This window comes from Aromatoleum evansii (genome assembly GCF_012910805.1).
Taxonomy (GTDB): Bacteria; Pseudomonadota; Gammaproteobacteria; order Burkholderiales; family Rhodocyclaceae; genus Aromatoleum; species Aromatoleum evansii.
The window spans coordinates 1-54,694 of sequence record NZ_WTVK01000019.1; the positions used below are offsets into that span (position 1 = coordinate 1).

Genomic DNA, 54,694 nt, shown 5'->3' on the forward strand with positions numbered 1-54,694 from the left:
TCAACTCCTTCTCCCAAGCTAGGACCAGTGCTGTAGCGCTCTTCGCGCTGCGTGCCATCTCATTCCGGGATTTAACGGGCGATTCCGCCTTCAACGGAAATATTCCGGTCTTTAACGGAAAACGACAGCAGCGGGGGACAGAAAAGCGAATGCGACTATAGGCCACCAAAGCTTCATTGTCACTCATAGAGCGTGGCCGCATAGTGCTCGAATTCTTAGCATCGGCCGATGCCGTCGACCGTTGCTCTGCCGTCTCGCGATCCCCGCGTTCTGTTTGGACGGCGAGTGGCCACGCTACGCAAGGCCCGAGGCCTCTCGCAGGAGCAGCTTGCGCTCGAAAGTGGACTCGCCCGAAGCTATTTGGGAGGTGTCGAGCGCGGGCAACGTAACATTGCGCTCTTGAACATCGTGCGGTTGGCAGAAGCGCTCGAGTGCCCCCCCTCGGAACTGATGAAGTTCACCACCGAGAGCGAATAATCGCACTCGAGCGGTGCGCCCACACGCTCGTTGGCTCCGCGGCCGTAGAAGGTGTAGTCCTTCCAAGCTTCCAAAGATGGCGGGTGGGAATCGGCATCCGGCAGAGAAGACTGGTACCATCTTCGTGTGGGACTGGAATCCGAACGGGATCCGCTCGATGAAACTCTGCATTGCCAAGATCGCCAAACAGGAAGCTTCCGACGCGCCGCAAGGCCGGGTGTTTGCGCTGTTGTGCAAACGCGTGCCTGTGATTACGGCCGAAGATCGCGCCCGACTCGAGGCCGCGGCGAAGCGGCTCAACGACAAGGGCAGGTATCCGGTATTCCGAGAGCCGTGATTGGTCAATCTCCGATGTCTAGGAGCACCCAGCCAAACCGCCAGGGCAATCGAAAGCAGCACGCGACCGACCTGCAGACCCTGATGGTGATGGATCCGATGGTGAAAATCGAGGCATTGCGTGCCGGAATCGAATCCGTTGTTCTCGTCGAGATCGCCAAGGCGATCGGTCGCTCGACGCTCGAGTTGATCGAGCTGTTGCAGCTCTCGCGCCACTCACCCGTCGGCGCGATCCGACGAGGTGAGCGGCTCACGACCGAACAAGGCGAACGCGTCCTTGCGTTCCTCCGGCTGGTTGAGGCCGTGGGTGATATGGTGACGGTCGCAGGTGACGACAAGGCCTTCGACGTGCCGCGTTGGATCGCCGACTGGCTCGCAACGCCCTGTCCGGCCTTGGGCGGGCGACGTCCTGCGAGCCTCACCGATACGCTCGAGGGATTCCGGGTACTCAACCAACTGCTGTCGCAAATGCAATCCGGCGCCTACGCATAGGTGGCCATGGATTATCGCGACTCTGCGCTGTTGTGGCTCGTTGGGCCCGCCGTGCGGTCTGGCAAATCGAACCCCACAATGGTTTAGCGGTCGATGGGCGACTCGGGATCCGGCCCAAAGGAGGACAGCGGACGCGCTCCGGGACCGAATAACTCAACCTGATTGTCCTCCCAGCCCGCAATCCTGCGTCCCGCTGCGACCGTGTCCCGTGCGGCTCTTTGCGTCGCATCGCGGGCAATCCGCATGATTGTCTCCAAAGGCAAGTCGGCAACGCGCGGCTTCGCTTTCATGAGGTTCTTCCGTTTGATACGTCATCGCTTGAGCAGTTCGTGACCGCGTGGTTAGTCGCCTTTCGACCAGGCTCTGCGCGCGGATCATGCCCCCGATCTTTGGGGCCGCTCACCGCAATCGCTGTCGCGATTTCATCCAGTGATCGGTCCAAGGCCTGCGCGAGCCTCAGGCACACCGAAAGCCGTGGATCTTCAGCCCCGGCCTCGAGGCGCGATAGCAGAGCATCGGGAATGGCACTCAATGCGGCCAAGTCCCGCTTTGACAGCCCTCTCTCGAGCCGCATGAAGGTCAAGCTGCCCGGCGTCGACAGCACGTGCGCCATACGCTTTCTAGCGTTGATCAGGCCTTGTCGCTTCGCTGGATCGGCTTCGATTTCCTTTATCCGGTCACGAACATCCCGCCAACCCGGCCGTGCTTGCCGCGTGCTCTCTGTGACAGCTGCCTCGATCGAAACAAGAATCAGAGGAGGCCCCGATGACGTACCGAATCCGTTAGCGTTGCCGATAGATCTTATGAAATGCATGAACCCTCCAAGACCGGCCATGTCGCCCGTTGCCATTATTCTCCAACGAACGTCCGGTACAAGGTAAGCGTCCGCCCAGCACCGTCTTCCGTCTCTGATTGAGATCGCCCAGAGTGGCGCCCACCAAATATTTGGTGGGGACCACTTTGGCTACGAATGGCATCACGCGGGTGACCCGCAAGGGGCGTCCGAACTATCCGGTCGACGTCAAACGCCACCTCGCCGGTCTCGCGTGCGAGCCGGGGATCTCAGTCGCGAAGCTCGCACTCGAGCACGGCCTTAACGCCAACCTGCTGTTCAAGTGGCGCCGCTACTACCGCGCCGGACTGTTCGGCAGGCCACAGCCGGAGCATGTAGCTAGGATGCCTGGCAGGAGCATGATGCCGACACTGCTGCCGGTGGTGACCTTGTCGCCCACAGCCGGCCAGGACATGGAGGAGGCGAAACAGTCGGCGGCGCTCGAGATCGTTATCGGCAGTGCGACCGTGCGGGTGCTCGGCGAAGTCAATCGCGAGGCGCTGCGCACGGTCCTCGACTGCCTGGCCGAGCGGACATGATCGGGCTGCCGGCGGGCACCCGGATTTGGCTCGTGGCCGGCGTCACCGACATGCGTCGAGGCATGGACGGTTTGGCTGCGCTGGTGCAAGGTGCGCTGGGCGAGAATCCGTTCTCGGGGCACGTGTTCATCTTCCGCGGCCGGCGCGGTCACCTGGTGAAGCTCTTGTGGTGGAGCGGCGACGGGGTGTGCCTCTTTACCAAGCGGCTCGAGCACGGCCGCTTCGTGTGGCCGCAGGCGACTGACGGCGCAGTCCATCTCACCGCGGCGCAATTGTCGATGCTGCTCGAAGGCATCGACTGGCGTCGGCCCCGGCGCAGCTGGCAGCCCGAATGCGCCGCATAGGAGGGTCGCCGGGGGCTGTTCACACAGGGCTGACTCGCGTAGACTCCCGTCATGGACTCGACCTCACCCCTGCCCGATGATGCCGCGCTGCTCAAGGCGATGGTCGCGGCCCAGCAGGTCGAGATCGAGCGACTGAACTTCATCATCGCGAAGCTGCGCCGGGCGCAGTTCGGCCGCCGCTCCGAGCAACTCGACGAGACGATCGGCCAACTGGAACTCTCGCTCGAAGAGCTCGAGGCGGTGCGCGCCGAGGGCGCCGTCGCCGTTTCCCCGAGCACGCCCGGTACCGAATCCGAACGCGCCGCGCGCGAGCCGCTGCCGGCGCACCTGCCGCGCGAGCCGCTCGAGCATGCGCCGCAGGCGAGCTGCTGCCCGGACTGCGGCGGCGCGTTGAAGCGGCTCGGCGAAGACGTGAGCGAAATGCTCGAGTACGTGCCCGACTCCTTCCGGGTGATCCGCCACGTGCGCCCGAAGCTTGCTTGCGCCCGCTGTGACGCGATCGTCCAGGCGCCGGCACCGAGCCGCCCGATTGCCCGCGGGCGGGCCGGTGCGGGACTGCTCGCCCATGTCCTCACCGCCAAGTACTGCGACCACCTGCCGCTCTACCGCCAGAGCGACATCTACGCCCGGGCAGGCGTGACGCTCGAACGCTCGACGCTCGCCGACTGGGTGGGCCAGTGCAGCGCGCTGCTGCGCCCGCTCGTCGAGGCGCTTAACCGATACGTGCTCGCAGCCGCCAAGGTCCACGCCGACGACACCCCGGTGCCCGTGCTGGCGCCGGGAGAAGGCAAGACCCGCACCGGTCGGCTGTGGACCTACGTGCGCGACGATCGCCCGGCCGGCGACCGCGCGGCGCCCGCCGTGTGGTTCGCCTACTCGCCGAACCGGCGCGGCGAACATCCCCAGGCGCACCTCAAGGCATACCAAGGCATCCTGCAAGCGGACGCCTTCGCCGGCTACGAGCCGCTGTATGCCGACGGAGATATCGTCGAGGCCGCCTGTTGGGCGCATGCCCGGCGCAAGTTCTACGAGCTCGCGAAGGCACATGCCTCGCCGATCGCCACCGAGGCGCTCACGCGCATCGGCGCGCTCTACGAGATCGAGGCCGCCATCCGCGGGCAGCCGCCCGACGTGCGACGCGAGGTGCGACAGGCGCGCGCCGTGCCGCTGCTCGACGAGCTCCAGCACTGGCTCGGCGAGACGCTCACCAAGATCTCGAAGCGTTCGGCGCTGGCCGAGGCGATCCGCTATGCGCTCACGCGCTGGCCGGCGCTCACCCGCTACGCCGCCGACGGGCGTATCGAGATCGACAACAACGCCGCCGAGCGAGCGCTGCGCACCGTGGCGATCGGTCGCAAGAACTACCTCTTTGCCGGCTCGGATGCCGGGGGCGAGCGCGCCGCCGCGATCTACAGCCTGATCGGCACGGCCAAGCTCAACGACCTGGATCCGGAGGCCTACCTGCGCCACGTGCTCACGCGCATCGCCGAGCACCCGGTCAACCGCATCGAGGAGTTGCTGCCATGGAACGTCGAACTCGCCCCGGTCGAAGCAAACCAGGAAGCCGCGTAGCGCCAGGCCCGGCGGACGATCCGCTGGCCGGCCTCCCCAACGTCACCACCCTGATCGAGACCGAAGGGCAAATCACCCTCGGGCAGTTGTACCCCGTCGGCTGCGTCGCCATCGCCAACGACGACCACAACTGCCTGGCTATGCTCCAGCGCCGCGACGACGAAACCCTCTACGAACTCCTGATCCGGCTTGATGCCGCCATCGACCGCGCATTGCGCGACGGCGAGTTCACCGACGAGATCAACGCATCGGACTGAGGGCTGCGCAAGACGGTCAGCACCGGACGCTTACGGTACAAGGTTCGGAGAACACGTTGATGCCTATGAAGCAGGCGGTGCGAAGGCGGGTGACCTCGGTCGTCAAGTCGTAAGCCCCCTGATACAGGGTGCGCGGGCAACACTAGGAGTCGATGTTACACGCCCGGTGCCGGCCTTTTCTTACCGGTAGCATCCGCCGCTCCCTCCGCAGGCAAGACGCAGCACGAGCGGATACGCACCGGAGCAACTGATCAAGACGAGTCGAACTCGCTCATCGTCATAGATCACGACAGGGTAGTTGTGTTCAACCGGAATCTGCAACATCTACCTAATCGGACAGCTTCAACACAGGCGCCCTCGGCTGAAGTTCGTCAAGTCGTGCCTGTGCATCGGCCAGCCGCTCGGTCAATTCAACGATCCGTAGACCGGCGTCTGCGAGCTTCCCAACAGCGGCATCCCTCTGCTTTTTCAGGTCGGAAATCGTTTCCCGCAGATCGCGGTTCTTGCCGCGCTTCTTGAGCAAGCGCTGTCGCACCGAGGGTGGTTGCTCGCCCTTGTGGGTTTCGACCCACTCCTGGATCTCTAGGACGACCAACGGAAAGCGGCTCTTGCGCAGGGCGCTCGGATCACATCCCGCTTCCTTGGCCACGTTGTTCTGACTCACAGGCGTTCCTTTTGGAAGCACCTGCGGCACCCCGAGCTTCAACCGTTCAAAGGCATCCCGAAACCGCTGTTCGGCGCTGGATCCTTCACGCTGCTTGTCTGATGTACGCAAAGTAGTTCTCCAATCCTCGCTTCTCAGCCTCGAGGAAGCGATAGCGTGGGGTATCGGGTGGCGTTATCTCCAACTGCTTGATGACGCCGCCCAGCCGCTTCTGATTCGCGTCAGCGCGGCTGCGGTCGAAGAGAACATTGCTGCACGGGTGCCCATCGCCACCGGCACAATCCCCTACCGAGGACACGCAGTCTCCGTCGCACTGACCGTTCTTCATGCAGGCGCCCAAGACCGTCAACCGGAAGCTCATCTGATGATTCCGCGCCGCCTTTTCATAGCGCTGCGCATGGCCTTCGCTAATCAGGCTGACCGGCTCCCCGCCGTTTGCGGGGGCGAGCAGCTTCGCCTTGTGTTCGTCACCATACGGACTGACGAAGCGATCCGTATGCACCTCCGCCAACTGGCGACCCATCGCCTCGTACTGTGCATTTACTAGCAGGACGCGGGCAGCATCGTTGAGTTGCAGCGCCGTGTTGCCCCGCCCGTAATAGAGGGGTTGCCAGCGCGTCAGGTGCTTCATCTGAAGCTGTATCGAGGAATCGCTGATTTCCCCGGAGGCGAACATATTCACCGCGCCCGTGCGCCGGAACTGGTGCCACTTCAGGGGCCACGGCTTCCCGACTTGGAATCGCTCCGCATTGAGGCTGGGGCATACGGCCCGCGCGATCTTGATGTCGTTCTGGGTAATCGTGCGAGCTTCGAGGTCAAACAGTAGTGGATAGATGCGCACCACTTCGCAAAGGGATGCAATTTTGGGCTTCACGCCCGCGCGTTTGGCCGACGACTTTGTGCCTCTCCATGGCTCAAACGACGCCGTGAGCAGCCCAGGGTTAGCCTCTTCGGACCATCGTCCCATACAGGAAAGCCGTAGCCTTGCGATGGATTGAAGGACGTGGATCGCTGGCTCGACACTCGGACTGGTAATCCAACGACCCTCATCATCGGGGTCGGTCTTGGTCGTTTCGGCCTCGATCAGGAGGATGCGGCCAAAGACCGGATCCTTAAACCACGTTAGGCAGTTCCAGCGAACGCTTGCCGCCTCCTCGATTCGCATCAGGGTAAAAGCGGCGATGTCGGCGAGCGCCGCGTAGCGAACGATGGACAAATAGGCGGTGAATGCTTGTATGGTCTCAACGCCTCCCACCCAACGCTCCAATACTTCCTTGATGCCAAAGCGCTGCGCGGTGTCGACAAAGGGGCCGTGGTAGGTTATCCCCGAGCGCCTACCGCACCGGCCAGGAGGCGCACTCTGAAACGGCTGGCGCCTTGTACGTCCGCCTCTTGCTTCCCGATCCTCGGTAACGCCATTGGCGGCATAAGCGTCAACACAGAATGCGAAGCAGTCCTCGATCTGCGTACGGTGCGCGAGATAGTCCTGCGTGCACTCGGCCACGCGATTGACGACGTAGTTCCAGATGCGCGGTGGAATGTACTCGGTCTGCTCCGGGGTGTGGTCGGGCTGTGCCGCCTTTAGGCGCTGGATGCCTGCGGCATCGAGGAGTTCGAAGCCCAGGAAGGCCCGTGCATCCCTCAAGCGTTCCAGTTCCGCAACAACGTCCTCGTATGTGCTTGGGGCCAGGGTGTGTGCAACCTGGTCGATCACCGCCGGATAGCGCGAGAGGTCGGACGCGAGAATCTTGCTCTTGCTGCAAACTTGGACGATTTGCCGAATGGGCATTGCGAAATTAGCAAGTAGCGTCCCGACCGCTGATGCGCCACGTGGCCCCCAGCCGCGCCACGCCACCAATTGACGCAGCAGTTCGGCGTTCGCGGGGTCGATCACGGGCGAGCGGGCGTGAAGTTTGGGGCCATCGCCGAAGGCGAAGGTCGTCGTCTTGCCCACCCATGGCGTGAAGTTAGCGATGTGATCGCCGTAGCGAGAAACCTCATTGCCCTCCGCGTCTTCGATCCATACCCAGTCCTTCGGGGGCGGCCAACTGGGCGGGCGAAAGGATCGTGCGTTCGGGCGGATGAACGGCACATCGATCGCGAGGCCGAAGTGACTCAAGTTGATGCTCATCGTCAGACTCCTTGTGCGCTTTCGATCAAATAGCGCCAGTGAAGGTGGAAGTCGCCTTCGTGCAGCTTCTCGTTGGCCTCGTCGACCCACGCTCTGCGCTGCGCGTTCGACTCGCTGAACCATGTGAGCTTCGCCATCAGTACCTCCAGCGTCAGTTCAACATGCGCCGCCGCATCAGCCTTGCCCTTTGCAGGAGGCCGGAACCGTTGCAGGATGACGCCGTTGAGAAAGCGCATGCTCGCGAGCGACCAAACGTAGTCTTCGCTGTCGACATCCCGGTGGTGCTCGCAGAAGAGACACCCGGCCGGTTGGGTGCAGTCGGCCTTGGGCGCCTCTGGCGGCAGCCCGGCCAGCGGCTTAGGCACCCCATCGCACACCCCCAGCGCGGGGCAGGGCGTCGGCTTCCCCGTCAGCCGGGGATCGTTTCTCTGCCAGAACTGGATCAGTTCAACCTGCGCCACCTGCAGACTCGGCTTTTCATAGACGCGCAGCAGGGTGCGCTGGGTGTGCTGGGCCTGCTCGGCGGTGAGTTCGGGGTTGCGTGACTGACGCAACAGCCAGTTCACACGGGTATTGCGAAGCATTTGCGGGCCGACAAACGGGATGCCCATCGGGGCGCAGATGTCTTCCCGTAATCGCTTGTAATCAGGGGGGGTCGAAGCTAAGGCCCCCATTGTGCGAACGAAGGGAAACAGGCGGTCGGAGGTTGCGCCAAACACGGCGTCCCGCCATGCCAAATATTCTTCAAAAACGGCCTTGTAGTCCCTGTAGATCTCGAACGCCACCTCACCCTTGCGCCGATCCTTGTATTCGCACACTTTGTACCCGTCAATCGAGGACGCGTAGCTGTACTGCGTGCGCCGCAGTTCGTGGGCTTGCGCGAGGTTCATGCCCGTCTGCCCAATGAACACCATCAACTCCGCCAAGATGCGCAGATTGACCAGCGGGTGGCGGGTGCGTAGCGTGCGATCCGCCTCGTGGTCAGCACGCGTCTGTAGAGTTGTTCTGGTATGGATCCGGTTCTTGTACCCCGGCTGGAGCGACGCCACGGTGCTTGGCGCTCGAAGCCCTGACCACTGTTCCAGCATGCGACCATCGCGTAGCCGTAGGGTGACGGGCAGGGGGCCCCAGACGGCTTCCAAGGGCAGGCTGTTGATGACGTCGAGGCACAGATGGCCGAACGCGAAGGTGTCGGCGAGGTTCTGCTTATCGGCCGCAACCCCCGCTGCCCGCGCACCGTGGTTTTGCCATCGCAGACGGGTGGTTCGGAACAGGGGCTGGCTGCGCTCCAGTGCCTCGTCGAGAATCGTCGCTACGACGTTTCCGCCGGCGCAGGCCGTGCTGTTCTCGATGGCCTTGAGACGAACACGATTCCGCAGATAGTCCGCCCAATGACGAAAGGTGTTTTCAACGGTTTCAAGCGACACCGCCTGCTCGAACTCGTCGGCCCAGGCGAAGAATTCTCTCAGATCGCTAAGGCAATTAAACGCCGATGACTTGGCGCCCCCACCCACCAGCCGCGCGGTCATCGCTGCGTGGATCAGTTTCACCAACTCCAGGCGTTCAACCAGCGGCCTGCCGAAGTCGCCCGCCGCCATCCGGTTGAAGACGGTGCGCACATTCGCTTTGGCCGCCCCCCGGTATAGCAGCACGCGGAGATCCCAGCGGGTTTCCCGTAGCCCGTACTTCACCATCGGGAAGGTCAGATCGGGAATGACGACGTCACGCATGGGTCATCCCCGATTATCGGGTCTGTAGCCCGAGGAAGGCTTGCGTGAACGCATTGGCAACCTCGATCTTGGCCTCGGTGTGCTCGATGAAGGTGATGTAGCGAAAGGTTGTGGAGGCGTCTTTGTGATGCATCGCCCGCTTAACAAACTCGACGGACGCCTTGACCGATGCTTTTTCGAGGCAAATCGTCGCCAGCCAAGTGCCAAAGGTGGCGCGCGTCTGATGAAACTTGAAGGCTTGAAGAAACTTCAAGCCTGCCGCTTGCCCGGAGCGGCGCAGCGTGACCATTTCCCGGTCGACGGCAGCGACCGAATAAGGGTTGGAATGGCGCGTCAGGAAGAGATAGGACATATTTTGGGGTGCTTTAATGACCCGATCCAGGCGACGCGGGGACGCCGCATACTTCTTCAGCATCGTCATCCACTCGTCTGGGATCATTAAATGCCCTTCGACATCGAATTTGGTGGCAATGCCTGTTCCCGGCCCCACGGGAATCGACCACATGCCCGACACATCTGGATCGCGTAAAGCATCCTCAAGCGCCTGCACGCGCAGCGTCGTGATCGTGCCAAGCCGCGCTCCAGTGAAGAAGCCGACCATCAGCATCAGGTGCAGTTCTTCGGAGCAATTCTCCTTGGCGAATTGCAGCAGTTCGGTCATGTGCTGACGCGAGATCGGCAGCAGTCCGTCTTCCAGTCGTAGGCCGGGACGTGCACGATTTGGGATGGAGAGATCGGTCGTCAAACGATTCATCGTGCGCTCGAACCCAGCGGTATCGAAATAGCGCACGACCACTGCCTTGTCCTGCCACTTGGGCGCGTCCCTACTGATGAATTGGCGACCCGCCGCGTAACGGTAGAAGCGGATTGCAGCGCGCATGCGGGCCGTGGTCGTCGAGGGACGTAAGTAGCCATGATCACGGGAATCGACCAACTCACCCCGGTAGCGCTCCAGCACCCGCTCCGCCTTCGTTTGCGGAAAGTGCCGCCAGTCAATCTGCTCCTGCTCCAGCCAGATTGCGTACTTGTGAAGATGCTCCATGAGGCGGGTTAGCGTCTCGATCTTCACCTCCCGATTGCGCGCCACTTCTAGCGAAAACAGATTGGCTTCGGGCCACGGCTGCCCGTCATCCCAAAAGATCTGGGGCAAGCGATCCACCGTGCGCACGGACGGCTCCTTTACCCACTCGATGGATCCAGAGGATATGACAGGTCGCTTCGGGCGGTAACGGATGTACTCAAGTCGTGCCATCAGTTCGAATCCTCATCATGAGCAGAGTGATTTCCGACCGTGCCGGCGGAGTCACTGCGAGGTGCCTCACAGCTACGACCAGCCAGGCCGCCTTCTTGGCTCTGGCAGCTAGTTTCGCGCAGCCGACCTAGCCAGCGAGCGATGTCGATGGCGAGCGCAAATCGTCGGCGGCGATGAGGAATGTGAATAATCGGTACAGGCAGGCATCCGCGCTTCGCGGCCTGACGAAACGCTTCGCCGCTCGCGTAGCCCAAGAGGCGCCACAGATTGGCTCCCCCGATGAGCGGTCCATTCCGTGAGGTGAGATCGGAAGCGATTGCCCGTTCAATTTCATTCCTTGCAGTGCTGGTCACGACTTGTTCGCCTTCGACACGCATCGGCGGCGAGTATCGGGACAGCCACTGCGGGCGTCCATGTGGCACCATCTCTACTAATGTCGTGACACTAACTGAAATGGCATACAAAGACAGCGTAAGAAGAAGGCCTCCTCGCCACCCAGCCGAGTCTTTCCGGGTCAAGGCCTGGTTCAACGCCGTGGCGCTGCGTTCAGGAAAGACGGCTTATGCGTTGGAGCTGGAGTTTGCCCGGCCCGAAAGCATCCTGCGGTTCGAGGAGGGCACTGTGCAGCGCCCAAGCCTCTGGGATAAGTACGCGCGCGGCGAGGTTACGCCGGGAAGGGACAGGCTCACCCTGGACGACCAGAAGCCGAACCTGGTTGACCGGGTGGAAGACCGTTATCCTGGATCGGCATACTGGCTCAGGCACCCGTTCTGGGCTGCGCTTCAACTGGCTATGGTGCCGATGAAACACTCCGCTCCGTTGGAGACCGTGAACGGATGGATGGAGAAGTTGCATGGCGAGGCCGCGGCCGCGGCCGCGCTCTTCGCTGATGCTCCGCCGCAGGCAGGGACGCCGTTCCGGCGCCGTGCGGTCGATTTTCATTGCCTCGACCGACTATCCGATCTTGGGACCTTTGATGGCGCTGCAGCGCTGATGCTGCTGCTGCGCGAGGCGATGTTGTTTCAGGATGCGGAGCGCTACGAGAGGCTTCTCCAGGAAATGCACCATTATGATTCCTGGTTTGCTACGTGGCCGGAAACAGCGCCGTTCCATCGCGAGCTCCTCAACTATCTTGACGCTCGCTTCGGTCGGATGTTGCTCCCGGATGGGCGCGTAGGCTGGAAGTATCTCCGGCGTGACTGGACGCTCCACCAGGAGAACTGGTGGAAGATGCGTCCGCTGCCGCCTGAATGAAACCGCCCGAATGCTCATCCGAACCGGTAACTGGTAAGAAGGCACGACATTCATGCCCGTGGCGTCCGGGCTCCCATTTCATCACGGGCCGCTGCCCAGAGAAGATTTCAAGGCATATGGATCACTCAGTACACAACAAGATCGTCAGCTTCATCTGGTCAATCGCTGACGACTGCCTCAGGGATGTTTTCGTGCGCGGCAAGTACCGCGATGTCATCCTGCCGATGTTCGTCCTGCGCCGTCTGGACTGCCTGCTGGAGCCCAGCAAGGAAGCGGTGCTCGAAGAGGTCCGCTTCCAGCGTGAAGACGCGGAAATGGCCGACCTCGATCCGCATGGACTGCGTGAGGCATCGTGCTACGTGTTCTACAACACCTCCCGCTTCACCCTGAAGTCGCTGCTGGGCAACCCGTCGCAGCTGGAAGCCAACCTCAAGAACTACCTCGATGGCTTCTCGGACAACGTGAAGGAGATCGTCGAGAAGTTCGACCTGCGCAACCAAATTCGCAAGATGGCGCAGTCGGACGTGCTGCATGACGTGATCGAGAAGTTCGTTTCCGACGAGATCAACCTCAGCCCCAACGACCGTAAGGGCCCGGATGGGCGCACCCAGCCGGGACTGTCCAACTTGGGCATGGGCTACGTCTTCGAGGAACTGATCCGCAAGTTCAACGAAGAAAACAACGAAGAGGCCGGTGAGCACTTCACGCCCCGTGAGGTGATCAAGCTCATGACCAATCTGGTCTTCATCCCGGCCAAGGATCAACTGCCCAACCCGCTGACCATCTATGACCCGGCTTGCGGCAGCGGCGGCATGCTCACCGAGTCGCAGGACTTCATCACCGACCCGGAAGGCGAGATCAAGGCCAAGGTGGGCGTGTTCCTCTACGGCAAGGAAGTGAACCCGGAAACTTACGCCATCTGCAAGTCAGACATGATGATTAAGGGCAACGACCCGGGGAAAATCAAGTTCGGCTCCACGCTGGCGACCGACGATTTCTCGGGCACTCGCTTCGATTTCATGCTGACGAATCCGCCCTACGGCAAGAGCTGGAAGAGCGATCAGAAGAGCATCGTCGATGGCAAGGACGTGATCGACCATCGTTTTCAGGTGAACTTGTCGGACTACACCGGTGAAATCCACGATTTCTACCCGGCAATCCCCCGTTCGTCCGACGGCCAGCTCCTGTTCATGATGGAGATGGTCAACAAGATGAAGCGACGCAGCGACAGCCCGATGGGTTCGCGCATCGCTTCTGTCCACAACGGCTCGGCCCTGTTCACCGGGGACGCTGGCAGCGGTGAGAGCAACATCCGCCGCCACATCATCGAGAACGACTACCTCGAAGCCATCATCCAGCTGCCGAACAACCTGTTCTACAACACCGGCATCACCACCTACGTTTGGGTCCTTTCCAACCACAAGGCCGACAAGCGCAAGGGTAAGGTGCAGCTGATCGACGCCAGCAACCTGTACCAGAAGCTGCGCAAGAATCTGGGCGAGAAGAACTGCGAGTTCACCGACGAGCACATCCATCAGATCACCCAGCTGTACCTGGAAATGCCGAACGACGGCATTTCCAAAGTCTTCAACAACCGCGACTTCGGCTACTACAAGGTCACGGTGGAGCGCCCGCTGCGACTGGCCGCACAATTCAGCGCCGAGCGCATTGCTACGCTGCGCTTCACGCCGGGCATGCAGGACATCATGGAGTGGGTGTACGGCAAGTACGGCGAAGAGGTTTACACCGGCTTGAAGGCGCACACCGAGGCCATCGAAGCCCACCTTGAACGTGAAGAGATCGCCCTCTCACCCAAGAACCGTAAGGAACTGCTTTCCGAAGCGACATGGCGCGAGCAACGCGACATCATGCAGGCTGCGCAGCAACTGTCCGAGAAGATCGGCAGCGGCGAATTCCTCGACTTCAATCGCTTCGAGGGCATCGTCGATGACACCCTCAAAGCGCTGGGCCTGAAGCTGCCCTCGTCAGCCCGCAAGCAAATCCTCAACGCCGTCAGCTGGCGCCACGAACGGGCCGAGAAGGTCATCAAGAAAGTCTCCAAGCTTAACGCGGCAAAGCTGGGCGACCTGCTGTTCCAGCTGGGCACGACCAGCGACAAGCTTGGCGACTATGGCTACATGGCGACACCAACCGGAGAGTACATCGAGTACGAGCCGGACAGCGAATTGCGCGACACCGAAAACGTCCCGCTGGCGCTCGACAGCAGCTTGTCCGCGTCCAGCGTGATCCACGACTACTTCATCCGAGAAGTGCGCCCGCATGTGGATGAAGCTTGGATCGCCATCGACAAGACCGTGATCGGCTACGAGATCAGCTTCAACAAGTATTTCTACCAGCACAAGCCGCTGCGCAGCCTAGAGGAAGTCACGGCGGAAATCTTGGCGCTGGAAGCTGAAACCGATGGCCTGCTCAAGCAGTTGGTGACCTTTGTTGGGGGCGCGAAGTAATGCAGCGCTACGAGAACTACAAGCCGAGTGATGTTGCGTGGTTGGGTGATGTTCCAACGCATTGGGACGTTCAACCGCTTCGTGCAGTGACCTCACTCAAATCCGACAAGAACAGGCCTGAGCTGCCTGTCTTGTCTGTCTACCGAGAGTACGGCGTCATCCTTAAGGACTCTCGTGACGACAACCACAATGCGACTTCACTCGACACGAGCACCTACAAGGTCGTGAAGCCTGGCGATCTTGTCGTCAACAAGATGAAGGCATGGCAAGGCTCGATGGGTGTGAGTGCGTACGACGGAATTGTCAGCCCAGCGTACATCACCTGCGCAACAAGAGCTGATCGAGTTCGACCGCAGTATCTTCACTACTTGCTGCGCTCGTCAGCGCTGATCGGTGTTTACAACTCGTTGTCCTACGGCGTGCGAGTCGGGCAGTGGGACATGCACTACGAGGATTTCAAACAGATTCCGATTCCTTTGCCACCTCAGGAAGAACAAGAACGCATCGTTAGCTTCCTCGACCAGAAAATCGCCGAGATCGATGCCGCAATTGCGAAGAAAGAGCGTCAGGCTAGCTTACTCAAAGAGCAGCAATTCAAACTCATTAATCTCGCCGTAACCAAGGGGCTAGATCCATGCGCCGCGATGATTTCAGGGGGTACGGAGTGGATTGACTCCCCCCCTGCGCATTGGCAGCTCATGCGCATTAAGCACGTACTTCATGCCATTGTCGATACAGAGCACAAAACACCGCCAATGTTCGACGAAGGGCCTGCGTTAATGGTGCGAACAAGCAATGTCAAGAATGGCGAGCTCGTCTTAAATAATGCGAAGTATACGGATGAACAAACCTATCGAAGATGGACCCGTCGAGCCGTTCCTGTGCCCGGAGATATCCTTTTCACGCGTGAAGCACCCGCTGGTGAAGCCTGTGTATTGCCTGAAGGAATCAAGGCTGCAATCGGGCAGAGAATGGTGCTTTTCAAAGTTAATCCGGAACGGCTAGACCCGCACTTCGCAGTCCATTCCATCTATTCAGGGGCTGCCAAGGCATTTATCGAGTTGCTCAGCGTTGGCTCAACCGTTGCGCATTTCAATATGTCCGACATTGGAAATATCCCGCTGTTGCTCCCGCCGCTGCAAGAACAAAAAGCAATCTCACTGAGGATCAAATCAATACAAGATCAGTTTCAGCCTTTGATCAAATCTGTCGAAAGAGGCGTTGAGCGACTTCAAGAGCTGAAGCGCACGATGATTGCATCGGTAGTACTTGGTCAAGTCAAGATTTGAGGGGGAAGAGGAATGGTCAGCCAAACCAACGAAGCAGCGCTCGAAACGCACATCGAAAACGCCCTCGCCAAGGACGGCTACTGCATTGGTAATCCGGCTGACTTCGACAGAGAGTTTGCCATCGACGGCAAACTCTTCTGGCAGTTCCTCGAAGCCTCCCAATCCAAGGAGTTGGCGAAGCTGAAGGATCGTCCGAACTGGCAGCGCCTGCTACTGGAGCGGCTGAGCAAGAAGATTAAGAAGGACAGCGTGCTGGCTGTCCTGAAGAAGGGGCTGGACATCGACGATGCCCACTTCGACCTGCTCTACCGGCTGCCCTACAACGACCTGAACCCGGAAGTCGTTGCCAATTTCGAGGCCAACGTCTTCAGCGTAACCCGGCAGGTGCATTACAGTGAGTCCGACACCTTCAAGTCGGTGGACATGGTGCTCTTCGTCAATGGCTTGGCAATTGCATCGCTGGAGCTGAAGAACCCATGGACCGGCCAGAACGTCCACAACGCCATTAAGCAGTACCGTACTGACCGCGACCAACGGGAGCCGTTGTTCGAATTTGGCCGCTGTCTGGTCCACTTTGCGGTGGACCCAGACGAGGCCTACATGTGTGCTCAGTTGGCCGGAAACGACAGCAATTTCTTGCCGTTCAACAAGGGCTTCAACTTCGGCAAGGGCAACCCGGTCAACCCGAAAGGCCACAAAACGGCCTACCTCTGGGAAGACATCCTCCCGCGCCGCAGTCTGACCAACATCATCGAGCAGTTCGCCAAGTTCACTGTCGAGAAGGACAAAAAGACGGGCAAGGAACGTAGGGCGCTGTTCTTCCCCCGCTATCAACAGCTGAACGTGGTGCGCGGCATCCTGGCTGACGCCAAACAACATGGCATCGGCCAGACTTACCTGATCCAGCACTCGGCAGGCTCGGGTAAGTCCAACTCAATTACGTGGCTGGCCTACCAGCTGGTTGAGCTGTACGACACGGCAGGCACCGCCAACGTGTTCAATTCCGTGGTCGTCGTGACCGATCGCCGGGTGTTGGACACCCAGCTCAAGGACAACATCAAGCTTTTCTCAGAGACCAAGAACATCGTTGCCCATGCCGAGAGCGCTGCCGAGCTGAAGGCGCATCTGGAGTTGGGCAAGAAGATCATCATCACCACGGTGCAGAAATTCCCGTTCATCGTGGATGGCATCGATGATCTGACCGACCGAAACTTTGCCGTCATAATCGACGAGGCACATTCTTCGCAATCAGGCAGCGCCTCCGACAAGCTGAACATGACGCTGGGAGCGGAAGACGAGGAAGTGCCAGAAGACCTCCAGGACAAGATTCTTGCGGCCATGAAGGGCCGCAAGATGAGCCAGAACGCCAGCTACTTCGCCTTCACCGCCACCCCTAAGCCGGCCACGCTGGAGAAGTTCGGGCGGCAAGGCCCAGACGGGAAGTTCTACCCCTTCCACCTGTACTCGATGAAGCAAGCCATCGAGGAGAAATTCATCCTCGATGTGCTGGAGAAGTACACGACTTACAAGAGCTACTACGAGGTCCAGAAATCGGTCGAAGAGAACCCGCTGTTCGACACTGCCAAGGCCCAGAAGAAGCTCAAGGCGTTTGTGGAGGCCAGCCCCCGCACCATCGAGGTGAAGGCCAAGATCATGGTCGATCATTTCATGAGCAATGTCTGGCAGGCCAAGAAGCTAAAGGGCAAAGCGAAGGCGATGGTCGTAACGCGCAACATCGAATGCGCGATCCGCTACTTCTTCGCCATCCGCACCGCCTTGCAGGAGGCCAATGCGCCATTCAAGGCTCTCGTGGCCTTCTCGGGCGAGAAAACCGTCGATGGCATTAAGTACACCGAGGACGGGCTCAACGGCATTCCGGCCCGCGATCTGCCCGAGGAGTTCGAGAAGGACGATTTCAAGATTCTGGTCGTCGCCAACAAGTACCTGACCGGTTTCGACGAACCCATGCTGCACACCATGTACGTGGACAAGAAGCTGCAAGGGGTACTCGCGGTGCAGGCGCTTTCACGCCTGAACCGTTGCAATTGGAAGCTGGGCAAGACCGACACCTTCGTCCTCGACTTCTACAATACGGTGGACGACATCAAGGCCGCATTCGACCCGTTCTACACGGCAACGACCCTGAGCGAGCCCACCGACGTCAACGTGCTGCACGACCTCAAGGATTCGCTGGATAACTTCGGGATTTACGACTGGTCGGAGGTGACGACCTTCAACGAGAAGTTCTTCGCCAGCGCCGAGGCCGAAGAACTACACCCCATCATTGATACCGTGGTGGCCCGCTTTGATGCCGACCTCGACGACGAGCAGCGCATCGACTTCAAGATCAAGGCCAAGCAGTTCGTGAAGATTTACGCCCAGGTGGCAGCCATCATCCCGTTCAACAAGGTGAACTGGGAAATGCTGCACTGGTTCCTGAAATTCCTGATTCCTAAATTGAAGGTGAAGGACCCGGATCAGGACAAGTTGGATGAACTCCTGAACAGCGTCGACCTTTCCACCTACGGGCTGGAAAGGTCACGTCTTGAGGTGACGATCGGTCTCGATGCTTCGGAAACGGAACTGGAGCCGCAGAACCCGAATGTCCGGGGCGCTCATTTCGGTGACGGCGACAAAGACCCACTCGACGAGATCGTTCGCGCCTTCAACGAGCGTCACTTTGCTGGCTGGGAGGCCACGCCGGAAGAACAGCGCGTGAAGTTCATCAACATCGCCAAGCATGTGATGAGCCATGCCGACTACAAGGTTCAGGTCGAAGACAACCCCGACAGCCAGAACCGGCAGTTGGCGTTGGAGCGTCTGATCCAACAGGCAATCAGCGTCGAGAGGCGGCGGGAGCTTGATCTCTACAAGCGGTATGCGTCCGACCCGGATTTCAAGCGGGCGTTTGATGCGAGCGTGTCGAGGCTTTTATCCGCTAAGTCGACAAGCTTGGTCATTTAAGGAAAATAAAATTGGCGAAGCCACGAAGAACTGCTGATATTGCACAGTATGCAAGCGAGCCATTTTCCGATCAGAACTTAGCAACAATTTTCAGATTTCATACTGAGAACCCCCATCGCTTGATAACTCGAGAGAGCGGTTGGATTGAATTCAAGCAGACGTTTTCTTGGGGGAATAGGGCTGAGTATGCAAAAACAATCGCCGCATTCGCAAATAGCCGGGGTGGTTACTTCGTATTTGGGGTAAAAGATCGGCCACGTGATGTAGTGGGTACTGATCTTGCCAAATGGGAGGCTACTGACCCGACAACGATTTCCGAGTTCCTAAACCAGTCACTTGGAGTTGAAATTGAGTGGGAAGGCCATGTCGTTGAAGTGCGGGGGCTAAAGGTCGTCGTATTGTACATACGAGAGGCTCGTCGTAAGCCGGTCATAGCAGCGCAGTCTCACAAGAGCCATTTGGTTGAAGGGGAAATTTACTATCGTTACCGAGGGCGTTCGCAGCGGATACGATATTCCGATCTCCAGAACCTTCTAGACGAGCAAAGAAGGGATGACCAGGCGGCCTGGCTGAGAGTATTCAGGCAAATTGCCAAGACGGGGATAGAAAACACTGCGCTCATCGACTTGGCAACAGGCCACGGCCTCGGGCCCGGTTCAAAATTCTACATTGATCAGGAATCTCTTTCGCATCTCAAATTTATTCGAGAGGGGCACTTTACAGAAAAAGGAGGCGCGCCTGCACTTCGACTAGTAGGAGATGCAGCAATTGTTCCTGGCGCCCTTATCCAGCCAGAAAGGAAGGTTCTGGTTGTTCGTAATATTCACCTTCCAGAAATCATTGAAGGATTTCTGAATCGAACCCAAGTCGAGAACCCTCTCCAGTTCATCAAGCAGGTCTGCTTTGAAACGTCAGCGTATCTGCCGATCTACTACTATGCGAACCTTGCTGGCTTAGATACGCTTGAAAAGATCGCGAAAGTTGTTGAGGGTGTAAATACGACGTCCAGCAGTCGAAAGATTCTTTTGCAGAGGCTAGTGGGGCAAGACGATCTCTCCAGCCCTATTCCGGGAGCGAACAGCAGAGAAGCTGGTAAGCGGCGAAGAGAAAAACTTCAGGCCCTGCTAAATTTGGAACTGAGCGGCGGCGATGACAGTGAGACGGTATCATCCGCCCTAGAGGCAATACGTTGCCTCACCCTCGAGCAGATTGATGAGGGTTATCTAAACCCGTTGTTGCTGCAGTGGTTTGGAAAATACTATACGCAAGAAGGTTTTCCCGATAGGTTTCGGAGGGCTATCGCCCATCTTGATCGCTTGCGATATCGCCCTCGCGAATGAGTCACTAGACAAGTGCAGCGACATTGCGACATTTGTATCAACGAAAAAGCCAACCTCCAGCGGTTGGCTTTTTCGTGCTGGGCGTGCAGTCGAAGCGCTTGTATTGACTGTCCACACCAGTAGTTTGTGTACTTATGCGCCCCCAGTCCCCAACACGTACGTAGTGTTGCAGATGCTGATACTCCTCGATGTGCGATTCCGCCTCGAAATCGAGAAAGAGCAGCGCCCCTTCCTGATCGAACTGGAACCCCTCTTCTTCCACGATCCCCTCCCAAGCCGTCACCACACTGCTCTTGCCGTACTCGGTGACACCGATGCAGGTTTCGAGCATCGACGCTGCGTACGGGTCAAGCAGGCCTGCGGCGTGCGTCTTGGCGGCCATCGTCCAGTCATCTCCCACCGGCAGAAACTGCGGCGCCGGCAGATCGACCTTCGGAAACGGCTCCACCACAGGGACGGGATACCGGATGCCCTTCTCGTGGATGTCGAGAAAGTCTTGCAGCGCCGCAAAGCCGTCCCAATGGCCGTTTAGGGACCAATGAGCGTCAATGGCGAACATCTGCTCCAGCGTGACGAGCTGAAACCGCGGCTCGTTCAGTCCTGCAATGCGCGAAGCCTCGAACTCCTCCGCGTCGAGCGTGACCGCCATACGGAAGAGATCGCGCAGTTTGCGCGGGCTGTAGACATCGGGCCGGATCGCAACGTGGCCCTTCTCGATCGTCCGGCCAACCCAAAGGCGATTCTCCAGGTCGTAGTCCGTATCGATGAGGTACTGACGCAGTGCCGCCACCCCTTTCAGGAAGGCGTACTCGGGCTTGTCGAGCATCGCTGTCATGCTGGCGTCGGTGCGAACCTGCATGCAGAGCATGCAACCGAACCGGGCACCACAGCCGCCCTTGCGAGGCGCACCTTCGGTGAGCGAGTCGTTGATCACCGCGCAGGACGTGGGCCCGGCGTCGGCGTAAGCGTCTCTCACGGCCACGCCGTCCGTGTAGGACTCGAGCAAGCCGCTTGTCAGCAGACCGATGAGCTCCCACACATTTTCCGTCGTCCAATGTGCGATCGGCGACAGCACCAGCTCGCCCATCTTGTTGCGCACCGGCGCCAGGTCCGAATCGCCGCGCTTGCGCATCTTCTGCCCCCGCGCTTCGCTTTCGCTGAAGCGCGTTCCGGTAAGGGTGCAGACTTCGCGCCCTTGCCCCCAATCGGGCAGCAGCTTTTCGCGCAGCCGCATCATCGGCGCGACCTTCCAATCCGTGCTGCAATCGCCTTGGCGCTCGGGCACGCTCGGCAGCGCACGGCCACCGAGAATGCGAACCGCCCAGGTGTCGAGCAGCTTGGGTTGCGATACTGCCACCTCAAGCTCCACGCCCAACTTCTTCGCGTAGGCTTGCATGCGACCAAGTTCCGCAAACGCTACAGCGCTGATTAGCGGATTTTCGATTTGCGTGTTGGCATGAAGAACCAGCATCCGAGGACGAATCCCCTCAGCCAGCACCCGCGCGACGGCCATGAACCACACGACCATCAGCGCGAGTGAATCCTTCCCGCCGCTAAATGCTGCTGCCAGAGGCACGCCATCCCGCATCAACTGCGCGAGGGTCGCCACTGTCCTTTCGAGGCGTAATTCGAGCGGTTCCTCGACCACTCGCACCTCCTGCGGTACGAACAGATCCATGTCAGGCTCCTGATTGACGCGGAGCCTGCCCCCCTGCGGGAGACAGCCCCGCATGGGTTGGTGGATTGCTTCGTTCTACGCCGCAAGCGGCGTCTGCTCTTGCGTCTGGCCGGGCGCGGTGAGCGACCTGACCATCCAGCGCGCCGCCTCCATGGCTTCCGCGTGACGGAACTGTTCGGTTCCGTCGGTGATGACCACGAACGCCTTTCCCTGCCTTGTGAGGCGCACGGTGCGACCCTTGCACTGCACCCTGGCCTCACCGGCGCGTTTCGCGCTCACTGCCACTTCCAGCGCGAGCGATTCGGTCGCGAGCCAGATCGCCCCGGCCATCTCTTCGGCCAGTTTCTGCCGGCGCAGCGCGAGATTGCGCTCCTCGGTGATGCGGGCCGTTTCCGCCCACGCCTCACCGACGTCGACCGCATCGATCTCGACGAAGCAACCTGGATACCAGGCCACGTCGTTCGGGATCGCGCTATGCCCGGATTCAAGCGGCACCCATTGCAAGCGGTATTCCGGCAGGATGTTTCGCGGGCTTTGCCCCGGCCTCATCGGATAGGGGATCAGGACGAACCCCGTCCATTCCTGGAGGAAAATCGTCATCTTGGTGTGCATGGTTGGCTCCTTTGTGACGCGGAGCCCTTCCCGACGGGAAAGCCCCGCCAGGGTAATGAATCTTGAAAGTCAGTCCGCTGCGATGGTTTCGGACGCCGAAATCACTTCGGACAGAAACACCTCGGCCAATCCGTCGCCACAGTCCAGCACGATGATCGTCTCGCCGTGCAGACCTTCAACCGCACCCGTCTCGGACACGATGCGCACGACGCGACAGACGCCCGAGGACAGTCCATTGTCGGGATCGGTCCAGAAAACCTCGTCGTCCGGCTGCAGGGTGTAGAGACCTTCGTAGCGGGGATCGAAATCCCCGAATTCCTGCGCGCGTTCGAGTGACCAGACTTCGGCCTCGGGATTGACGGCGAGGAACTGTGCAGCGTCCTGTGCGGACGCCAAGCGTGAGGCGGAAGCCAGATCGAAGCACCAGCCCGAATCGGTCCAGTAGCCGGCTTCCTTGCGAGAGGCGATGACGTGAGGCATGTTTTTCTCCGGTTGTGCGGAGGCCTCACGCACCCCGCCTGGGTTCGTGAGAACCCCGCGAGGCATGTTGAAAGTCTGGTTGCGGGCCCAGCGTGCCCATGACGATCCACGATGGATCGACAATTACGATGAGTCTAGCATGCGCCTTCGGTATCTGCGCAAAACCCATCTTGCAACGGCAGCTAAACGTGTTGAACTGAATCCATCGCGGCAAACGACGCTTTATCAGCCTTTTAGCGCGCCGTCTCGTATCCGCGAACCCGCTACTATCGCGGGCTGCACATGCTGTCATGGAGATTTTATGCATCGCTCCCTCGCTCTCGCCTCGCTTGCCGCTTATGCCGTCGCCGCGCCGGCCGCGCCGGATGTCGGGCAGATGAATCTCCTGAGCGCTCCGGGCACCCCGTTCCATGCGGAGTTCCCGCTCCTGCCACGCTCGCCCGCCGATCTCGCAAACTTGCAGGCAGGCCTCATGACGCGCGGGGCTCAGAAGGGGAGCGCGATGCGCGAATGGGAGCGCGGCCTGACCTTCAGGCTCGATAATCGAGATTGGCGCCACGTGCTCGTGGCGCGAGCCGCGGCGCCGCTGCAAGACGAGTTGATCGACTTGACGCTTGGCTTGGACAGTCCAACCGGCAGCATTACCCGCGACTACGCGCTGACCTTTCGCGATGGCGCATGGGTGCCGGTGCCTGTGGGCGCAGACCTTCGCACGGTGGCCGTGCAGAGCAACACTCATGGCGAGCGGCCAGCTGGCGAGAGTGGAATGCGTCTATCGTCCGGACTGAGCTTCGTGATCCCGTTCGCCGACGGGCGTGTGAGCCTTGGCCCGAAGGGGCGTGCCGCCGTGGCCGAACTTGTTGAGGCGGCCGGCGATTCCGAGCGCATCCACGTGAAGGGATGGGCCGGATCGCAAGCGGTCGATCGAGAGCAGATGGCCTTCAATCGGGCCTACACGGTGCAGTACAACCTGCGCCAACACGGCATTGCCGAGGATCGCATCCGGATCGTGTCGCCGAGCATTGCCTTGTCCGAATTGGATGCCGTGGGGGATGCGGCGCCGCGGGTCGTTGCGACGCTGCTTGCAGCCCGTGGCAATGACGAGATCGCTCACGTTGATCGTTTGCGCGACCTCCGCGCCGACCACGGCGCCTCTCGCATCGACGCGCCTGTGCAACTCGCCATGAGCCAGACGCTCACCGGGGCGCGGCAATAATGAGTTGGCAATGGATTGGCCTAGAAATCGGCACCCTCGCGGCGTCGATCCTCGTATGGCTCGGCTTCATGCTCTTGCTCGCGCCGCTTTATGGCGCCCCCCCGATTACCGAGAACCCCGCCTACTACCTGAGTTCGCTGGTGGTCGGCCTGTTTCTTCATGCCGTATGGCGCTACTGGCGCCGTCGCGCGCACGCCAAGACACACACTGAGGATTGACCATCATGCCCACCTTCACAAACGTCACCAGCACTTCGGCTACCCCGGAACCGGGTTTTCTCTATAGCGCTTACGCCGGCCAGATTACCGATGCGCTCGACTCGATCCGGCAGGCGGCTCTGACGGTCGCCACGGCCGATCCTTGGTCCCAGAACATCACGGCCAGCGTCGCCCAATTCGGCTACGCCAACGGCACTGAACTCGATGCGCAGATTGCATCGCGCACTGCAACCTCGGTCGTTTTCAGCCGGGCCGAGATCACGGCGGCCGACGGGTCGAGCATCGACCTTACCGGAAGCGCCAAGATGTCACTGAGCAAGAGCGGCGACATCGTGGCGGCACCGGCCAAACTCACGCGCCTCGACTACGGCAACGAGGAGGCAATGCAAATCCTCAATGGTGCGCTGAAGCTCGACCCGAACACGGGAGTGCTGACTGGCCGCCTGACTTCCATCACCCTCGCTTTCAGCAACGACAACCCCGCCACCTCGGCCCATGAATGGGACTATGTGACATTGACCGGTCGCGTGGGTCTGTCGGGCAACCTGACCAACGGATTGCAGTCGCTCACCGGCAAATTCGCAGGCGTGGATTGGGGCACGATGAGCACCACAGCGAACGGAGCGACCTCTTTCAGCTCCGAAGGCGCGGTGAGTGGCCTCAAGATCGATGCTGCCACCCTCTTGAGCGGCCTGCAAAGCAGCGGGTTCGACGCCCTCAAGGCAGGCCTCTATAGCGGCAACGACACCATCGACGGCACCGCCGGCGCCGACCTCCTCGATGCCGGAACCGGCAACGACAAGGTGTATGGCGAAGACGGCGACGACACGATTCGTGGCGGCGCGGGCAATGACCAACTGTTTGGCGGCGCGGGCAACGACATCATCGATGGTGGAGCGGGCAACGACAAGATCACGGACGATGCCGGGCACAACACGATCACCGACCTCGAAGGCAATGCGAATATCGTCACCGGCGGCGGCAACGACACCATCACCACGGGCGCGGGCAACGACAAGATCGCCGCGGGCGACGGCGCGAATGTCATCCGTTCAGGTGCGGGCAACGACACGATCATCACTGGCGGCGGCGCCGACTGGATCAACGGCGGCCAGGGCGCGGACAAACTGACCGGCGGAGGCGGCGCCGATGTGTTCGTATTCGACAACCTTGCTGTCGGTGGCAAGGACGCGATCATGGACTTCAATGCGTCCGAGGACGTCTTTGCCTTTGATACGGGCGTTTTCACCAAGCTCGCCGGCGGCATCAGCGCCGAGAATTTCGTCATCGGCAAGGTGGCGCTTGACGCCGATGACTACCTGATCTTCGACACCAGCGGCGGCAAGCTCTACTACGACGCCGACGGCAGCGGCGGCGGCGCAGCCATCCAGATCGCAGGCGTGAAGGGCGCGCTCGCCGGGCTGAGCGCCGACAGCTTTGCCGACGCCGACCTCATGCTCGCCTGACCATCCACAAACAAAAACCCCCGACGGGCTCACGAAGCCGGTCGGGGGTTTTTTCTTTCCATCGCCGGCACAGGGCCGGCTTTGCGGCTAGGCCGCCATGGGCAATGCGTCGCGTTCGTGCAGGAACTCCTGGAACGTGATCTCGCCCCGATTGTGTCGCGCACACAGCTCGTTGAAAGCGATGCCGCGCTGCCACAGCGCCGTTTGCGAGAGGCGATCCAGCACCCCAATCACCTGGCGCGAATAGCCGCACAGGAACGCATCGTCGAGGGCCTTCTTCGCAGTGCTGTAGAGGCAATGCCCCGAAAAGCCCCGCGGATCGAAGAACGTCAAGCGCGCCCGACCAGAATCGTCAGGCTCCTGCGAGATGAGCGCGTACAGTCCTTCGCGCAGTTCGAGCTCGACCCCGAGCGGCTCCCCCTGCGTCGCCGCAAGGATGGCCGCTTTGCGCCGGTCCGATTGCTGCAGCTTGCGCAGCTCGATCGTTAATTGCGCGGCGTGGCTACGGTCGCCACCCGTTTTGGCGGCAGCGATCGCCGTCTTGAGAAGGTCGTCGATCATGATACGAGCGCCTCCATGACGGACTGCGACTCGAACCCGTCGCGCAGCATGCGGGTTGCCACGACGCCGAGCTCGATCGGTGTGAGCCGGCGAGCGATGCGGTGGCAGGCATTGATGCGACCTTCACGAAGGGTGCGTTCGATCGCCCTCGTGGTGGTCACGAGAGCTTCAAGGTGGGCGACCGGGCGTGCGCCGGCGCCGCCACCGCGGATCACGGTAAGCATGGCTTGACTCCTGGATGGTGCGGGCGGGCAGGACGTGCCTGCCGTTCCGCGAGAGAGAGGGCGAGCGGTCCGAATTGGGCCGTTCTTCTAGCGTGCAAGCACGCGATCGAGTTGCTGTTTGCGATCCTTGAAACACCGCTCGGCACGCGTATGGCAACGCTTGCCCTGCGGTGAATCGTCATCTTCAAAGCGCCGCATCTGCGCCTGGAAGTGATCCATCTCCCGGACGAGCCTCCCGATCTTCTGCTGACGGTTGTGCGGGTTCATGGATGCTCCATGAGGCCCGTTGCGTCCGCTTCGGACAGCTCGTAGCGGCGCAGCGCAATCCGGTGGCACGAGAACCGCACCATCGGCTCCACCGTCTGGCCGTAAGCCTTCGAGTAGTGATCGAGATAGCTGTCAAGCTTCGCAATCGTCCGGTTGCCAAGGCCCTGCGCTTCGAGGTATTCGAGCGCGCAGCGGGCCGGTATCGGCAGGTTGTGCTGCGGAATGGCATCAGGCATTTTCGACTCCTTCGTTGGAGGGAGTCCGATCCCCGCAGGGAGTCGGAACCCCCTCGGGTTGAATTGGTGCGCGCCGCTTACAGCCCCAGCGTGCACATCGGGCAGGCAATGTGCCGTTCATCCACCTCCAGTTCGCCCTCCTCTTTCACGACGGGGACGTACCTGGACAGGTGCAAGACCTCACCGGTTGGCCCGGTGATGTTGGACAGCGCCTTTTCTGACGATTCCAGTTGCTCATACCCCCACGTCCAGGGACGATCCCGGTAGCGTTCGTATTGAGCAATCTCCTGCCGCAGCCCTTCGGCGTGCAGCGACCGCGTGGCCCAGCCAGTCAGATGCCTGATCTGCTGGTACGACTCGCCCTCGGACCAGGTGTAGAGGTTCTCGCCGGGCAACGCCTTGAGCTTGGAGGTGTCCACCTGATCGGCCGGGAGGTCGATGCAGGCGATCACCAGCCGGCATTCATTTGCCATCTCGTCCTGGGTGAGCCCGTGGGCCTCACTGGTCAGAAGTCTGTGCACCCAATGGTTATCCAACTGCTTCTTGAGCGAGGCCAGTTCCCTGGAATAACTCACGAAACGCTGCCACCAGACGCCCGTAGCCGGGTGCCAGAACAGCTCGTAAGCGGCGAACAGCGTCGTGCGCGCGCCCTCGGTGAAGAGGCTGAGGCTGTCGTTGCGGGGTTTGCGCCCGCGCATCTCGACCACCTCCCCTTCGCCTGCGTCAAGGTCGGACGGCAGCGGGAACGTCACCCAATTTGCACCGATCTTGGCTTCTTCCCAGAGGGGCGTGGCGGGAGTGTGCCGTTGCACGAATCGAACCGGGACTTTCTCGCACTGCATCCCGCGATTGAATCCTTCCGGGCGCTCGAGCATCAGGCCGATGAGTTCCGTGCGACGTTGGAAGAAGCACGTTTCACAGCCACTGCGGGAACGCCGGCGGTAGTACGCAGGCACCCCGATCGACTCCTCGAGCACGCGCATGATGTCGCCGCGGCGAAGATCGAGGTCGATGAAGGGCAGATGCGTCTCGATCACCGGGGAGGTGAAAGCCAATCGGGTCGCCTCATCGGCACGAATGCCGATGTAAGCGTGGATCAGCTCGTCGCCCTGCCGGGCCTCTTTCATGAACCGCTCGAACGGCAGCGTCTTGAGTTGCTTCGTGCAGTAGCGCGAATTCGGACCGGGAAGGAATCCCCCCCAGTCTTCGATCAATTGGAACAGGTCTCGCTCCGCTTTGATGCGAATGATCTTGCGCCCGGTGAACTGCTCCACCTTGTCGAGCGTCTCGTAGCAGCCCTGTTCGTCGGCCGCCGTATCGGTGAAGATGAGTTGAAACGGGACATCGGGGAAGAGTGCGGTCATGACGATCGCCAATGCCGCCGAGTCTGCCCCACCGCTTTGCGGAATCCAGTGCTGATCCCGCGGGCCGCCCGGTAATTGAAACCGGCCGGCAAGATGTGCGAAGCGCGTTCGCACGAAGTCGGGTATTGCTCCCATGTTTGGCTCCACGTGGAGCCGGAGTGCGTCCCCAACCGGGGCGCAGACCCCGGCGGGTTGATGATGGCTGGCTTCGGTCAGCGACCCGGTATCCCAGCTACCGTTTCTGGCGAGACCGCCAAGAAATACGCCTTGCCGCTGCGCTCACGTGAAGCACAGGGGCAAGGCGCCGCACGGGGAGGGATAACCCCTCGACCGTGCGGAACATTGCTTACAGCTGAACGCTGGGTTCGTAGATCCGCACCACCCCGTACTGCGGGTGATGGCAGACCGGCCCAAACTCATCGAAGCCCGTCACACGGCTCTCGTGCATCGACGGGTCGGGGCGTGAGGCGGTGACGTACTGAATCCCGCGCATCACACCCATCCACCCATCGCCACGCAGATAGCGACGTGCGGTCTCCTCGCTGATGCGTTGGATGAACGATCCATCGCGCATGCGCAGCCGGTAGATGATTGGCTGCTCCGGGGTCGGTTGCTTCTCGCTCATGGCCGACTCCTCACGCCACCAGTCTTTCAGCGGTTGAGAAGCGTGCCGCCGCGAGCGCAGCCTTCAAGGAACACACATCAAAGCGGTGCGTGCCCAGATGCTGCGCCAGGACACGAAACACCTGGAACGGCACTTCCCGAACGAGAGTCGCTTCCGCGAACACCTCTCCGTCATGAGTGAGCCACCCGCTGTAGGAGCGCTCCGGTTGGCCCGGCAACGATGCCCGAGCCACCATATCGGCTGCCACGTTTGGACCGATGCGACCGGTCAGTTCCAGCGCAAACGTCTCCGCCCAAGTCGTCTCACCGCAACGGAAATCGACCTGCACCGTGAAGTGCGCGGACGGTTCCGTCTTGGCAAGCTGCCCCTCGGTACAATCGAAGACGCGAAGCGCTTTACTGCCGCTTCCGACGATCTCGCACCAGTGCGCTTCCGACGACCAGATGAAGTTGCCACCGAAGGCGTACCGTGTCGTGCCTCGAAGCGGTTCGGGCATCGCCACAAGTTCGGCCATGCCGCTGCGCGCGAGGTAGAGCGCCGGCATCTGCACGTTCGGCTCGACCAACTGCGGCACCGCGTCACCGATCAACACCACCGTGTCGAAACGGTTCGAAATACCTGTGCTTCCCGCGAGCGACGAGCGGAAGACTTGGACGGGTAATCCCTTCTGCATGGTGACCTCCTGAATGATGATGCGGAGTCACCAGATGCCCCTGCCGGGATCTAGCGACCCCGCGGGGATTGAAATGTCAAAGGTATGAACTTGCTGGGCGATTGATGCGAGTGGCGCCCGAAGGCGCCCCCTGTTGCGGGCTGATCAGAAGTAGCCGACCTGCCCGCCACCCTGTTGCTGCATTTGCGGCTGCACAGGACGTGCTGCCGAGCGGTGACGTGCGACACGGGTGAGCTGCCCATCGACCAAGCGCACCGTCTCGCCCACGTGGAGCGATGCGGCTTGCGAGTCGACGGCTTGCGTTACCGCGACCATCTCGCCGTTGGGAAACTCCACGACGATTTCGAGCGCGGTTTCTTCCACCGTGTCGATGGCTTCGGCAGCACGCGAACCGCCCCAAGCGCCCAAGGCACCGAGAACGAGTTGCGCCGCCTGTTGGCCGGTGCCTTCACCGACACGCTGGCCGGCAAGCGCACCAAGCGCTGCGCCGAGCCCCGCACCGATGAACTCCCCTGCTCCACCTTGACGACGCGAGGACACGCGGACCTCACGAATGTCGACGATGGTGCCGAGTTGCACCGCCTGACGATGACGCGCTTCGCCACCCCGATAATCCGATCCCGTGTTGGGGCCGTTGTAATCGCCTCCACCCCATCCGAAGAACTGCGCATGGGCGGCGCTGCCGCCGAACATCAGGACGAGAGCGGTAAAGAGGGAAAAAATTGCGTTTTGCATGATGCGCTCCTCAAAGGGAATTGCGGAGCGCCTGTCCCCTGCGGGGATAGGACCCCGCGGGTTTGTGAAAGGCTGCATGATGTTGCCCGACGCGATGTCGGCATGGTCGCTGCAGCGACGTCCATGAATTTCCGAGGCCACAATGGCACCCGAGAAAACCGGCAGGAGGACTTTCGCCCACCTTGCCCAAAGCTTGCTGTGCCTTGGGCAAGGCGCCCCTTGCGGGGGGCCTGCCTGTTGCGAACATTATGCCGCACGCTTTTCTTGCTGTGCGAGGAATTCGCGCAGCGCGTGCCGCATCTTCTTGGCGTTCTTCCGCCCGCACAGGAGCGCATCCAGGATGCCGACCCGCTGTGGATTGGGAATGGACACCATGTCGAGGTCGTAGAGGGAACGGTCGATCATCGCGTCGTACTCTGCATCCGACATGACCACTGCCTCACCCCGCCGTAACGAAGCCGCCTTGCACAGCAGCGGATCATGCGTCTGTCGCCCCAGCCAGTCGAGATACTCGGGCGTATCCAACACGTCCGTCAGCGCGGTGCGGAAGTTGGGCCAATCGAAATGACAAGCCTCGATCCGCGTAAAGCGCAGCTTCGGAATGGCTGCGGTGAAGAAGCCGACCGACTCGTGGCCGACAGTGCCCCAAGTTTCCGACTGTGTGAAATCGTGGATCCGAATGCCATCCCAGCCTTCGTCCTCGAGACGGCGAAAAAGGCCAAGACGATTGTAGTCGGGGCTCTGCAAGTCCCCTTCTCGTCCGGTCACGAAATCGTAGATGCGCAGTGATTCCGCGCCCTCCACAATCCACAACCAGCCGGCGGCCGCATTGCTCGCGGCGGCGAACACATGGGCATCGCGCACAGTGTCGTAGCGCAGCAGTTTCAGCCACGTCCGACCGTCCTGCACTTCATACCCAAGCTCGTCGCGCATGTACGCTTCAACTTCGCCGTAGGTCGGCCAGCCCTCGGGGATCACCCACGAACGCGCCCGGCCAGAACTGTCCCATTCAATGTGCGGAACTTCCTTGCCCATGTGGGACACGGCCACCGAGTACGCCGGATCGCCCTTCACGGGCCAGACCCGTTCGTGCGCAAGCTGTTGCCCCTGCTGCCACAACATCGTGGACGTCGACGCCGGGATGTAGGTTTGCGCCACCGCGGACGAGCCAGCCGTCCAGAAGACGCGATCGAACCCTCCCACTGCGGGCGACTCGAAGTCTTTGACTGTACCGTGGAATAGTCGCTGCATGTCTTTGCTCCTGGTGATGCCCGGAGCCTCCCCACCGGGGAGGAATCCCCGGGCGGGTGATGGATGAGTCGCTGATCACGACTCGACTTGCGCCAGCCTCAGATGGGCCAGGCGCGCACGTTTTCGGCAGGGACGAGCTTGCGGGTCCCATCCAAAGTGACTATCGAGAAACCGATGCCGGTCACGGTTTTAGCCACCGTCCCTTCACGAATCACGCCATCGTCAAGTTGGTATTGAACTCGCATGCCAGCCGGCAGCTTTCTGGTTGCCATGTTGGCTCCTTGGTTCTGCGCAACGTCGCCCGCGTTGGGGTCGATGTCGCGCGGTTTATGTACTGCAGATCGCTTATTCCAAGCGCTCGAGCGTGAACTCGAAGCGCCCGGTGCGAAACCGCAGATTTCCGTCCCTCTCGTCGAGGATTTCGCTACCACGCGGCAACGCCACGTGGTCTTTGGCACCCTCCATGGCCGTCAGCACCACCACATTGGCTTCGTGGTGATCGACGGTCTGCACGGATTCGGATGCAGGGCGCACACCATTGATCTGGCTGACAGTGGTGCGCCACGATTTGTCGCCTCGCACTGATTGGGTCTTGCAATGGATGCTGGCTGTGGTAAATCTTGAATCACAGGCTTCCAGCCTCCATCACAAGGGACTTGAATATCGTGTTCGCGTGGCTTCGCAATTTGTTCAATCGCAACGGCACCCCCGCGGCCCGCCTTGATGTCATCAAGGGCGGCCGCGAAGAGCTTGCACGCGAAGCCGCTCGGGCGATGTTCACGGACTTTCACAGTCCGCGAACCGCCGAGCTTTTCGAGAAGCTCGAAGCTGCTCAGCGCAAGCCGAACCGCTTCAACACCTCTCTGCGCCGAGTCAAGTAGCCCCGGCTTGCAGATCCCGGTCCGCACTGCGCGCCTTCATCTCTTCGAGAATCAGCGTCGCGAAGCGATCGAGCTCCTCCACGGCCGCAGCCATCCCGACGAACTCCATGCGCAGCATTCCGACGCGCTTGAGCCCCTTCTGGAGATCCGCATCGGGCGCCGCGCGCACCCACTTGTTCGTGCAGGTGAGGTTGAACCCCTCGGCCGTCGCACGCGCATCAGCAAGTGAGCCACGCCCCCACAGCATCGAGCGCGTGCCGTTGATGGTGACGTACTCGATGGCGAACAGGGTGCCTATTTGTGCCAATCGCATGTTGCCGAGCCAGGTAATGTCTGCGTAACCGCTCAGACGGGCGAGTGCGAGAAAGACATTGAACATCTGCATTTTCCTCCTTCAGAACAACTCGGCGAGATCGAAGTCGTCGCATCGTTGCGGGGATTGGATGGGCGAGGACACCGCGAACTCCTTGCAGGCCTGACGCGAAACGCTGACGTATTGCCAGCGCGGTCGCATCGAGCACAGAAAGAAGCCGTGCGCCATCAATTCTTGGGTGCGGTGATCTTCCGATTCGCACACGAGTCGCTTGCACTGACCACAGCAAGTCATTTGGCCGCTCCTTTGAGCGCCAGAGCGCGGGCAGCCTCCCACGACCGAACATCCTCCTCGTAGGGGATAACGGCAGCAGAGGATTCCCACATTGCACGCTCGGGATTGAACTCCCACAAGACCGGATGGCGCAGACCGGCCGGGTGGCGGGTCTGTTCGGTTTCGAGCCAGGCAAGGTGCGCCCGGATCTGTTCCGTCGTCGGGTTGTCGCCCAGAACAGTCCCGCGCCAGGCGCGAGGATCGTCTGGGGCAAGCAGGATGCCCCGGTGCGGCGGCATCCAGTTGCCCGGATGCCCTCCGACGTAGGGCCAGCGTCCCGCTCCGACTGCCATGCCGACCTGCAGACTTACGGGCTTGGGTGCAGCGAGGATGTCCTCGAGCGACCCGAACAGGTCGAAGCTCTCCATGACGTTACCGGATGGCCGGTCCCGTTACGTGGAGCACGACCATGACCAGCACGCCGATGGCCACCGCGACCCCGATGAACAACTCGGGGTTGTACTCCTGATGCTCGAAATTGACGATTTGACGCAGACGATTGCGCATGATGGACTCCAGAAAAAAGCGGAGCCATCACACCCCTGCGGGGCATGAAGACCCCGCGGGTGAAGAACGAACGGCCAGAAGCCGTCCTTGTTGAAAGGCTGATTGGCCGTCAGCTCGGCATCTTGCTCGTCACAATGACGAGCGGAAGGTGGAAGAAAAATACGCTTTCCCGCGCACGGCGTCAAATTCCTCGGGTCGCAGTCGGAATATGACGGGATAACCGCCATTTTGCTCGCTTGCCGAATGCCGCTTGGCTGGCATGCTTACGACTATCCTCCGTTCTGGCTGCCCTCTTTGCGATGCTGCCCTCGCTATCGCCCGACGACTTGATGCCGTTTCCGACGTACCGCACACCGCAGATCGACGTGCGGACGGCATTCGATGGCACCCGCCCGGAACTACCCCCGACGGTCGAGCACTTCTTCCAGTCCGAGCGCTTTCGTACAACCGATGAGGCCCTGCGCCGGGCGATTCTCGACGCCAACTCGGCCCGCGAGGCGCGCAAACTTGCGCAGCGCAAATCCGCGGTCGAACGGCCGAACTGGACGACCTTGCAGGAACGGGTCATGGAGACCGGACTCTGGATGAAACTGCGCGAGCACCCGCAGTACGCCCAGGCTCTGGCGCGACACCCGGAGATTGCAGACAACGCCTACCCGTATCGGGATCACTTCTGGGGCGGTCACCGTGAAGGCGTTTCGGAAAACCGCTATCGCGCCCTGTTGCTACGCATGCGCGATAAGCTGCTCGCCCGCAACTTGGTGCGGGTCGCCATCACGGGAAGCTCGTCGTTCGCCAACGAGTTTCTGATGTCGAGCAAGCTCACTCTGCTCTTTCGCAGGACTCCGCCCGATCTTGTCCTGATCGGATGCAGACGAGGCGCGGACGATCTGGCCGAACGATGGGCCATCGAACAAGCCTTGCCTGTGCGCCATATCCCCTATCGCGGCCGGCGCAGCAGCAGCGAGCGGGAGCGCCATGGTCGGGCACTGCTCGGCAAGGCCACCCATCTCGTCGCGTTCTCCGATGGAGACAGCGAAACGGAACTACTCAAGTCCCTGGCCAAGCAATTCGGATGCGCCACGAGGATCTTACCGACCTCGCCCCGCCCCACGACGGGGCCGCGCCCTAACTCGCGGTGAGTGGGCAGCGTCCTGCCTGTGCACCGTTTCTCAATTTCACCCCGACCAAGGAGACTTCCCAAGATATGCAACTCAAACCTTTTTGCGCTGCCGGATGGAGCGCGCTTGCGGCCGCAGTATTGCTGAGCGGCTGCGCCAACCCGCAACTCGCAGAGTCCATGCAAACGCTGCAGTCGTCGATGCAAACGGCGGTACAGTCGATTTCCAACCAGGTCACGCGCACCCCCGATAACAGCGGCAAGACGCCTTCGATCAAGGACACGCAACTGGCAGGCATTTTTGAACAGCATCCTTACGACACCAGCGTCGACTTCAAGAAGCAATTCCCGCGCGTGGCACTGAAAGTCACGCAAAGCCCGCCGCAGAAGGTGCGCCAGACGCTGGAAGGGGTCATCTACCTCCGGAACAACGTGCTTCCCGAAGGCTGCTGGACGGTAGAAGGGACGCTCTGGCGCAGCCGAAACAAATCCGAGCCGGTGGCCCCGTTCTATCTGTGCAGCCCGCGCGATATGGCCTACGACATTCCCCTTCGCGACGGCAAAGATTGGTTCTTGTCGACCCCTATTTTCGCTGCAACGCAGGAGACGACCGGCACACGTCGAACGACCGGCCCGGTGCCGCCCACCGATCCCCTGCCGCAGGATCTCAAGCACAAGAAATTCTACGGCTCGGACTTTCTCGGTAGCCTGCAAGGCCTGATGATGATCAGCCTGCTCTACCAGATGGGGTTCGATTGGTCCGTCCATGAAGACCGTCGCGTGTGGTTCACACAGTTCGATACGAACACCCCCTAACTGCTGCCGTAATCGCGCGCCCGCGCCGCGCCCATTGGGATGCGGCTCTAACCAAAGGCAACTTCATGACCTGGACCGACCGCCGTTACGCGAGCTTCCTTACCCGAGTCGCAGCCTCCCTACTCGACTCGATCTGGCTGACCGCTTTTTCGTCCGTGCTGGGCTTCGGTCTCTATGCCGCCATGGGGATGCCCACCCCAGTCGCCCAGGACTTCAACGCGGTGGAGCTCGTCGCCTCGTTCCTCGCGCCGCTCGTGCTGGTGATTGCGGTCTGGCGACTCAAGCAGACCACGCCCGGCAAAGCCATTTTCCGGTGCCGCATCGTGGACGCGGCGACGGGCGCCGCGCCATCCACCGGCCAATGCATCCTCCGCTACCTTGGCTACCTGCCTGCCATCTTTCCGTTTGGCCTTGGCCTGCTGTGGGTGGCGATCGACCCCCGGCGACAAGGCTGGCATGACAAACTCGCGCGCACCGTGGTCGTTCAGGACACTGACGAAGCATAAGGTTCGCGCGCTTGGGGCTTTGGGAACTCAATCCCCGTCTGGATTGCACAATCCACAAATCAGGGGTTGAAACGGGAGAGACCTCCGGCAAGCTGGTTCCATCGACTCAACGAGGAGCCAGCCGTCATGCCTATCGTCACCCCCGAATTGCTCACCGAACTGACCGCTCTGCATGCGCAGACAGTCGCAGCATACCGGACGCTCGGCGCAGCCTTGACCTCGGCCCGCGATCGCGAAAAGACGCTCTTTGCGCTCCATGAATCCTACGACCTGTTGTCGGTGCCCGACACCGACAAGCAGATCAGCGATCTGACCTGGCGCTTCCGCGAACGGCTGCTGCGTATAGCCGAGGAGCAGTTCACTCCGTCGCGTTCGGCTCGCTTTTCCATTCCGCGAGCCGACATCGCCAATGCATTTCCTGACTGCGCCACGTTCGACGCGGAGGCGTTCTGGGCGCACCTCGAGGCGACCTACAAGCCGGGCGCCGCGAAAGTTGCCTTTGCCGGCGTGGCGCGCGATCTGGTCGATGCGTTCAATCTGGAGCGCAACCCCAACATCGAGCGCAAGGGCAACCTCCTCGTCCTGAATAAGTGGGTTTCCTGCGAGAAAACCTATTCCGGCCGTATGGAACTCAGCTATCACTCGGCCGATTCCGTGGCCAATGGGCTTCGTACGCTCGCCGCCTTTGCCGATTGGGCGAATCTTCCCGGGGTGGCCGCGAGCATCCGGCGCCATCTCAACCACACTCATTTCCACCACATGGAGATCGTGAGCCGGCAGCGCATCACGATTGCGGCGGGCGAACTCGAACTGATCACCTTCCAGACCCGCTTCGAGTTCCGCTTCGGCGGCGAGATGGCCAAGCAGTTGCCGCTGTTCATCGGGCAATACGCCCGAAAGGCGGCCTGACCATGGATTGGTACGCACCGCTGGCCGCGCGGCAGGGGCGAGGCGCCACCGCCGCCCGGCCAGGCTCCCTCGCGGGGCTGGCCGCTGCGCGCAAGGAGCATCAGGGGCAATTCTTCACCCCGGCACCGGTCGCGCGCCTCATGTGGGAGATCGCGCAACCGGTCTTCGAGGCCTGCGCGCAATACCACCGCAGCGCCCGAATCCTCGACAACTCCGTGGGCAGTGGCCGCCTGCTGCGTTTCGCCTCGGCCGATCGCCACGCTCTGTTCGGTGTGGACACGGACGGCGAGGCGGTCGCTGCCCTGAGTGCGGCGGCCGCGGCTGCAGGATTCGAGTATGAGTTCCTTACCTGCGGGATGCAGGACATCACCCCCAAGGACTTTGACTGCGCCTTTATCAACCCGCCTTTCAGCCTGACCCTGCAATCGCCGTGGCTGAGCCCCTATTCGTGCACGGCCTACGGCAAATTCGGGCCGAACACGAACGCGCTGTCCCACGCCTATGCACTGGCCCAGGCCCTCGATGCGGCGCGCGTGGTTGTGGCGCTGCTGCCGACGAGCTTCACCGAGGAGGTCGCCACTGATCCCGCCTACAACGAACGGCTGCAGGCGATCTACCATCTTCCGGCGGGCGCTTTCCGCGAGGAGAACACCGAAGTCCGCACCAGCATCCTCGTGTTCGGCCCGCTCGGCGCGACCGCGCCGATGCACTGCCTGACCCTAGCCAATCTGGATGCGGGGCCGCTGCCGCCGGTGAGTGCGCGCGCCGGTCTCTTCGCCTCCGCCCCGAAGGCCCGACTCAACGCGCGACACATCGAGAGCGGCGCTCCGACGATCACCCTACCGGTGACGGGCGACACGTCCGTGCGCGTCTCCCACGACGGGCGGCGCGTGCGGCTCGGGTTCGGCTGCGGGCTCACGCAAGCGATGGTGCTCAATACCATCCTGCGCGAACCGGTCGGGCACTACCAGCCCGACGGCACCGACCGCCACCGCTATCCGCAAGGCATCCGCTACACCGGACAGGGCGCGCTCGATCTCGAGGTGCACCTGACGCAAGACGATCCGCTTGCCTCCTTCGAGGCCTTCCTCGCCGAAATTCGGGACGCCGGCGGCACGCCCCTGGTTCAGCCTGGCGTGCGCGAACATCTCGCGCGCCGTCATCGCCGCTCGCTGCGCCAGCGCACCCCCCTCGCCCACACCGTCTATTTCCCGGGCGGACACGTTCGGCCCGCGGATGATCTGGTGTTGGGGATCGCCCGCACGACCCACCAGATCGACCCGAATTCGTGGTTCTCGCCGGTGATCGAGATGGGCGCCGAAGTGAGCTTCACCCGCGAGGGCGGCGACTGCTATGTGGCCGAGATCGACGGCGAACGTCTGTCGCTCACCGCCGCCGAGTTGCAGGCCCGCTTCGAGACCGCCACTGAGGCCACCACCGAAGGCGAGTGGCGGCAGATCCACGCGGGACTGGCCGCTGCCTACCCGGACTTGGCCGCAAACTACCGCGCCCGCGCTCGCGCGCTCGGTGTCGACAAGTGGCTGTCGTGGGACTTCCAGCTGGAAGACGCGATTGAATGCCTGATGAAACCAAACGGCTGTGTCATCGCGTGGGAGCAAGCGCTCGGCAAGGCCCGCTTGGCGGCCGCGCTGATCCTGCTGTCGGGGGTGAAACACGGCATCCTCGCCGTCGAGCCTTATCTCGTCCCGGAAATGGAAGCTGAACTTCGCGGGCTCCCCATCCCGCCCGAGGCGTGGCAGGTCATCACGAAGCCCGCGCACGCCCGCGCCCTGCGGACCATCAATATCATCACCTACGACCGCCTGCGCTCCAAGCTCGCCGACGCGAAGCACCAGACATACGCCAAGCTGCTTCGCCGCCGCGCGGGGCTGCTCGTCGCCGACGAAGGCGAAGTGCTGTGCAACATGGGCAGCCTGCAGACGCGGGCCCTGTGGCAACTTGCCACAAAGCGCAAATTCGTCCTCACCGGCACCCCGATTGCAAACTATCCCAGAGACGCCCTGCCCCTTCTGAACTTCTGCGCCGGTGACGGCACCGCTGCACAGCCCTATGGCGTGCGTGGCCTCTTCATGGATGAGCGCCTTCGCACTTCCATGGCTTTCGTGGAACGGGGCATTGATCGTTTCCGCGACGACTTTGTGACCACGGAGTGGGTGACGCCCGAATTCAGCGACACACTTTCGCAAGGGGCCAAGCGCGAGATCCCGAAGATTGCGAATCTGGATCGCTACCGCGCGATGCTCGCGCCTCACGTGAAGCGCCGCCTCGTGAAAGAGCCGGCGGTGGCCAAGTTCCTGAAGTTGCCCGAGCCAACAGAGCAGGTTCGCACACTCGGATGGGATGATGCCCACCTTTTCCACTACCTTCGCGTCGCCGAGGATTTCTCCGAGTGGTATCTCCAGCAGCGGGGCGACGAGCGGCGCGGGAGCAACCTGGTCGCCTTGCTCGCGCGCATCCAGGCCGTCGAGATCGCAGCCAACTTTCCCCAGCACGAGGGGCAGAAGTTCGGTCGTTACCTGCCGCTCACGAGCAAGCAACGCTTCGCCATCGAGCGATTGGCCGAACACTCGCGCGCCGGGCACAAGTCGATCCTCTATGCGCACCACCCCGGACTGCTCGACCTCTTGGCCCGGGAGCTCGAGGCGCAGCACGGCATCCGCGGCGTGGTCTTCCATGGCGGCACGAGCATCAAGGCGCGAACCCAACTCCTCAACGACGAATTCCGCTACGGCGACTCACCTGTCCTATTCGCCAATATCTCGATCGCGCAAGCCGGGCTGAACTTGCCCCAAGCGGACACTGTGTTTTTCTACGATCGCGACTGGGCGTTCAAGGCCGAGGATCAGGCCGGAAAACGCGTGCTGCGCGTGCAGCAGAAAAACGCTGTCCTGCACGAGCGCTGGCATCTGGACGGCGGTATTGATGTCTACCAGGACCAACTGGTCGCCTTCAAGCGCGATGCCTTCCGCTCCGGTCTGGATTGGGCCACCCCGGAGACGGATGACGTCGAATTCCTGCATCTGGATACCATCCTCACGCGCTTTGCCGAGGCGGTTGCGGCGCGGCGCGGGGTCAAGAGCCATGAACTGCGTCATGCGCTCGCGGCTTAAAGAGGGGGCTTGCGAGCGCGCGCGGGCATGGGAAGATGAATCCATCGATGCGAGGATCGCCGGAAGCCCCCAACAGCTTCCCAAGCTCCTAACGGAGTCGTTTCAACGGTTCGGCCCAGCGGCCGTCTCATCGGTTTCGGGGCGTAGCGCAGTCCGGTAGCGCGCTTGCTTTGGGAGCAAGATGTCGGGGGTTCGAATCCCTCCGTCCCGACCAATTTATCAGTTCCGGCCGCGACCGCACGCACTGCGCGTCGGAACTATAGCCAGGCTGTGACGCCCGCCGGATCGTGCGGTGAGGGCGATGCGGGCACAGTCAGATCCGGGCGGGGAGTCCGGACAGGCCGGTGAAAGTCCAGCTCCCCTATTCCAACCGAGGACCGCCGAGCATGAGCATCATCACCCTGGACACCGAAATCACGGTCGGCGAGGGGGTCGTCGTCATCCGACAGCAGAATTCATCCAAGGCCACAGTCGCCCACATCCTGGGCGAACGCGTACGCGATGGCGTGCGGTACCTCTATCTTGATCGCCTTGTCCATTTCCGACGCGGTTCGCAGCTTGTCGGTTGGCAGGCAAGCGGCGCCATCAGCACGATCCTCTCGCGCCCGGAGACGGCCGAGGCGGAATAAGGTGGGGTTTTGCCCGGTTTGCGCGATTGAACGCGCGCCGGTTTGCCATCACCCTAGAATCTGAACTCCCTACGACTTCGGCACCCCATGCGCGACTACCTCATCCCGAACTTTCAGCCCATTCTGGACACCCATGGCACCGTGCATGCGTATGAAGCGTTCATGCGCTTGAAAGGTGACGACTCTGGAACTGCGGGCTTCATTCCCCGCTGGGAGCGTAGTCGGCTGATCAGCACCGCGGACAACTCGATGATCGATCAGGTCGGCGCTCTGTCCTGCCAAAGCGCCTATCGTGGGAGCCTGCGCTTCAACCTCAACATCTCGACCGTCAGCATCGATTCCGACTCGCGCTCGCTCGCCGCGAAGCTCGGTGAGGTGCGCCCGCTCACGCGCGGACTCACCGTCGAATTGCCGCATCTGGCCGTCCAGCACAACTATCAACGGCTGCTCGAATTCACCCATCTGTGCAAGTTTCACCAGATCGACATTGCCCTTGAAGGCGCTGAACTTGGCATGGCTTTCACGAGTCGGCGCTTCCTGGAGACGCTGCACCCGAACTTCATCAAGATCGACAGCAGGTACTTGATGGAATTGCGCGGCACACCGCAGTATGCCGAGATGCTCAAGGCGATAGACATGGCACGCACCCTTGGCATCCACGCCATCGTCAAGAACATCGACAGCGCGGACGGACACAAGGCGGCGACCCTCTCGGGTGCACGATATTTCCAAGGCCGATTCTTCGCGTCTGAAAGCGCGACTGTGCCGCCGCCGGATCAGACCCATCGCCTCACCATCCGACCGCGCGGCATCCACCTTGCCGGCAACGGCCGACTTGCGCGGGTCATCGGACCGGTACGCCGTCTCTTTGGCGCACACGGCGAAGAGGCCGCTTGAAGCACAGAGGGATCGTGCGATGCTGGTTGAACATCCCCCTTTCGAGCTCGTCATGCGAATCCGATACGCCCTCGCCCTTGCCCTTGCCCTTGCCTCTTGTAGCCTGACCCTTCCCGCCGTCGCCGCGTCGTTTTCCGGCACCACGGTGGCCGTCGCCGATGGCGACACCCTCACCGTCCTCAAAGGACGCGAAGAGGTGCGAGTTCGGCTCGCCGAGATTGATGCCCCGGAGAAAAGGATGGACTTCGGGCAGGTCTCCAAGCGATCCCTCTCCGACCTGTGCTACCGCAAGCGCACCGAGGTCCATGTGCAGGACGTCGACCGCTATGGTCGCGTCGTCGGGCGCGTGACGTGCGAGGGCATCGATGCCAACCGCAACCAGGTACGCAACGGCATGGCGTGGGTCTATGACCGCTACGCACGCGACCGTAGCCTCTACACATTGCAAGCTGAGGCCCAGCAAGCGCGCCGCGGCCTCTGGAATGCGCCATCGCCCATCAAGCCGTGGGATTGGCGACAGGCTAATCGCTGAACGCGCAGTCCGCGCTATAACGTCGCGGCCCAGGCAAAGAACCCACGCGCCAAGAGCCTTGCCGCCTCGCCCGCGTCCCCGTTACATGAAGCGGGCGCGTAGAGTTCGACCCTCATCCCCTGTGCCATCAGCGCCTCAGCCGCCGCCTGTTTGCCGGGCAGATCCTCCTGCGACGTCACCATAAGCGCCCCAAACTCCCGTTCGCCGCACGTCACCACAAAGTGCGGCTGCGCCGCGCCTCCACCTAGCACGCGGCGGACATGAAAGCGTCGCTCCGACTGGCGCTCGTCTCGACTCGCAGCCCACTGCAGCAACCCTGCCATCTCGCGCAACCCTTCGGAGGCGAGCGGCACCACGCCGCGCTGAGGCCGCGCGACGATACAGGCGCTGGCCGCGTCGAATCGCGCATGTACCTCATCCCATCGCAGCGCCACGAGGGCGAGCAGCGGTCCATGCTTGGCGAGCACCTCTACGTGTCCATGAACGGTCAATGTCCCGGTGAGCGTCTCCAGTCGGTTACCCGTCACCGAGCGCACGAGTACGGCCAAGTACCCCTGCATGGGCAACCGGCGTGGCCAGCGCTCCTTCAGCAACGCTTGCGCGGCGCGCGAGGCCCATCCAGAGAAATACCACTGCTCGTGCGTCCAGAATACGTCCGCGAGCGTGAGATCATCGATGAGCGGGACGCTCCGGGCACACTCGCGCAGCAGACGCATCTGCTCCTGCACGCCATGACGGCTCAGGGGGTGGATCTCGACGCACCCTGCATGCGCGGCCAACCATTCGAGGCGTTGCCGGAGGGGAGACCCCGCATCGGGCGATCCCCCCGAGCGCACTTTAGCCCCTTGGGCGCCCTGGACGCCCACCTCCGGCTCCGGACGAAAGAGCAGGAAGTCGGGCACATACGCGACGTCGCTTTGTTGCCTGCGTCGCGTGCGGACAAGAAGGCTGCGACCGGCTTGAGCCCCCTCCTCCCAATGAAACGAGCACTGAGGCGCATGCTCGCCGTGGTCGAACGAACGGCGCAGCGCGTAACGGCCGGAGGCGAGCCGCACCACATAGATCACCGGTCGCACATCGGGGCGACAACCGCATGCAATCCAGCGATGCGCCTCATGCAAGCCCTCAAGCGCCTGCTGCACGCTTGCGGCGGCGGCATCGCCAGTCTCGGCGCGGGAGAAGCCCTCCCGCCACTGAGCCTGCAACTGGCGCACGACGCTGGGCTCGAGCGGATACGCTTTGCCCTGGTCGGTTCGATCAATGCTCCACACAGCCCCACCTGTATCGCGGTTGTCCCGTGAGAACACTAGCGGGGATCTCCAACACGCACACGGTGAGAAAAGTCCGATTTCACGTTGTTTGACGAACGGGGGCCGTAAATGGTGGGGGTAAAGGCTATTTGGCTCCCTTCCCCCCCGCGATAAATCTCCTACCCTAGCGTCACCAACGTCAAAAGGGACGCATCGGATGGATGCCCGCGGCTTGCCCCAACATATGACCCCAGAGATGCTCGACCGACTCAAGGTCGCCGAGCATCTGTGCCCGGTCTTCCAGCCCTTGTTCGATCGCCACTTGCGCGTAATGACCTACGAAGCACTTATGCGGGTCATCGATGCTGACGGGCAAATACTATCCCTGCCGCACTACGTGGAACAGATGGAGGCGCACGGCCTGATCTCGCTGGCCGACATCACGATGGTGAATCAGGTGCGTGATGTTACGAGTTGCGTGCGCCTGCATTCTGTCGCCGTCAACGCCTCGCTCAAGACGCTCGAGCATCGCTTTCCGACCTATGTCGCCGCGCTATCCAAACTCCGTGCCGCTGATATTGAAGTCATCGTAGAGATCACCGAAACAGTACCGATTTTTGACACCGGCCGGCTTCGCGCCTGCGTAGATGGACTGCGGGCCGAGGGTTTCGTGGTCGCCCTCGATGACGCCAAGCTCGATCACGCCTTCGGGCACCCGGAATTGCTGCACGCGGTCAATCCCGACATCGTGAAGATCGACGGGCCGTTTTTTCACGACGCGCTACGCGACGACGCCACGCGGCGTCATCTGGAGGGCTTGGTCAATGCTGCCCACGCAATCGGGGCGACGGTCGTCTTCGAGTGGGTCGACACCCCGGAGCGCTTTGAACGTGCGTTGGACATGGGTGCCGATTGGGTGCAGGGGTTCCTGTTTGGCAGGCCGAAGAGCCTGTGGCCATCGTCGCTGCGCCGTGACGGACCGCGCCGTCCGTGCGGCCATGCACATTGCCCGCTGGATCGGGCCGAAGCTCGGATCGAAGATCAGACCGAAGATCAAACCGTAGATCAGCCGCTTTCGCCCACGCGATGGGGCAACCGTCTATCGAGCGGCGCGAGGAAGATCGATTCGAGCTGCGGTGACCGGAACTCGGTAAAGAATGGCCAAATACCGCCAAGCGCGAGCTGACAGCGGAAGCGCACTTCGCGTGAATTCAGATCCGCTCTTGCGACCACAGGGCCGTCGCACTTGACCATCGCATCAACGGCCGCAAACCCTGCTCCGAGCGCGCCATGGATGACGCCGGAACCACCACGCCACAGGTAGGCATCCACCGCGGCGGCGGCAACCCAGAATGCGACGATCGCCAGCACTCGAATCAACCAGGCTGAAACTCCGGGCACGGCCAACTCCGGTCGTTGTCGTACCCGCATGATTACATGGCGGCAGGGCGAGGAGCTGTGAAATCCCCCCTTTGCACCGTCAGTCGACGATGAAACCGAACTGCGCGAGCCGTGTCCTGTACGCGTCGCGAAGGCACTTCACGTTCGTGCACGCATCACGCACGCGGCGCTGCCACTGTTCGTGTTCTTGCTGCGCTGCCCGCCGGCCCGCGTCGGCGACCATCCCGTTCAGGCGTGCCGCGAACATCTGTTCTGCGAGCAGATCGAGAGAGGCCAGTTCCTGCGTGCTGCAGGTCAGTCGCCGCGCCCCGGATACCGTTTCGTCGCACAGCGCCGTTGGCATCACACTCGCAGCCTTGTGCGCAGCCGGCTCCGCCGGTCGCCAGCCCTGGGCGCCGGGGCGCATCACATCCGCCGCGAGGACGGATACGACGCCAGCCATCATCCCCGCTGCAACCAGCCCATAGCGACCCCACCGCTTCACTTGCCGCCCGTCCTGCAACGACATCCGGGGCCGCCGTTATCGCACGGTTGCGGACTCGGCGATGGATCCTGCGCGGACGCGTTCATCACTTCGCCGCCTCGGTGACGCGCTGCTTGAAAGTTGCGCCGGCGGAGAATTTGGGGCGATAGCCGCCGTCGAGCTTCAACAAGGCACCGGTTTGCGGATTGCGCCCGACGCGCGGCTTGACCTCCATGCGCTCGAAAACCCCAAAACCCATGATCGCCGCCTTGTCGCCGGCCGCCACGACTTCCTGAATGATGTCGGTGCACGCTGTCAGCATTTCCTCGACCTTGTTCTTGCTCTGCGAGGTCCTGTCCGCAATTGCTGCGATGAGTTCGCTCTTGTTCATGTTTCACTCCTTGATTGATTTGTCACTACAAGATTCCGGCTCTGCTGCAGTCTGGAACCGCCTGATCGTCATTGCGGCGAGCGCCCTTCGCCCATTGAAATCTGACCGCTCAGCCATCGCCTGGATGAACTCCGCGAGCCACGGCATCGTCGCCTTCGTTGTCTTCCAATTTTGCAGGGCCTGGTCTTGCTCTTCGTCAGTGAGAGGGGCCATATCCGCCGCAATCCGCGCCTGACGCACGGCCAACTGCTCCGAGGCCTCCGGGCGCTCGTCACGCCCCTTGGCTTGGGCATAAGAGCCTTTCCGGCTCACGCCCGACGCGCTCCGGCGTTGCGAATCGAGATGCAGGTACTGCAGAGCAGATCGTAGAGGTCGTTACGCGAGATGACCCCGACGAGCGCTCCATCGGCGTCGACGATGATCAGGTGGCGAATGCCTGATCTTGCCATCGACAGCGCCGCCTCATGTACGCTCGCCGTTGATCGGATGGTGGTCAGTTGCTTGGTCATGACCGTGCTGATCGGGGCATTCTTGTCGATGTCCGGGATGGCCACCCGCAACAACACGTCTTGCAGGGTCAGCACTCCAACCGGCCGACGGCCGACGCGCTCCATCACGATGACGGATCCGATCTTGTGCCGCGCCATCAAGGACAACGCCACCTGGATCGTGGCGCTCGGCGCGACCGTGATGGGGTTCGGTCGGGCCACCTCGGCAACGGTGCCGCCCCCAAGTCGGTGCTGCGCGATGCCGCTGTTCATGCGGACGAACGGGCGTGGCGCTTCAGGCTGCGCGGTGTGGCCCGCAGGCTTTGGGGTCATGATCAGGCCGCCTTGAGTTCCGCCGCGGGCGAAGGATCGCCGCAGCTGCCGGCGACCTCGCCCCCGCACACCTCAAGCAGCGCGTCCAACACGCGGCGCACCACGCCCGCCCGGATAACGAGGCTCGCCTTGAAATCCTCGACCTGATCACCGCTAATCGCCTGCTGTTCTTCCTCGGAGGTCTTTTCAAGGAACGAGAGCGCACGCATATCGTCGATCGCCATCAACCGGAACGACACCTCTTCGCCCATGTTGATCTCCAGGTTCACGGGCACCATTCCGGCTTCAAGGTGCTTGCGCACTTCGTCGAACGGCAACTCCTGCCCAGCATACCGGACACTCCCCTGCCCTTTCAGATGCAAGGTATCGCCCATCTCGAACCCCCCGCTCGCTTCCTCACCGAGCAGCCATTCGCGCATGACCCCAGCCAGCGGATTCACCGTCGCAACTGAGCGTACGGGCAGATTGGGAATGCAATGACGCAGATTCTCCAGCACTGTGTCCGACACAGCGTCGGACGAGGTGCCCACGAGCAGCCAACGGCCCATCGTGTCGAAGATCACCTCGGCGTCGTGATCCTTCGGGAAGGCCTTGGGCAGCATCTCCATCAGCACCATCTCGCTGAGCTCGGCGCGCTGCTTGCGGCCCGGACGGAAACCCTGAGTCTGTTCAAGCTGCGCCGCCCGCTCATCGACCGCACGGCGCAGCGCATCCCCCGGCACCTTCCGGGTCTCGGTCCGCAGCTTGCAGTAGAGGTACTCCCCGCACGCCATCACGAGCGCCCCTTCATTTCCCACTTCTGCCCATCCCGCGCGCGATGCCTCCTGCGAGCCACAGGGCGCGAATCGGCGGCTCGCCAATTGAGCGGCAAGTCCCTCGGCATCGGTGAGCCCCTGCGGCTCCAAGCGATAGACACGAACATTACGCAGCATGCGACTGATCTCCCTGGTTGCCATTGCGTCCATTAGATCAAGGCCGTTCGCCCATTGCATGCGCCCAAAAGGCTGATAACCCGCCATTTGTCCCGGTTATGCGCTTTGCGTCCGTAAACGACGAAGCCCCCGGCCGCATGATGCGACAGGGGGCTAGGTCTTTCGGTCAGCCGTACACGAGGTTGAGCATGTACGCGAGCGCAACTGCACCGACGATGAAAGGCAACGTGCCCGGTGCGAGCTTGCGCCAGAACGTCGTCGGGTAGCGGCGACTCTGGGCGATCTCGGCGTAGACCACCCGCTTCATCAGCCAAAATTCGGTCATGGAAGCGAGACTGAGCAACCATACCTTTTGCGCCATCGACAGACCTCCCATGAGCACGGCAATCGCGATCAGCGCGATGCCAAGCAGGAATAGGCCCACATCCAGACTCTCTTTCAGTTTTTGGAACATCTTCTTTCTCCTTTACGGACATTGACGGCGCCAAAGGGGAATCCCGGCGCCTTTCGTTGAGAACGACCGCTCAAGCGGCCTGCAACTGCTCGAAGGCTGCGAACACAGCCCGGCGCAAGTCCGGCTCATCCGGCACACCGCTAGCGTCGAGCGCCGCGTGGAACCGGATGTCCCGGCGCAAACCCACCTTGGCGGCCTCCACCCTGTCGCGAATGCGCGGGTGGATTTCGTAGGTCAGCGCGACATCGGGCGAACTCGTGACGATCGCCGTGGCGCTCCTGCCCGCGGATTGCACGGACTCCAACGCGGCCCTCGCCTCGGCTTCGGGGCAAAAGCGGTGCTGCGCCTTCCCGTGTTCCTCGAACACGAGGATCGTGTTTACATCGTTCATTTCTTTCTCCTGGTTGTGCCCGGGAGAGCCGCCCGCGAGGGCGAACCCTGTGGGCGTGAATGAAATCGACGGCAGTTGCGCCGCCTCAAAGGTCGAGGATGCAGCCCCCGACCACGGCGAACTCTTCGCCCGAGAATCGCAGCTTCTGCAGCTGGTCGAAGTTCTCGTCACGTCGTGCATCGACGTGGGCGAAACTCATTCCGGTGTCAGCCTCCACGATCCCCGTGGTGAGGCAGGGATAGCTGACCCCTGCCCGTTCGCCCGACATGTAGCGGGCGAAACTGCGGCAATCCGAACTGCGATCCAGCCGGTAGCCGAGATCCGCCAAACGGCGCTTCACGGCGTCGAGCGTGACCTGCTCCTGCCCCTGACTTTTTCGGAATCCGATTTCCACCTGTAGGAACATTTCCATGCTGCTTTCTCCTTCAGCGATGCCGACGGAGACGCCCCCACGGAGGGCGTCTCCCTCCTGGGCAATTGATGGAACCGGCCAGGCCGGTCTCAGTTGACGACGCGACGCTCCGTCACGAGACATTCCAGAACGTCGAGTGCGTGGCGAGCCTTGCCGCTCGCACGCAATCCGATGTCCTCGCGGTCGACGCGTCGGATCAGCTGGTGCCGCCGATCCGTCACGAGGCCTCCCACCACCACGGGGGCCTTGCGGCCATCGAAGTAGCGGAACAGGTAGGCCCAGCCGCCGGGAAAGCCCGCACTTTCCGGCTTCGCCAGTTGGTGCAGGTAACTGAACACGCCGCGCCCACCTTTGGTGCAGCACATCGTGCCCACATCGGACATGAAGAGTGCCTGCGGATCGAACTCGAATCCGTTGCAGGTCTGCTCTTGCGTCGAGCGCAGGCAATTGGAGAACTGCGTCGTACCCCAGACGTTGCCCATGCCGAGATACTCGGATTGACGATCGAAGGTTGCGAGTTCCGTTTGCGGCTTGCCCGTCCAGAGTCGGCAGGACTCGAACGTGACCCCTGACTTGGGTTCCAGCGACTGCAGCACTTCATCGCGGGTCCGCTCGTCGACGTAGGCGAGATATTCCGTGACCTCCTCGCGGCGGACACGAATCCCGTGACTGATTTCGAGACCCGGTATTTGCGTGCTCATTGGTGAACTCCTCGGTAATGCGGAGGACACCAGAGACCCCTACGGGGCTGGCGTACCCCGCGGGTTGAGATGAACGACCTCGCGTCGTTCGTGTTGAAAGGCTGATTGACCGTCAGCTCGGCATCTTGCTCGTCACAATGACGAGCGGGAAGATGCGCGTACGATACGTCCACGATGACGAGCCTGTCAAACGATGCAACGACCCTCTTTCGAACCTATTGTCATGTGATACTTTCGTCGCATGGACTCGACTGCCAGCATTCCTGCGCCCCCTCCGATAGCTATTGTCAAGCGGGGCCGACCACTCCTCTCGGACCGCGCAAAGTTGCGTGCCGCCCAGATCAAGGCGGCGCGAACAAAAGTCCTGATAACGCCCAGTCAGATCGCCGAGCGGCTTGGCATTCCCTTGCCTCGCTACAGGCATCTGGAAAAGCAATGCAGCGACGCCGCATGGGCGCAATATGGCGAGGCGATCGCTCGTATTCTGCGCACGACCACTGCAGCGCTGGAAGACCTCCAGATCCCCACTGAACTCGACGACAGCACGAATACCTGTGATCCTCAAACAGCCGAGGAGATCGCCGCCCGATTGGCGACCCACGCAGCGAACCGCCGGCACGAGCTCAAACTCTCCATTGCTCAAGTCGCCCGCGACGTTGGGGTTACACGTCTGACGCTCGCAAAATGGGAAGCAAAATTCCCATTGCGGACATCGACTCAGCGACTGGAACGGTGGGCACATGCCCTGCAAGTTCCGGCCGGCTGGCTTACCGATACCGATGCTCCCTCGCCATCACCCAGCCTCCCCGAGCCGGTGAAGCTCCGCACCGACTCGCATCAAACGGTCAGCGACGAAATTCTGGATATTGCCGCGTGGCTCGCAGAGTCGAACCAAAGGAGGCGCCAAGCCGACTGGAGCACACTGCGGCCTGCGGCTGCCCGAAATGCAGAGATCTTCGCATTACGCTACGGTCGCGAGGGGGAAGCTCGCACTCTCGACTGCATCGGACAGCGATTCAACATTACTCGCGAACGGACCCGGCAGATTTGCGCCACGATGCTTGCGCGCACCAGGGGCCAGCAATTCGCAACTCCGGTTCTCGCCTCGCTCATTGTGGATTTGCAGGCACACCTACCTGCCCCCATCGCCGAACTCGAAAGTCGCTTCCGCGACCGACTCGGGCCTAGCCAATCGTTGCGTGGCGTCTACGAATTTGCGACCGAAATCCTTGCAACACGGACCTTCGAAATTCGTCAGAACGTAACTGGTCACCAACTGCTCCGGGATGAACCGATCGCTTGTCGCGTCGGTGATGACCAGTCCGAGATCGGCCGCGTCCTGTACGACGCTTCCTGCAGAATGATTCGTGTGAGTGGCGCCGCACAAGTCCAGTTTGTGTTTGGCGTATGCGCGCAGGAAGGTCTTACGCTGCCCTATCCCGACTATATGAAACTTGTCATGACACTGCCCGGTTTCGAGTGGCTTGAGGAGCGGACCGGTTGGTATTGGCTGGGCGGTTTCGGGCCGGCTGACAACCGCGCGCTCTTCGTGGCTCGAAAGATCCTTGCAGTCTCGCCTCGCCGCGTTGACGTAGCTGAGATTGTCTCCGCCCTAGCCCGCGGGCGCCGGCGCCATAACGTACAAAAACCTGACGCATTTGAACTCGAGGTCGATGCGCCCCGCGACGCAATTCTCGGAGTTCTCCGACGCTCGCCCGGCATTGAGGTGCTTCAGCATGACGACTTGAAAAGCAGCACTCGCTTTCACATCGAGGATGAATTGTCGGCAACGGAGATAATGTTCTACAAGACACTCCACGAACGCGGAGGGCTGGCAAGTTGGAGCGAGCTGAAATCTGCGCTTTGCGATCGCGGCGGCATACAGCCGGTGACGTTCCATATGACCCTGCACACATCGCCCATTTTGCAGGCGGTCGACTTCGGCCTCTACAAACTGATCGGCTACTCGCTGTGCTCCGACAAGGCCATCGAATCCCTGTCGTCTTGGCGGGAGCGGCTTGGAGCGACGCGTGCAATGGGCGCGGCTTATGAGGTGCTCGGGTCTCATGCGGAGGCATCCGAACCGATCTCGGTTGTTGTTCGCCTTGGATCGTCCATCTACCGTGGTGGATACTTCGATTCCCCCGCTGCGCTTAAGCCCTATCTCAAGATGGATCAATCCTATTCTGTGGCAGGTTTTCCTAATCCGATTAGGGTGTGGACATCTACGCAAAGACATAACAAGCAACTCGTCCGTCTCCAGGGAATGCCACAGGTTTTCAAATCCATGGGTCTTAGACCCGGGACCCAAGTAACAATCACCTTGAATCCGGCGGATCGTCGCTTTGAAGTGGCTCCGTTCACGCCGGAGTGATGTAGCGCCACTCACATCATTGTTCCGGTGTAGCGCGAAACAAGAAAAGGCCCACGCGCATCGCGACGTGGGCCTAGTGTTGAATAGACTGCCGTCAGGCAGCCATGGGCATCGGTGTCCGGCTACGACTCAGCCGGGCGCCCGATTTCTCGATAGTCGAAACCACCTCGATGGCACATTGTCGCGCGTGTGCGAACTGGCGCTGTAGCTCGTCGGCCAAATCGTGCATCTCCTCGAACACGACGCCCCGCTCGTACCAGTAGCGCGCGATCGCCGCTCGCTCCTCGGGGGTCGCCCCAGGAGCAAGCCACTCCACGAACCATTCGAGCTCGTCCAGCGAATACGCTCCCGGAATCATCAGATTGCCGATGATCTCGGTTTCGTCGTCGCCATAGCCGAACTCCTGACCGAAGCACTGCGCGGCCCGCATGAGTTCTGCGGGATCGCACCACAAGCGGTTTAAGAGCGGCCGGATGTCGCCCAGCTCGCGCTGTGCCCTCGCCCGGATGGCTCGGGTGGCCACCGTCACCGGCGCCGCCTCGCCCACCATGGCGCGAATGCGGCAGCTATCGGCCGTCAGCACGGTTGCCGGCGACGGCATACTGACGGCTGACGCCAAGGCGAAGAGCTTCTTGCGATCAGCACCGACGCCCAGCAGATGTACGCGGGCCGGCTGGCGTTCGCGCATCAACTGCCGGATCTCGGCAAGATCGAAGCTGTGCCTCTTGCACGGCAGGCCGAGGATGAACGCATCACCAAGCCCCACCGCCTCACGCACTGCGTCGTAACCGGACACGATGCTGTCTGCGCCCCGCTGCAGCGGCACGATCAACTGTGCGCCCGTCCGATGCAGGGCGGCAATCTGCGCGCGATGCGCCCGAAGCAAGTCGAGCGTCGTCGCGAACTCACCGGGTTTGTCCGGCATCACCAGCATCAGCGCAGCCGGGGTGCGGACGGAGGCAACCAGTTGTCGGTAGCGCGACATCACATCGCCAAAGTCGACCTGCTTCGCCTCGCCCGAGGAATACACCCCGGAATCGACGAACACCATGCCGCCCTCACTATCGACGTGCTGCCGCAGGCGCTCCCGCATCGGACCCGACAGCAGTCCGATCACGACACCCACCGGCTCGCCTGCCGCCGCGTAACCGTTAAACTCGGCCGGGTTGGAGGCCCCGGAGCGGAATACCATCACCTCGCCGAGCAACTCCTCCGGCGGCGCGACCAATAATTGCTGCCGGTCATCCGCGCGCCTCACCTCGAAACCGGGAAAAAGGCTTTCGTCCATCTCAAACATTTGCGTCTCCTAGTGCTACGGAAGACGCCGCCCACGAGGGACAGCATCCCCCGTGGGTTGAAAAATCTGCGCAGCCCTACGGCCGCGCGTTTTGCTGCGTGAGCCAAGCCAGTTGCCGACCTATCCCCATGCCTTGCAGCGGTCGCTTCACGTCGAGGCCCGTGAGCCCCGCGCAGTAGCGCTCCCCTGCGAGAACGATGAAACGCTCCGCCGCGAACGGCTCAAGCTGCTCGCGCACGCGCCGCGCCCAGGCCCGCCGATCCGCCGCGCTCATGGCATTGAGCGTGACGTCGTAAGTCTCGATCTCCTGGCTCGGGGCCAGCAGACCGAATTTCGCCGACAGGATGAACCACTGCGAACAATGGGCCATGACCCATGTGCGCGACTTACGGAACAGCGAGGACACGTAGATGTCCTGCGCGGGGTGCCGCCCTTCGAGTTTCTGGCCGCAGCAGGCGACCAAGCCGATGCATTCCCGAACCATACTTTTCCCCGGCAAGGGGGTCGCGAACGCCCTTGAAGGGCATCCGCGACCTGGGTTGTGGGTCACTTCGGGCGATCCGGGTTGGATGCCTCCAGTGCCGCGATCTCCGCCTCCAGTTTCCGCTTCTCGCGCTGGAGCGGTGCCTGCCTCCGAGAGTGGGCTGCTGTCCTAAACGGACTGTGCGGCAACGGCTTCATCCTGCTTGGTGATCGCCGCTTTCGACGGCACACCATAGAAGCCCTCGACATCGATGCGATCGAGATCGGCCTCCTGGGCGTGCTCTGCGATCACCTGATACGGGCGATAGCCCTGCGCGATGCACTGCGCGACGATCGACTCGTCACACAGATGCGTGTCACCCAGTTCCAGCCCATAGTGGCGTTGGAGGAGGCTTGCCGCGATGCGCTGGAAGCGCTGCACGGTCATCGCCGGCGCTGCTGCCCCACGCTCGCGCACCAGGTCGACGAGTTCGGTGAAGCTCTTGCTCCCCACCTGGTCGGCCGCACGATGAAAGGCGCTCCCGATTCTCCGGAACGCCGCATCGAGTAGTTCGACCTTGCGGGCGGTGATGCGCACGGCGGTAACGCCGACGATTTGTGCCTGATAGTTGGGGGGCACGATAAGGGTTGCGTTGCTCATCATGTCTGACTCCTTGAGGTGATGCCGGAGCCCGCCCCAACCGGGGCGAGAACCCCGGCGGGTGATGAATGACTCAACAGGCCCGATGCGCATGGCAGATGCTGCGAAATCCCGCGATCTGCAACATGCGACGGATGTGGCGCTGGATGGCCGAGCGCGTCCCACGCCACGGGGCATAGAACGGCGCATTGAACACCTTCACGCCGGCGCGGCGGTTAATGCGCTCGTGGATGGACCCCGAGTGCATCTCTTCCAGCCACCGGTGACGCACGCGCTCGTGGCTCACGAGACGCAGACCGTCGAACTCCACCGGCTTCGGTGCGCGCAATGCGAAGTCACGCAGCTCGTTGGAATGGAAGGGGCCCATGGCTTCACCCCTGCTCGCCGTCGATCTGCCGGATGAGGGCGAAAACATCGGTGCGGTCGGTGCCGCAGTGACTGCACACCCCTTCCTGCACGGCGGAGAGGCCGTTGATTTCCACCGGACCGGCCTGGTAATCGGCGGTTGAGCCGCAGCAGCGGCAGAACTCGACGCTTTCGGAGACGATGTTGACCTCCGATTG

The 54,694-nt window shown here is 61.7% G+C and carries 64 protein-coding genes and 1 tRNA gene (1 of these 65 cut by a window edge); 27 read left to right on the plus strand and 38 right to left on the minus strand.

What is annotated here, in order from left to right; all coding sequences use genetic code 11:
• Nucleotides 1-228 precede the first annotated feature (228 nt).
• The 3 genes from GO615_RS11385 to GO615_RS11395 all read left to right on the plus strand — a co-directional run bounded on the left by GO615_RS11385 (nt 229) and on the right by GO615_RS11395 (nt 1,305).
• Complete coding sequence (locus tag GO615_RS11385; protein ID WP_169128048.1) at nt 229-477, plus strand: helix-turn-helix domain-containing protein; 249 nt, start codon at nt 229-231, stop codon at nt 475-477.
• A 157-nt stretch (nt 478-634) separates the two neighbouring features.
• The gene (locus tag GO615_RS11390) at nt 635-814 is read left to right on the plus strand and encodes a hypothetical protein (protein ID WP_169128049.1); all 180 of its coding nucleotides are present in this window, start codon (nt 635-637) and stop codon (nt 812-814) included.
• Between the two features lie 83 nt (nt 815-897).
• Nucleotides 898-1,305, plus strand: a complete 408-nt coding sequence (locus tag GO615_RS11395; protein WP_169128051.1) for an antitoxin Xre/MbcA/ParS toxin-binding domain-containing protein — start codon at nt 898-900, stop codon at nt 1,303-1,305.
• 286 nt (nt 1,306-1,591) lie between these two features.
• On the opposite strand, the gene GO615_RS11400 is transcribed toward GO615_RS11395, so the two are convergent.
• Nucleotides 1,592-2,155 (minus strand): helix-turn-helix domain-containing protein, encoded by a 564-nt coding sequence (locus tag GO615_RS11400; protein ID WP_169128053.1) that lies wholly within the window; start codon nt 2,153-2,155, stop codon nt 1,592-1,594.
• Between the two features lie 110 nt (nt 2,156-2,265).
• Between GO615_RS11400 and tnpA the strand changes: the two genes are divergently transcribed.
• From tnpA to GO615_RS11420, 4 genes are read left to right on the plus strand one after another with little or no spacing between them, the layout of a single operon-like run.
• On the plus strand, nt 2,266-2,676 hold the full coding sequence (gene tnpA, locus GO615_RS11405; protein WP_211167061.1) for an IS66-like element accessory protein TnpA: 411 nt from the start codon (nt 2,266-2,268) through the stop codon (nt 2,674-2,676).
• Nucleotides 2,673-3,020, plus strand: coding sequence for an IS66 family insertion sequence element accessory protein TnpB (gene tnpB, locus GO615_RS11410; protein WP_169128055.1), 348 nt, complete (start codon nt 2,673-2,675; stop codon nt 3,018-3,020). The genes tnpA and tnpB overlap by 4 nt, the downstream gene beginning before the upstream one ends.
• Nucleotides 3,021-3,071: 51 nt before the next feature.
• The gene (gene tnpC, locus GO615_RS11415) at nt 3,072-4,592 is read left to right on the plus strand and encodes an IS66 family transposase (protein ID WP_169128057.1); all 1,521 of its coding nucleotides are present in this window, start codon (nt 3,072-3,074) and stop codon (nt 4,590-4,592) included.
• A complete protein-coding gene (locus GO615_RS11420; protein ID WP_169128059.1) occupies nt 4,544-4,849 on the plus strand; it encodes a hypothetical protein in 306 nt (101 codons plus the stop codon). Before tnpC ends, GO615_RS11420 begins: the two co-directional genes overlap by 49 nt.
• A gap of 328 nt (nt 4,850-5,177) precedes the next feature.
• Here GO615_RS11420 and GO615_RS11425 read toward each other — a convergent pair whose 3' ends face one another.
• The 5 genes from GO615_RS11425 to GO615_RS28620 form a co-directional block, all read right to left on the minus strand.
• A complete protein-coding gene (locus GO615_RS11425; RefSeq protein WP_169128061.1) occupies nt 5,178-5,624 on the minus strand; it encodes a hypothetical protein in 447 nt (148 codons plus the stop codon).
• Nucleotides 5,599-7,644 (minus strand): hypothetical protein, encoded by a 2,046-nt coding sequence (locus GO615_RS11430; RefSeq protein ID WP_169128063.1) that lies wholly within the window; start codon nt 7,642-7,644, stop codon nt 5,599-5,601. Before GO615_RS11430 ends, GO615_RS11425 begins: the two co-directional genes overlap by 26 nt.
• 2 nt (nt 7,645-7,646) lie before the next feature.
• Nucleotides 7,647-9,374, minus strand: a complete 1,728-nt coding sequence (locus tag GO615_RS11435) for a site-specific integrase (RefSeq protein ID WP_169128065.1) — start codon at nt 9,372-9,374, stop codon at nt 7,647-7,649.
• 13 nt (nt 9,375-9,387) lie between these two features.
• Nucleotides 9,388-10,542 carry a tyrosine-type recombinase/integrase gene (locus GO615_RS29375; protein ID WP_169128067.1) on the minus strand — a complete coding sequence of 385 codons (1,155 nt, stop codon included), beginning with the start codon at nt 10,540-10,542 and terminating at the stop codon, nt 9,388-9,390.
• Between the two features lie 83 nt (nt 10,543-10,625).
• On the minus strand, nt 10,626-10,979 hold the full coding sequence (locus GO615_RS28620; protein ID WP_211167062.1) for a hypothetical protein: 354 nt from the start codon (nt 10,977-10,979) through the stop codon (nt 10,626-10,628).
• Between the two features lie 100 nt (nt 10,980-11,079).
• Between GO615_RS28620 and GO615_RS11450 the strand changes: the two genes are divergently transcribed.
• The 5 genes from GO615_RS11450 to GO615_RS11470 are packed head-to-tail and all read left to right on the plus strand — an operon-like array spanning nt 11,080 to nt 19,941.
• Nucleotides 11,080-11,880 (plus strand): hypothetical protein, encoded by an 801-nt coding sequence (locus GO615_RS11450; RefSeq protein WP_169128069.1) that lies wholly within the window; start codon nt 11,080-11,082, stop codon nt 11,878-11,880.
• On the plus strand, nt 11,877-14,348 hold the full coding sequence (locus tag GO615_RS11455; protein WP_246262242.1) for a type I restriction-modification system subunit M: 2,472 nt from the start codon (nt 11,877-11,879) through the stop codon (nt 14,346-14,348). The genes GO615_RS11450 and GO615_RS11455 overlap by 4 nt, the downstream gene beginning before the upstream one ends.
• A complete protein-coding gene (locus tag GO615_RS11460) occupies nt 14,348-15,637 on the plus strand; it encodes a restriction endonuclease subunit S (protein ID WP_169128071.1) in 1,290 nt (429 codons plus the stop codon). The genes GO615_RS11455 and GO615_RS11460 overlap by 1 nt, the downstream gene beginning before the upstream one ends.
• Before the next feature lie 12 nt (nt 15,638-15,649).
• The gene (locus GO615_RS11465; protein WP_169128073.1) at nt 15,650-18,601 is read left to right on the plus strand and encodes a type I restriction endonuclease subunit R; all 2,952 of its coding nucleotides are present in this window, start codon (nt 15,650-15,652) and stop codon (nt 18,599-18,601) included.
• A gap of 11 nt (nt 18,602-18,612) precedes the next feature.
• The gene (locus GO615_RS11470) at nt 18,613-19,941 is read left to right on the plus strand and encodes an ATP-binding protein (protein ID WP_169128075.1); all 1,329 of its coding nucleotides are present in this window, start codon (nt 18,613-18,615) and stop codon (nt 19,939-19,941) included.
• A gap of 37 nt (nt 19,942-19,978) precedes the next feature.
• On the opposite strand, the gene GO615_RS11475 is transcribed toward GO615_RS11470, so the two are convergent.
• The 3 genes from GO615_RS11475 to GO615_RS11485 form a co-directional block, all read right to left on the minus strand.
• Nucleotides 19,979-21,619 (minus strand): phosphoadenosine phosphosulfate reductase domain-containing protein, encoded by a 1,641-nt coding sequence (locus GO615_RS11475; protein WP_169128077.1) that lies wholly within the window; start codon nt 21,617-21,619, stop codon nt 19,979-19,981.
• Nucleotides 21,620-21,694: 75 nt separating this feature from the next.
• Nucleotides 21,695-22,231: a hypothetical protein gene (locus tag GO615_RS11480; protein ID WP_169128079.1), complete on the minus strand. Its 537-nt coding sequence runs from the start codon at nt 22,229-22,231 to the stop codon at nt 21,695-21,697.
• A gap of 69 nt (nt 22,232-22,300) precedes the next feature.
• On the minus strand, nt 22,301-22,711 hold the full coding sequence (locus GO615_RS11485) for a hypothetical protein (protein ID WP_169128081.1): 411 nt from the start codon (nt 22,709-22,711) through the stop codon (nt 22,301-22,303).
• Between the two features lie 64 nt (nt 22,712-22,775).
• Here GO615_RS11485 and GO615_RS11490 point away from each other — a divergent pair, with 64 nt between their 5' ends.
• The 3 genes from GO615_RS11490 to GO615_RS11500 are packed head-to-tail and all read left to right on the plus strand — an operon-like array spanning nt 22,776 to nt 25,611.
• Nucleotides 22,776-23,927 carry a type IV pilus assembly protein FimV gene (locus GO615_RS11490; RefSeq protein ID WP_169128083.1) on the plus strand — a complete coding sequence of 384 codons (1,152 nt, stop codon included), beginning with the start codon at nt 22,776-22,778 and terminating at the stop codon, nt 23,925-23,927.
• Nucleotides 23,927-24,145 (plus strand): hypothetical protein, encoded by a 219-nt coding sequence (locus GO615_RS11495; protein ID WP_169128085.1) that lies wholly within the window; start codon nt 23,927-23,929, stop codon nt 24,143-24,145. The genes GO615_RS11490 and GO615_RS11495 overlap by 1 nt, the downstream gene beginning before the upstream one ends.
• A 5-nt stretch (nt 24,146-24,150) precedes the next feature.
• Nucleotides 24,151-25,611: a calcium-binding protein gene (locus tag GO615_RS11500; RefSeq protein ID WP_169128087.1), complete on the plus strand. Its 1,461-nt coding sequence runs from the start codon at nt 24,151-24,153 to the stop codon at nt 25,609-25,611.
• A gap of 87 nt (nt 25,612-25,698) precedes the next feature.
• On the opposite strand, the gene GO615_RS11505 is transcribed toward GO615_RS11500, so the two are convergent.
• The 11 genes from GO615_RS11505 to GO615_RS11555 all read right to left on the minus strand — a co-directional run bounded on the left by GO615_RS11505 (nt 25,699) and on the right by GO615_RS11555 (nt 32,060).
• On the minus strand, nt 25,699-26,172 hold the full coding sequence (locus tag GO615_RS11505) for a hypothetical protein (protein ID WP_169128089.1): 474 nt from the start codon (nt 26,170-26,172) through the stop codon (nt 25,699-25,701).
• Nucleotides 26,169-26,396 (minus strand): hypothetical protein, encoded by a 228-nt coding sequence (locus GO615_RS11510; RefSeq protein ID WP_169128091.1) that lies wholly within the window; start codon nt 26,394-26,396, stop codon nt 26,169-26,171. The genes GO615_RS11505 and GO615_RS11510 overlap by 4 nt, the downstream gene beginning before the upstream one ends.
• An 87-nt stretch (nt 26,397-26,483) precedes the next feature.
• Nucleotides 26,484-26,663 (minus strand): hypothetical protein, encoded by a 180-nt coding sequence (locus GO615_RS11515; RefSeq protein WP_169128093.1) that lies wholly within the window; start codon nt 26,661-26,663, stop codon nt 26,484-26,486.
• Nucleotides 26,660-26,899, minus strand: coding sequence for a hypothetical protein (locus GO615_RS11520; RefSeq protein WP_169128095.1), 240 nt, complete (start codon nt 26,897-26,899; stop codon nt 26,660-26,662). Before GO615_RS11520 ends, GO615_RS11515 begins: the two co-directional genes overlap by 4 nt.
• 77 nt (nt 26,900-26,976) lie before the next feature.
• Nucleotides 26,977-28,398 (minus strand): phosphoadenosine phosphosulfate reductase domain-containing protein, encoded by a 1,422-nt coding sequence (locus tag GO615_RS11525; protein WP_169128097.1) that lies wholly within the window; start codon nt 28,396-28,398, stop codon nt 26,977-26,979.
• A gap of 211 nt (nt 28,399-28,609) precedes the next feature.
• The gene (locus tag GO615_RS11530) at nt 28,610-28,888 is read right to left on the minus strand and encodes a hypothetical protein (RefSeq protein ID WP_169128099.1); all 279 of its coding nucleotides are present in this window, start codon (nt 28,886-28,888) and stop codon (nt 28,610-28,612) included.
• Nucleotides 28,889-28,898: 10 nt separating this feature from the next.
• Nucleotides 28,899-29,561 carry a DUF8317 domain-containing protein gene (locus GO615_RS11535; protein ID WP_169128101.1) on the minus strand — a complete coding sequence of 221 codons (663 nt, stop codon included), beginning with the start codon at nt 29,559-29,561 and terminating at the stop codon, nt 28,899-28,901.
• A 144-nt stretch (nt 29,562-29,705) separates the two neighbouring features.
• Nucleotides 29,706-30,296 carry a hypothetical protein gene (locus GO615_RS11540; protein WP_169128103.1) on the minus strand — a complete coding sequence of 197 codons (591 nt, stop codon included), beginning with the start codon at nt 30,294-30,296 and terminating at the stop codon, nt 29,706-29,708.
• A 246-nt stretch (nt 30,297-30,542) separates the two neighbouring features.
• Entirely contained in the window at nt 30,543-31,547 is a 1,005-nt protein-coding gene (locus GO615_RS11545) for a hypothetical protein (protein WP_169128105.1), read from the minus strand.
• Between the two features lie 98 nt (nt 31,548-31,645).
• On the minus strand, nt 31,646-31,819 hold the full coding sequence (locus tag GO615_RS11550) for a hypothetical protein (protein ID WP_169128107.1): 174 nt from the start codon (nt 31,817-31,819) through the stop codon (nt 31,646-31,648).
• A gap of 73 nt (nt 31,820-31,892) precedes the next feature.
• Nucleotides 31,893-32,060, minus strand: a complete 168-nt coding sequence (locus tag GO615_RS11555; protein ID WP_169128109.1) for a hypothetical protein — start codon at nt 32,058-32,060, stop codon at nt 31,893-31,895.
• A 143-nt stretch (nt 32,061-32,203) separates the two neighbouring features.
• Between GO615_RS11555 and GO615_RS11560 the strand changes: the two genes are divergently transcribed.
• Nucleotides 32,204-32,428 carry a hypothetical protein gene (locus GO615_RS11560; protein ID WP_169128111.1) on the plus strand — a complete coding sequence of 75 codons (225 nt, stop codon included), beginning with the start codon at nt 32,204-32,206 and terminating at the stop codon, nt 32,426-32,428.
• On the opposite strand, the gene GO615_RS11565 is transcribed toward GO615_RS11560, so the two are convergent.
• The 3 genes from GO615_RS11565 to GO615_RS29195 all read right to left on the minus strand — a co-directional run bounded on the left by GO615_RS11565 (nt 32,421) and on the right by GO615_RS29195 (nt 33,581).
• Complete coding sequence (locus GO615_RS11565) at nt 32,421-32,807, minus strand: hypothetical protein (RefSeq protein WP_169128113.1); 387 nt, start codon at nt 32,805-32,807, stop codon at nt 32,421-32,423. The two genes, GO615_RS11560 and GO615_RS11565, sit on opposite strands and share 8 nt — an antisense overlap.
• A gap of 224 nt (nt 32,808-33,031) precedes the next feature.
• A complete protein-coding gene (locus tag GO615_RS11570) occupies nt 33,032-33,442 on the minus strand; it encodes a hypothetical protein (protein WP_169128115.1) in 411 nt (136 codons plus the stop codon).
• Between the two features lie 4 nt (nt 33,443-33,446).
• Nucleotides 33,447-33,581 carry a hypothetical protein gene (locus tag GO615_RS29195; RefSeq protein ID WP_281358706.1) on the minus strand — a complete coding sequence of 45 codons (135 nt, stop codon included), beginning with the start codon at nt 33,579-33,581 and terminating at the stop codon, nt 33,447-33,449.
• A 329-nt stretch (nt 33,582-33,910) separates the two neighbouring features.
• On the opposite strand from GO615_RS29195, the gene GO615_RS11575 reads away from it, so the two are divergent.
• The 9 genes from GO615_RS11575 to GO615_RS11615 all read left to right on the plus strand — a co-directional run bounded on the left by GO615_RS11575 (nt 33,911) and on the right by GO615_RS11615 (nt 42,121).
• Complete coding sequence (locus GO615_RS11575; protein WP_169128119.1) at nt 33,911-34,723, plus strand: NADAR domain-containing protein; 813 nt, start codon at nt 33,911-33,913, stop codon at nt 34,721-34,723.
• Nucleotides 34,724-34,788: 65 nt separating this feature from the next.
• A complete protein-coding gene (locus GO615_RS11580; RefSeq protein ID WP_169128121.1) occupies nt 34,789-35,517 on the plus strand; it encodes a hypothetical protein in 729 nt (242 codons plus the stop codon).
• A gap of 65 nt (nt 35,518-35,582) precedes the next feature.
• Entirely contained in the window at nt 35,583-36,023 is a 441-nt protein-coding gene (locus GO615_RS11585) for an RDD family protein (protein WP_169128123.1), read from the plus strand.
• A gap of 126 nt (nt 36,024-36,149) precedes the next feature.
• Complete coding sequence (locus GO615_RS11590) at nt 36,150-36,932, plus strand: hypothetical protein (protein ID WP_169128125.1); 783 nt, start codon at nt 36,150-36,152, stop codon at nt 36,930-36,932.
• 140 nt (nt 36,933-37,072) lie between these two features.
• Nucleotides 37,073-40,063 (plus strand): helicase-related protein, encoded by a 2,991-nt coding sequence (locus GO615_RS11595; RefSeq protein ID WP_211167063.1) that lies wholly within the window; start codon nt 37,073-37,075, stop codon nt 40,061-40,063.
• Between the two features lie 137 nt (nt 40,064-40,200).
• A tRNA-Pro gene (locus GO615_RS11600) sits at nt 40,201-40,277 on the plus strand.
• A 172-nt stretch (nt 40,278-40,449) separates the two neighbouring features.
• The gene (locus tag GO615_RS11605) at nt 40,450-40,692 is read left to right on the plus strand and encodes a hypothetical protein (RefSeq protein ID WP_169128127.1); all 243 of its coding nucleotides are present in this window, start codon (nt 40,450-40,452) and stop codon (nt 40,690-40,692) included.
• An 87-nt stretch (nt 40,693-40,779) separates the two neighbouring features.
• Nucleotides 40,780-41,589, plus strand: a complete 810-nt coding sequence (locus GO615_RS11610; RefSeq protein ID WP_169128129.1) for an EAL domain-containing protein — start codon at nt 40,780-40,782, stop codon at nt 41,587-41,589.
• 19 nt (nt 41,590-41,608) lie between these two features.
• Nucleotides 41,609-42,121 (plus strand): thermonuclease family protein, encoded by a 513-nt coding sequence (locus GO615_RS11615; RefSeq protein WP_246262243.1) that lies wholly within the window; start codon nt 41,609-41,611, stop codon nt 42,119-42,121.
• 14 nt (nt 42,122-42,135) lie between these two features.
• Here GO615_RS11615 and GO615_RS11620 read toward each other — a convergent pair whose 3' ends face one another.
• Nucleotides 42,136-43,392 carry a DUF8535 domain-containing protein gene (locus tag GO615_RS11620; RefSeq protein ID WP_169128131.1) on the minus strand — a complete coding sequence of 419 codons (1,257 nt, stop codon included), beginning with the start codon at nt 43,390-43,392 and terminating at the stop codon, nt 42,136-42,138.
• Between the two features lie 235 nt (nt 43,393-43,627).
• Between GO615_RS11620 and GO615_RS11625 the strand changes: the two genes are divergently transcribed.
• The gene (locus GO615_RS11625; RefSeq protein WP_169128133.1) at nt 43,628-44,557 is read left to right on the plus strand and encodes an EAL domain-containing protein; all 930 of its coding nucleotides are present in this window, start codon (nt 43,628-43,630) and stop codon (nt 44,555-44,557) included.
• A gap of 294 nt (nt 44,558-44,851) precedes the next feature.
• Here GO615_RS11625 and GO615_RS11630 read toward each other — a convergent pair whose 3' ends face one another.
• From GO615_RS11630 to GO615_RS11670, 9 genes are all read right to left on the minus strand, one after another.
• The gene (locus tag GO615_RS11630) at nt 44,852-45,280 is read right to left on the minus strand and encodes a lysozyme inhibitor LprI family protein (protein WP_169128135.1); all 429 of its coding nucleotides are present in this window, start codon (nt 45,278-45,280) and stop codon (nt 44,852-44,854) included.
• Nucleotides 45,281-45,341: 61 nt separating this feature from the next.
• Nucleotides 45,342-45,626 carry an HU family DNA-binding protein gene (locus GO615_RS11635; protein ID WP_169128137.1) on the minus strand — a complete coding sequence of 95 codons (285 nt, stop codon included), beginning with the start codon at nt 45,624-45,626 and terminating at the stop codon, nt 45,342-45,344.
• 3 nt (nt 45,627-45,629) lie between these two features.
• Nucleotides 45,630-45,938, minus strand: coding sequence for a hypothetical protein (locus GO615_RS11640; RefSeq protein ID WP_169128139.1), 309 nt, complete (start codon nt 45,936-45,938; stop codon nt 45,630-45,632).
• A complete protein-coding gene (locus GO615_RS11645) occupies nt 45,935-46,447 on the minus strand; it encodes a CBS domain-containing protein (RefSeq protein ID WP_169128147.1) in 513 nt (170 codons plus the stop codon). Before GO615_RS11645 ends, GO615_RS11640 begins: the two co-directional genes overlap by 4 nt.
• A 2-nt stretch (nt 46,448-46,449) precedes the next feature.
• Complete coding sequence (gene rdgC, locus GO615_RS11650) at nt 46,450-47,466, minus strand: recombination-associated protein RdgC (protein ID WP_169128149.1); 1,017 nt, start codon at nt 47,464-47,466, stop codon at nt 46,450-46,452.
• 79 nt (nt 47,467-47,545) lie between these two features.
• Entirely contained in the window at nt 47,546-47,833 is a 288-nt protein-coding gene (locus tag GO615_RS11655; protein ID WP_169128151.1) for a hypothetical protein, read from the minus strand.
• A 70-nt stretch (nt 47,834-47,903) separates the two neighbouring features.
• Complete coding sequence (locus GO615_RS11660; protein WP_169128153.1) at nt 47,904-48,224, minus strand: hypothetical protein; 321 nt, start codon at nt 48,222-48,224, stop codon at nt 47,904-47,906.
• 85 nt (nt 48,225-48,309) lie between these two features.
• A complete protein-coding gene (locus tag GO615_RS11665; protein WP_169128155.1) occupies nt 48,310-48,636 on the minus strand; it encodes a hypothetical protein in 327 nt (108 codons plus the stop codon).
• An 89-nt stretch (nt 48,637-48,725) separates the two neighbouring features.
• Entirely contained in the window at nt 48,726-49,337 is a 612-nt protein-coding gene (locus GO615_RS11670) for a hypothetical protein (RefSeq protein ID WP_169128156.1), read from the minus strand.
• A gap of 325 nt (nt 49,338-49,662) precedes the next feature.
• Here GO615_RS11670 and GO615_RS11675 point away from each other — a divergent pair, with 325 nt between their 5' ends.
• Complete coding sequence (locus GO615_RS11675) at nt 49,663-51,711, plus strand: helix-turn-helix domain-containing protein (RefSeq protein ID WP_211167064.1); 2,049 nt, start codon at nt 49,663-49,665, stop codon at nt 51,709-51,711.
• A 94-nt stretch (nt 51,712-51,805) separates the two neighbouring features.
• Here GO615_RS11675 and GO615_RS11680 read toward each other — a convergent pair whose 3' ends face one another.
• The 5 genes from GO615_RS11680 to GO615_RS11700 all read right to left on the minus strand — a co-directional run.
• A complete protein-coding gene (locus tag GO615_RS11680) occupies nt 51,806-53,008 on the minus strand; it encodes a hypothetical protein (RefSeq protein ID WP_169128158.1) in 1,203 nt (400 codons plus the stop codon).
• Nucleotides 53,009-53,084: 76 nt separating this feature from the next.
• Complete coding sequence (locus tag GO615_RS11685) at nt 53,085-53,492, minus strand: DUF6884 domain-containing protein (protein ID WP_169128160.1); 408 nt, start codon at nt 53,490-53,492, stop codon at nt 53,085-53,087.
• 168 nt (nt 53,493-53,660) lie between these two features.
• Nucleotides 53,661-54,134 carry a TA system toxin CbtA family protein gene (locus GO615_RS11690; protein ID WP_169128162.1) on the minus strand — a complete coding sequence of 158 codons (474 nt, stop codon included), beginning with the start codon at nt 54,132-54,134 and terminating at the stop codon, nt 53,661-53,663.
• Between the two features lie 70 nt (nt 54,135-54,204).
• Entirely contained in the window at nt 54,205-54,498 is a 294-nt protein-coding gene (locus GO615_RS11695; RefSeq protein ID WP_169128164.1) for a hypothetical protein, read from the minus strand.
• Between the two features lie 4 nt (nt 54,499-54,502).
• Nucleotides 54,503-54,694: the 3' portion of a hypothetical protein gene (locus GO615_RS11700; RefSeq protein WP_169128166.1), read on the minus strand. Its footprint extends 147 nt past the window's final position; the window shows 192 of its 339 coding nt (coding positions 148-339); its start codon lies beyond the right edge, outside the window — the gene reads right to left on this strand; it ends in the stop codon at nt 54,503-54,505.

Excerpts from the sequence above, each read along its gene's own strand:
- GO615_RS11505 (WP_169128089.1), bottom strand. The coding sequence starts at position 26,172 with ATGATCGACGACCTTCTCAAGACGGCGATCGCTGCCGCCAAAACGGGT.
- GO615_RS11400 (WP_169128053.1), bottom strand. The coding sequence starts at position 2,155 with ATGGCAACGGGCGACATGGCCGGTCTTGGAGGGTTCATGCATTTCATA.
- GO615_RS11645 (WP_169128147.1), bottom strand. The coding sequence starts at position 46,447 with ATGACCCCAAAGCCTGCGGGCCACACCGCGCAGCCTGAAGCGCCACGC.
- GO615_RS11490 (WP_169128083.1), top strand. The coding sequence starts at position 22,776 with ATGTTGAAAGTCTGGTTGCGGGCCCAGCGTGCCCATGACGATCCACGA.
- GO615_RS11570 (WP_169128115.1), bottom strand. The coding sequence starts at position 33,442 with ATGGAGAGCTTCGACCTGTTCGGGTCGCTCGAGGACATCCTCGCTGCA.
- GO615_RS11515 (WP_169128093.1), bottom strand. The coding sequence starts at position 26,663 with ATGAACCCGCACAACCGTCAGCAGAAGATCGGGAGGCTCGTCCGGGAG.
- GO615_RS11565 (WP_169128113.1), bottom strand. The coding sequence starts at position 32,807 with ATGTTCAATGTCTTTCTCGCACTCGCCCGTCTGAGCGGTTACGCAGAC.
- GO615_RS11655 (WP_169128151.1), bottom strand. The coding sequence starts at position 47,833 with ATGTTCCAAAAACTGAAAGAGAGTCTGGATGTGGGCCTATTCCTGCTT.
- GO615_RS11395 (WP_169128051.1), top strand. The coding sequence starts at position 898 with ATGGTGATGGATCCGATGGTGAAAATCGAGGCATTGCGTGCCGGAATC.
- GO615_RS11585 (WP_169128123.1), top strand. The coding sequence starts at position 35,583 with ATGACCTGGACCGACCGCCGTTACGCGAGCTTCCTTACCCGAGTCGCA.
- GO615_RS11485 (WP_169128081.1), bottom strand. The coding sequence starts at position 22,711 with ATGCCTCACGTCATCGCCTCTCGCAAGGAAGCCGGCTACTGGACCGAT.
- GO615_RS11460 (WP_169128071.1), top strand. The coding sequence starts at position 14,348 with ATGCAGCGCTACGAGAACTACAAGCCGAGTGATGTTGCGTGGTTGGGT.
- GO615_RS11695 (WP_169128164.1), bottom strand. The coding sequence starts at position 54,498 with ATGGGCCCCTTCCATTCCAACGAGCTGCGTGACTTCGCATTGCGCGCA.
- rdgC (WP_169128149.1), bottom strand. The coding sequence starts at position 47,466 with ATGGCGGGTTATCAGCCTTTTGGGCGCATGCAATGGGCGAACGGCCTT.
- GO615_RS11580 (WP_169128121.1), top strand. The coding sequence starts at position 34,789 with ATGCAACTCAAACCTTTTTGCGCTGCCGGATGGAGCGCGCTTGCGGCC.
- GO615_RS11665 (WP_169128155.1), bottom strand. The coding sequence starts at position 48,636 with ATGGAAATGTTCCTACAGGTGGAAATCGGATTCCGAAAAAGTCAGGGG.
- GO615_RS11510 (WP_169128091.1), bottom strand. The coding sequence starts at position 26,396 with ATGCTTACCGTGATCCGCGGTGGCGGCGCCGGCGCACGCCCGGTCGCC.
- GO615_RS11590 (WP_169128125.1), top strand. The coding sequence starts at position 36,150 with ATGCCTATCGTCACCCCCGAATTGCTCACCGAACTGACCGCTCTGCAT.
- GO615_RS11660 (WP_169128153.1), bottom strand. The coding sequence starts at position 48,224 with ATGAACGATGTAAACACGATCCTCGTGTTCGAGGAACACGGGAAGGCG.
- GO615_RS11635 (WP_169128137.1), bottom strand. The coding sequence starts at position 45,626 with ATGAACAAGAGCGAACTCATCGCAGCAATTGCGGACAGGACCTCGCAG.
- GO615_RS11680 (WP_169128158.1), bottom strand. The coding sequence starts at position 53,008 with ATGTTTGAGATGGACGAAAGCCTTTTTCCCGGTTTCGAGGTGAGGCGC.
- GO615_RS11455 (WP_246262242.1), top strand. The coding sequence starts at position 11,877 with ATGAAACCGCCCGAATGCTCATCCGAACCGGTAACTGGTAAGAAGGCA.
- GO615_RS11480 (WP_169128079.1), bottom strand. The coding sequence starts at position 22,231 with ATGCACACCAAGATGACGATTTTCCTCCAGGAATGGACGGGGTTCGTC.
- GO615_RS11435 (WP_169128065.1), bottom strand. The coding sequence starts at position 9,374 with ATGCGTGACGTCGTCATTCCCGATCTGACCTTCCCGATGGTGAAGTAC.
- GO615_RS11630 (WP_169128135.1), bottom strand. The coding sequence starts at position 45,280 with ATGTCGTTGCAGGACGGGCGGCAAGTGAAGCGGTGGGGTCGCTATGGG.
- GO615_RS11390 (WP_169128049.1), top strand. The coding sequence starts at position 635 with ATGAAACTCTGCATTGCCAAGATCGCCAAACAGGAAGCTTCCGACGCG.
- GO615_RS11430 (WP_169128063.1), bottom strand. The coding sequence starts at position 7,644 with ATGAGCATCAACTTGAGTCACTTCGGCCTCGCGATCGATGTGCCGTTC.
- GO615_RS11545 (WP_169128105.1), bottom strand. The coding sequence starts at position 31,547 with ATGCAGCGACTATTCCACGGTACAGTCAAAGACTTCGAGTCGCCCGCA.
- GO615_RS11615 (WP_246262243.1), top strand. The coding sequence starts at position 41,609 with ATGCTGGTTGAACATCCCCCTTTCGAGCTCGTCATGCGAATCCGATAC.
- GO615_RS11610 (WP_169128129.1), top strand. The coding sequence starts at position 40,780 with ATGCGCGACTACCTCATCCCGAACTTTCAGCCCATTCTGGACACCCAT.
- GO615_RS11475 (WP_169128077.1), bottom strand. The coding sequence starts at position 21,619 with ATGGATCTGTTCGTACCGCAGGAGGTGCGAGTGGTCGAGGAACCGCTC.
- GO615_RS11685 (WP_169128160.1), bottom strand. The coding sequence starts at position 53,492 with ATGGTTCGGGAATGCATCGGCTTGGTCGCCTGCTGCGGCCAGAAACTC.
- GO615_RS11575 (WP_169128119.1), top strand. The coding sequence starts at position 33,911 with ATGCCGTTTCCGACGTACCGCACACCGCAGATCGACGTGCGGACGGCA.
- GO615_RS11550 (WP_169128107.1), bottom strand. The coding sequence starts at position 31,819 with ATGGCAACCAGAAAGCTGCCGGCTGGCATGCGAGTTCAATACCAACTT.
- GO615_RS11605 (WP_169128127.1), top strand. The coding sequence starts at position 40,450 with ATGAGCATCATCACCCTGGACACCGAAATCACGGTCGGCGAGGGGGTC.
- GO615_RS11520 (WP_169128095.1), bottom strand. The coding sequence starts at position 26,899 with ATGCCTGATGCCATTCCGCAGCACAACCTGCCGATACCGGCCCGCTGC.
- GO615_RS11625 (WP_169128133.1), top strand. The coding sequence starts at position 43,628 with ATGCTCGACCGACTCAAGGTCGCCGAGCATCTGTGCCCGGTCTTCCAG.
- GO615_RS11495 (WP_169128085.1), top strand. The coding sequence starts at position 23,927 with ATGAGTTGGCAATGGATTGGCCTAGAAATCGGCACCCTCGCGGCGTCG.
- GO615_RS11525 (WP_169128097.1), bottom strand. The coding sequence starts at position 28,398 with ATGGGAGCAATACCCGACTTCGTGCGAACGCGCTTCGCACATCTTGCC.
- GO615_RS11385 (WP_169128048.1), top strand. The coding sequence starts at position 229 with ATGCCGTCGACCGTTGCTCTGCCGTCTCGCGATCCCCGCGTTCTGTTT.
- GO615_RS11535 (WP_169128101.1), bottom strand. The coding sequence starts at position 29,561 with ATGCAGAAGGGATTACCCGTCCAAGTCTTCCGCTCGTCGCTCGCGGGA.
- tnpC (WP_169128057.1), top strand. The coding sequence starts at position 3,072 with ATGGACTCGACCTCACCCCTGCCCGATGATGCCGCGCTGCTCAAGGCG.
- GO615_RS11670 (WP_169128156.1), bottom strand. The coding sequence starts at position 49,337 with ATGAGCACGCAAATACCGGGTCTCGAAATCAGTCACGGGATTCGTGTC.
- GO615_RS11500 (WP_169128087.1), top strand. The coding sequence starts at position 24,151 with ATGCCCACCTTCACAAACGTCACCAGCACTTCGGCTACCCCGGAACCG.
- GO615_RS11465 (WP_169128073.1), top strand. The coding sequence starts at position 15,650 with ATGGTCAGCCAAACCAACGAAGCAGCGCTCGAAACGCACATCGAAAAC.
- GO615_RS11595 (WP_211167063.1), top strand. The coding sequence starts at position 37,073 with ATGTGGGAGATCGCGCAACCGGTCTTCGAGGCCTGCGCGCAATACCAC.
- GO615_RS29195 (WP_281358706.1), bottom strand. The coding sequence starts at position 33,581 with ATGCGCAATCGTCTGCGTCAAATCGTCAATTTCGAGCATCAGGAGTAC.
- tnpB (WP_169128055.1), top strand. The coding sequence starts at position 2,673 with ATGATCGGGCTGCCGGCGGGCACCCGGATTTGGCTCGTGGCCGGCGTC.
- GO615_RS11420 (WP_169128059.1), top strand. The coding sequence starts at position 4,544 with ATGGAACGTCGAACTCGCCCCGGTCGAAGCAAACCAGGAAGCCGCGTA.
- GO615_RS11530 (WP_169128099.1), bottom strand. The coding sequence starts at position 28,888 with ATGAGCGAGAAGCAACCGACCCCGGAGCAGCCAATCATCTACCGGCTG.
- GO615_RS11450 (WP_169128069.1), top strand. The coding sequence starts at position 11,080 with ATGGCATACAAAGACAGCGTAAGAAGAAGGCCTCCTCGCCACCCAGCC.
- GO615_RS11540 (WP_169128103.1), bottom strand. The coding sequence starts at position 30,296 with ATGCAAAACGCAATTTTTTCCCTCTTTACCGCTCTCGTCCTGATGTTC.
- GO615_RS11690 (WP_169128162.1), bottom strand. The coding sequence starts at position 54,134 with ATGATGAGCAACGCAACCCTTATCGTGCCCCCCAACTATCAGGCACAA.